Source organism: Pseudomonas sp. LFS044, assembly GCF_047978245.1.
In the GTDB taxonomy this organism is placed as follows: Bacteria; Pseudomonadota; Gammaproteobacteria; order Pseudomonadales; family Pseudomonadaceae; genus Aquipseudomonas.
In genome coordinates this window covers 1-54,708 of the sequence record NZ_JBFPFX010000031.1, presented here as the reverse complement: position 1 = coordinate 54,708, position 54,708 = coordinate 1, and the positions used below count along the sequence as shown (strand labels likewise).

Annotated in this window: 54 protein-coding genes, 4 tRNA genes and 5 pseudogenes (1 of these 63 only partly in view); 36 read left to right on the top strand and 27 right to left on the bottom strand. The window is 61.7% G+C overall.

The window, feature by feature from the left end; genetic code table 11:
* Positions 1-150 carry the final stretch of a recombinase RecA gene (gene recA, locus ACNQPL_RS22360; protein ID WP_346611766.1) on the top strand. 918 nt of this gene lie to the left of the window's left edge, so the window shows 150 of its 1,068 coding nt (coding positions 919-1,068); the start codon falls outside the window, past its left edge; it ends in the stop codon at positions 148-150.
* A 17-nt stretch (positions 151-167) separates the two neighbouring features.
* On the top strand, positions 168-635 hold the full coding sequence (recX, locus tag ACNQPL_RS22355; protein WP_346611765.1) for a recombination regulator RecX: 468 nt from the start codon (positions 168-170) through the stop codon (positions 633-635).
* A gap of 6 nt (positions 636-641) precedes the next feature.
* On the opposite strand, the gene ACNQPL_RS22350 is transcribed toward recX, so the two are convergent.
* Positions 642-1,760 carry an LOG family protein gene (locus tag ACNQPL_RS22350; protein WP_346611764.1) on the bottom strand — a complete coding sequence of 373 codons (1,119 nt, stop codon included), beginning with the start codon at positions 1,758-1,760 and terminating at the stop codon, positions 642-644.
* 302 nt (positions 1,761-2,062) lie between these two features.
* Between ACNQPL_RS22350 and ACNQPL_RS22345 the strand changes: the two genes are divergently transcribed.
* Positions 2,063-2,266 carry a hypothetical protein gene (locus ACNQPL_RS22345; RefSeq protein ID WP_346611763.1) on the top strand — a complete coding sequence of 68 codons (204 nt, stop codon included), beginning with the start codon at positions 2,063-2,065 and terminating at the stop codon, positions 2,264-2,266.
* Here the strand turns inward: ACNQPL_RS22345 and ACNQPL_RS22340 are convergent, their stop codons facing one another.
* Positions 2,267-2,686 (bottom strand): quorum-sensing-regulated virulence factor family protein, encoded by a 420-nt coding sequence (locus ACNQPL_RS22340; protein ID WP_346611762.1) that lies wholly within the window; start codon positions 2,684-2,686, stop codon positions 2,267-2,269.
* Here ACNQPL_RS22340 and ACNQPL_RS22335 point away from each other — a divergent pair.
* The 4 genes from ACNQPL_RS22335 to ACNQPL_RS22320 all read left to right on the top strand — a co-directional run bounded on the left by ACNQPL_RS22335 (position 2,685) and on the right by ACNQPL_RS22320 (position 4,886).
* On the top strand, positions 2,685-2,828 hold the full coding sequence (locus tag ACNQPL_RS22335; RefSeq protein ID WP_416467929.1) for a hypothetical protein: 144 nt from the start codon (positions 2,685-2,687) through the stop codon (positions 2,826-2,828). The two genes, ACNQPL_RS22340 and ACNQPL_RS22335, sit on opposite strands and share 2 nt — an antisense overlap.
* An 81-nt stretch (positions 2,829-2,909) precedes the next feature.
* Entirely contained in the window at positions 2,910-3,620 is a 711-nt protein-coding gene (locus ACNQPL_RS22330; RefSeq protein ID WP_387528526.1) for a tRNA-uridine aminocarboxypropyltransferase, read from the top strand.
* Positions 3,621-3,799: 179 nt separating this feature from the next.
* The gene (erdR, locus tag ACNQPL_RS22325; RefSeq protein ID WP_346611759.1) at positions 3,800-4,450 is read left to right on the top strand and encodes a response regulator transcription factor ErdR; all 651 of its coding nucleotides are present in this window, start codon (positions 3,800-3,802) and stop codon (positions 4,448-4,450) included.
* A gap of 73 nt (positions 4,451-4,523) precedes the next feature.
* Positions 4,524-4,886 (top strand): diacylglycerol kinase, encoded by a 363-nt coding sequence (locus tag ACNQPL_RS22320; RefSeq protein WP_008094698.1) that lies wholly within the window; start codon positions 4,524-4,526, stop codon positions 4,884-4,886.
* Here ACNQPL_RS22320 and finR read toward each other — a convergent pair.
* The gene (finR, locus tag ACNQPL_RS22315; protein ID WP_346611758.1) at positions 4,883-5,809 is read right to left on the bottom strand and encodes a LysR family transcriptional regulator FinR; all 927 of its coding nucleotides are present in this window, start codon (positions 5,807-5,809) and stop codon (positions 4,883-4,885) included. The two genes, ACNQPL_RS22320 and finR, sit on opposite strands and share 4 nt — an antisense overlap.
* A 117-nt stretch (positions 5,810-5,926) precedes the next feature.
* Between finR and fpr the strand changes: the two genes are divergently transcribed.
* Complete coding sequence (gene fpr, locus ACNQPL_RS22310; protein WP_167069020.1) at positions 5,927-6,706, top strand: ferredoxin-NADP reductase; 780 nt, start codon at positions 5,927-5,929, stop codon at positions 6,704-6,706.
* Between the two features lie 68 nt (positions 6,707-6,774).
* On the opposite strand, the gene tsaA is transcribed toward fpr, so the two are convergent.
* The 5 genes from tsaA to rimO form a co-directional block, all read right to left on the bottom strand.
* On the bottom strand, positions 6,775-7,467 hold the full coding sequence (gene tsaA, locus ACNQPL_RS22305; protein ID WP_387528532.1) for a tRNA (N6-threonylcarbamoyladenosine(37)-N6)-methyltransferase TrmO: 693 nt from the start codon (positions 7,465-7,467) through the stop codon (positions 6,775-6,777).
* Between the two features lie 6 nt (positions 7,468-7,473).
* Positions 7,474-7,935 carry a DUF1456 family protein gene (locus tag ACNQPL_RS22300; RefSeq protein ID WP_346611756.1) on the bottom strand — a complete coding sequence of 154 codons (462 nt, stop codon included), beginning with the start codon at positions 7,933-7,935 and terminating at the stop codon, positions 7,474-7,476.
* A 47-nt stretch (positions 7,936-7,982) separates the two neighbouring features.
* Positions 7,983-8,693 carry an rRNA pseudouridine synthase gene (locus ACNQPL_RS22295; RefSeq protein WP_346611755.1) on the bottom strand — a complete coding sequence of 237 codons (711 nt, stop codon included), beginning with the start codon at positions 8,691-8,693 and terminating at the stop codon, positions 7,983-7,985.
* 121 nt (positions 8,694-8,814) lie between these two features.
* Entirely contained in the window at positions 8,815-9,264 is a 450-nt protein-coding gene (locus ACNQPL_RS22290; protein ID WP_346611754.1) for a GNAT family N-acetyltransferase, read from the bottom strand.
* Positions 9,265-9,400: 136 nt separating this feature from the next.
* A complete protein-coding gene (gene rimO / locus ACNQPL_RS22285; protein ID WP_346611753.1) occupies positions 9,401-10,732 on the bottom strand; it encodes a 30S ribosomal protein S12 methylthiotransferase RimO in 1,332 nt (443 codons plus the stop codon).
* Between the two features lie 139 nt (positions 10,733-10,871).
* Here rimO and ACNQPL_RS22280 point away from each other — a divergent pair.
* Positions 10,872-11,021 (top strand): annotated as a pseudogene (locus ACNQPL_RS22280) (DNA adenine methylase); the annotation flags it as partial.
* Positions 11,022-11,094: 73 nt separating this feature from the next.
* Here the strand turns inward: ACNQPL_RS22280 and ACNQPL_RS22275 are convergent.
* Entirely contained in the window at positions 11,095-11,382 is a 288-nt protein-coding gene (locus ACNQPL_RS22275; protein ID WP_346611752.1) for a helix-turn-helix domain-containing protein, read from the bottom strand.
* Positions 11,382-11,696 carry a hypothetical protein gene (locus ACNQPL_RS22270; RefSeq protein WP_416467928.1) on the bottom strand — a complete coding sequence of 105 codons (315 nt, stop codon included), beginning with the start codon at positions 11,694-11,696 and terminating at the stop codon, positions 11,382-11,384. The genes ACNQPL_RS22275 and ACNQPL_RS22270 overlap by 1 nt, the downstream gene beginning before the upstream one ends.
* 340 nt (positions 11,697-12,036) lie before the next feature.
* Between ACNQPL_RS22270 and ACNQPL_RS22265 the strand changes: the two genes are divergently transcribed.
* Positions 12,037-13,935, top strand: coding sequence for a potassium transporter Kup (locus ACNQPL_RS22265; protein ID WP_346611750.1), 1,899 nt, complete (start codon positions 12,037-12,039; stop codon positions 13,933-13,935).
* Positions 13,936-13,971: 36 nt separating this feature from the next.
* Here the strand turns inward: ACNQPL_RS22265 and ACNQPL_RS22260 are convergent, their stop codons facing one another.
* The 5 genes from ACNQPL_RS22260 to ACNQPL_RS22240 all read right to left on the bottom strand — a co-directional run bounded on the left by ACNQPL_RS22260 (position 13,972) and on the right by ACNQPL_RS22240 (position 18,656).
* A complete protein-coding gene (locus tag ACNQPL_RS22260) occupies positions 13,972-15,264 on the bottom strand; it encodes a virulence factor family protein (RefSeq protein WP_416467927.1) in 1,293 nt (430 codons plus the stop codon).
* Positions 15,264-17,906 carry a bifunctional lysylphosphatidylglycerol flippase/synthetase MprF gene (mprF, locus tag ACNQPL_RS22255; protein WP_416467926.1) on the bottom strand — a complete coding sequence of 881 codons (2,643 nt, stop codon included), beginning with the start codon at positions 17,904-17,906 and terminating at the stop codon, positions 15,264-15,266. Before mprF ends, ACNQPL_RS22260 begins: the two co-directional genes overlap by 1 nt.
* Before the next feature lie 247 nt (positions 17,907-18,153).
* Positions 18,154-18,230: transfer RNA gene (locus ACNQPL_RS22250), tRNA-Met, on the bottom strand.
* A 136-nt stretch (positions 18,231-18,366) separates the two neighbouring features.
* Positions 18,367-18,443: transfer RNA gene (locus tag ACNQPL_RS22245), tRNA-Met, on the bottom strand.
* A gap of 136 nt (positions 18,444-18,579) precedes the next feature.
* Positions 18,580-18,656 (bottom strand) — tRNA-Met (locus ACNQPL_RS22240).
* Between the two features lie 219 nt (positions 18,657-18,875).
* Between ACNQPL_RS22240 and dinB the strand changes: the two genes are divergently transcribed.
* Positions 18,876-19,934: a DNA polymerase IV gene (dinB, locus tag ACNQPL_RS22235; RefSeq protein ID WP_387528828.1), complete on the top strand. Its 1,059-nt coding sequence runs from the start codon at positions 18,876-18,878 to the stop codon at positions 19,932-19,934.
* Positions 19,935-19,976: 42 nt separating this feature from the next.
* On the opposite strand, the gene ACNQPL_RS22230 is transcribed toward dinB, so the two are convergent.
* The 3 genes from ACNQPL_RS22230 to ACNQPL_RS22220 form a co-directional block, all read right to left on the bottom strand.
* On the bottom strand, positions 19,977-20,930 hold the full coding sequence (locus ACNQPL_RS22230; RefSeq protein ID WP_387528558.1) for a hypothetical protein: 954 nt from the start codon (positions 20,928-20,930) through the stop codon (positions 19,977-19,979).
* A 20-nt stretch (positions 20,931-20,950) separates the two neighbouring features.
* Entirely contained in the window at positions 20,951-22,666 is a 1,716-nt protein-coding gene (locus ACNQPL_RS22225) for a proline--tRNA ligase (protein ID WP_346611746.1), read from the bottom strand.
* Positions 22,667-22,826: 160 nt separating this feature from the next.
* Positions 22,827-24,110 carry an OprD family porin gene (locus ACNQPL_RS22220; protein ID WP_346611745.1) on the bottom strand — a complete coding sequence of 428 codons (1,284 nt, stop codon included), beginning with the start codon at positions 24,108-24,110 and terminating at the stop codon, positions 22,827-22,829.
* A gap of 762 nt (positions 24,111-24,872) precedes the next feature.
* Here ACNQPL_RS22220 and ACNQPL_RS22215 point away from each other — a divergent pair.
* Positions 24,873-25,292: an HIT domain-containing protein gene (locus tag ACNQPL_RS22215; protein ID WP_346611744.1), complete on the top strand. Its 420-nt coding sequence runs from the start codon at positions 24,873-24,875 to the stop codon at positions 25,290-25,292.
* 1 nt (position 25,293) lies between these two features.
* Complete coding sequence (locus ACNQPL_RS22210) at positions 25,294-25,500, top strand: SlyX family protein (RefSeq protein WP_387528567.1); 207 nt, start codon at positions 25,294-25,296, stop codon at positions 25,498-25,500.
* 38 nt (positions 25,501-25,538) lie between these two features.
* Here ACNQPL_RS22210 and ACNQPL_RS22205 read toward each other — a convergent pair whose 3' ends face one another.
* Complete coding sequence (locus ACNQPL_RS22205; protein ID WP_416467925.1) at positions 25,539-26,132, bottom strand: cold shock domain-containing protein membrane protein; 594 nt, start codon at positions 26,130-26,132, stop codon at positions 25,539-25,541.
* A gap of 280 nt (positions 26,133-26,412) precedes the next feature.
* Between ACNQPL_RS22205 and ACNQPL_RS22200 the strand changes: the two genes are divergently transcribed.
* The 8 genes and pseudogenes from ACNQPL_RS22200 to ruvB all read left to right on the top strand — a co-directional run.
* Entirely contained in the window at positions 26,413-26,886 is a 474-nt protein-coding gene (locus ACNQPL_RS22200) for a Dps family protein (RefSeq protein ID WP_016392255.1), read from the top strand.
* A gap of 190 nt (positions 26,887-27,076) precedes the next feature.
* The gene (locus ACNQPL_RS22195) at positions 27,077-27,406 is read left to right on the top strand and encodes a ribbon-helix-helix domain-containing protein (RefSeq protein ID WP_416467924.1); all 330 of its coding nucleotides are present in this window, start codon (positions 27,077-27,079) and stop codon (positions 27,404-27,406) included.
* Positions 27,407-27,502: 96 nt separating this feature from the next.
* Positions 27,503-27,724 carry an FmdB family zinc ribbon protein gene (locus tag ACNQPL_RS22190; RefSeq protein WP_346611740.1) on the top strand — a complete coding sequence of 74 codons (222 nt, stop codon included), beginning with the start codon at positions 27,503-27,505 and terminating at the stop codon, positions 27,722-27,724.
* A gap of 95 nt (positions 27,725-27,819) precedes the next feature.
* Entirely contained in the window at positions 27,820-29,595 is a 1,776-nt protein-coding gene (aspS, locus tag ACNQPL_RS22185; RefSeq protein ID WP_346611739.1) for an aspartate--tRNA ligase, read from the top strand.
* 112 nt (positions 29,596-29,707) lie between these two features.
* A complete protein-coding gene (locus ACNQPL_RS22180; protein ID WP_346611738.1) occupies positions 29,708-30,454 on the top strand; it encodes a YebC/PmpR family DNA-binding transcriptional regulator in 747 nt (248 codons plus the stop codon).
* Positions 30,455-30,642: 188 nt separating this feature from the next.
* On the top strand, positions 30,643-31,167 hold the full coding sequence (gene ruvC, locus ACNQPL_RS22175; RefSeq protein WP_346611737.1) for a crossover junction endodeoxyribonuclease RuvC: 525 nt from the start codon (positions 30,643-30,645) through the stop codon (positions 31,165-31,167).
* Between the two features lie 109 nt (positions 31,168-31,276).
* Entirely contained in the window at positions 31,277-31,894 is a 618-nt protein-coding gene (gene ruvA / locus ACNQPL_RS22170; RefSeq protein ID WP_387528581.1) for a Holliday junction branch migration protein RuvA, read from the top strand.
* Positions 31,891-32,706 (top strand): annotated as a pseudogene (gene ruvB / locus ACNQPL_RS22165) (Holliday junction branch migration DNA helicase RuvB); the annotation flags it as partial. The gene ruvA and the pseudogene ruvB, both read left to right, overlap by 4 nt.
* Here the strand turns inward: ruvB and rhlR are convergent.
* Positions 32,706-33,431, bottom strand: coding sequence for a transcriptional regulator RhlR (rhlR, locus tag ACNQPL_RS22160; protein ID WP_347063173.1), 726 nt, complete (start codon positions 33,429-33,431; stop codon positions 32,706-32,708). The pseudogene ruvB and the gene rhlR overlap by 1 nt on opposite strands.
* Here rhlR and ACNQPL_RS22155 point away from each other — a divergent pair.
* From ACNQPL_RS22155 to ACNQPL_RS22105, 11 genes and pseudogenes are all read left to right on the top strand, one after another.
* Positions 33,430-33,663, top strand: a pseudogene (locus tag ACNQPL_RS22155) (Holliday junction DNA helicase RuvB C-terminal domain-containing protein); the annotation flags it as partial. The gene rhlR and the pseudogene ACNQPL_RS22155 sit on opposite strands and share 2 nt — an antisense overlap.
* A gap of 125 nt (positions 33,664-33,788) precedes the next feature.
* The gene (gene ybgC / locus ACNQPL_RS22150) at positions 33,789-34,241 is read left to right on the top strand and encodes a tol-pal system-associated acyl-CoA thioesterase (RefSeq protein WP_387528584.1); all 453 of its coding nucleotides are present in this window, start codon (positions 33,789-33,791) and stop codon (positions 34,239-34,241) included.
* Between the two features lie 2 nt (positions 34,242-34,243).
* Positions 34,244-34,939: a protein TolQ gene (gene tolQ / locus ACNQPL_RS22145; RefSeq protein ID WP_008090219.1), complete on the top strand. Its 696-nt coding sequence runs from the start codon at positions 34,244-34,246 to the stop codon at positions 34,937-34,939.
* A 14-nt stretch (positions 34,940-34,953) separates the two neighbouring features.
* The gene (gene tolR, locus ACNQPL_RS22140) at positions 34,954-35,406 is read left to right on the top strand and encodes a protein TolR (RefSeq protein ID WP_012273765.1); all 453 of its coding nucleotides are present in this window, start codon (positions 34,954-34,956) and stop codon (positions 35,404-35,406) included.
* Positions 35,406-36,482 (top strand): cell envelope integrity protein TolA, encoded by a 1,077-nt coding sequence (gene tolA / locus ACNQPL_RS22135; protein ID WP_346611733.1) that lies wholly within the window; start codon positions 35,406-35,408, stop codon positions 36,480-36,482. Before tolR ends, tolA begins: the two co-directional genes overlap by 1 nt.
* Entirely contained in the window at positions 36,479-37,780 is a 1,302-nt protein-coding gene (gene tolB / locus ACNQPL_RS22130) for a Tol-Pal system beta propeller repeat protein TolB (protein WP_346611732.1), read from the top strand. Before tolA ends, tolB begins: the two co-directional genes overlap by 4 nt.
* A gap of 54 nt (positions 37,781-37,834) precedes the next feature.
* The gene (pal, locus tag ACNQPL_RS22125) at positions 37,835-38,332 is read left to right on the top strand and encodes a peptidoglycan-associated lipoprotein Pal (RefSeq protein WP_008090230.1); all 498 of its coding nucleotides are present in this window, start codon (positions 37,835-37,837) and stop codon (positions 38,330-38,332) included.
* Between the two features lie 6 nt (positions 38,333-38,338).
* On the top strand, positions 38,339-39,154 hold the full coding sequence (ybgF, locus tag ACNQPL_RS22120; protein WP_346611731.1) for a tol-pal system protein YbgF: 816 nt from the start codon (positions 38,339-38,341) through the stop codon (positions 39,152-39,154).
* 158 nt (positions 39,155-39,312) lie between these two features.
* Entirely contained in the window at positions 39,313-39,960 is a 648-nt protein-coding gene (gene queE / locus ACNQPL_RS22115; RefSeq protein ID WP_416467923.1) for a 7-carboxy-7-deazaguanine synthase QueE, read from the top strand.
* Positions 39,961-39,976: 16 nt separating this feature from the next.
* The gene (queC, locus tag ACNQPL_RS22110) at positions 39,977-40,651 is read left to right on the top strand and encodes a 7-cyano-7-deazaguanine synthase QueC (RefSeq protein WP_387528599.1); all 675 of its coding nucleotides are present in this window, start codon (positions 39,977-39,979) and stop codon (positions 40,649-40,651) included.
* Positions 40,652-40,712: 61 nt separating this feature from the next.
* A tRNA-Lys gene (locus ACNQPL_RS22105) sits at positions 40,713-40,788 on the top strand.
* 865 nt (positions 40,789-41,653) lie between these two features.
* Here the strand turns inward: ACNQPL_RS22105 and ACNQPL_RS22100 are convergent.
* From ACNQPL_RS22100 to ACNQPL_RS22090, 3 genes and pseudogenes are all read right to left on the bottom strand, one after another.
* Positions 41,654-42,229 (bottom strand): annotated as a pseudogene (locus tag ACNQPL_RS22100) (hypothetical protein); the annotation flags it as partial.
* A 130-nt stretch (positions 42,230-42,359) separates the two neighbouring features.
* Positions 42,360-42,563 carry a hypothetical protein gene (locus ACNQPL_RS22095; protein WP_416467922.1) on the bottom strand — a complete coding sequence of 68 codons (204 nt, stop codon included), beginning with the start codon at positions 42,561-42,563 and terminating at the stop codon, positions 42,360-42,362.
* A 35-nt stretch (positions 42,564-42,598) separates the two neighbouring features.
* Positions 42,599-42,790 (bottom strand): hypothetical protein, encoded by a 192-nt coding sequence (locus ACNQPL_RS22090; protein ID WP_416467921.1) that lies wholly within the window; start codon positions 42,788-42,790, stop codon positions 42,599-42,601.
* 255 nt (positions 42,791-43,045) lie between these two features.
* On the opposite strand from ACNQPL_RS22090, the gene ACNQPL_RS22085 reads away from it, so the two are divergent.
* From ACNQPL_RS22085 to ACNQPL_RS22075, 3 genes are read left to right on the top strand one after another with little or no spacing between them, the layout of a single operon-like run.
* The gene (locus tag ACNQPL_RS22085) at positions 43,046-44,302 is read left to right on the top strand and encodes an HlyD family secretion protein (protein WP_346611726.1); all 1,257 of its coding nucleotides are present in this window, start codon (positions 43,046-43,048) and stop codon (positions 44,300-44,302) included.
* Positions 44,299-46,425: a peptidase domain-containing ABC transporter gene (locus tag ACNQPL_RS22080; RefSeq protein WP_346611725.1), complete on the top strand. Its 2,127-nt coding sequence runs from the start codon at positions 44,299-44,301 to the stop codon at positions 46,423-46,425. The genes ACNQPL_RS22085 and ACNQPL_RS22080 overlap by 4 nt, the downstream gene beginning before the upstream one ends.
* Positions 46,422-47,768, top strand: coding sequence for a TolC family protein (locus ACNQPL_RS22075; protein WP_416467920.1), 1,347 nt, complete (start codon positions 46,422-46,424; stop codon positions 47,766-47,768). The genes ACNQPL_RS22080 and ACNQPL_RS22075 overlap by 4 nt, the downstream gene beginning before the upstream one ends.
* Position 47,769: 1 nt before the next feature.
* On the opposite strand, the gene ACNQPL_RS22070 is transcribed toward ACNQPL_RS22075, so the two are convergent.
* The 4 genes and pseudogenes from ACNQPL_RS22070 to ACNQPL_RS22055 all read right to left on the bottom strand — a co-directional run bounded on the left by ACNQPL_RS22070 (position 47,770) and on the right by ACNQPL_RS22055 (position 52,559).
* Positions 47,770-48,729, bottom strand: coding sequence for a cation diffusion facilitator family transporter (locus ACNQPL_RS22070; protein ID WP_416467919.1), 960 nt, complete (start codon positions 48,727-48,729; stop codon positions 47,770-47,772).
* Positions 48,730-49,058: 329 nt separating this feature from the next.
* Positions 49,059-49,814: a methyl-accepting chemotaxis protein gene (locus tag ACNQPL_RS22065; protein ID WP_387528831.1), complete on the bottom strand. Its 756-nt coding sequence runs from the start codon at positions 49,812-49,814 to the stop codon at positions 49,059-49,061.
* 102 nt (positions 49,815-49,916) lie between these two features.
* Positions 49,917-50,906, bottom strand: a pseudogene (locus tag ACNQPL_RS22060) (HAMP domain-containing protein); the annotation flags it as partial.
* Between the two features lie 300 nt (positions 50,907-51,206).
* Positions 51,207-52,559, bottom strand: a complete 1,353-nt coding sequence (locus ACNQPL_RS22055) for an APC family permease (protein ID WP_416467918.1) — start codon at positions 52,557-52,559, stop codon at positions 51,207-51,209.
* 553 nt (positions 52,560-53,112) lie between these two features.
* On the opposite strand from ACNQPL_RS22055, the gene ACNQPL_RS22050 reads away from it, so the two are divergent.
* Positions 53,113-54,621 carry a YdgA family protein gene (locus tag ACNQPL_RS22050; protein ID WP_416467917.1) on the top strand — a complete coding sequence of 503 codons (1,509 nt, stop codon included), beginning with the start codon at positions 53,113-53,115 and terminating at the stop codon, positions 54,619-54,621.
* The last annotated feature ends 87 nt before the right edge of the window (positions 54,622-54,708 follow it).

Here is a 54,708-nt window from a genome sequence, read left to right as displayed (position 1 = left end):
TACCTGCACGAGAACCCGGCTATTGGTGCCGAGATCGAGAAGCAGATCCGCGAGAAGCTGCTCAAGGCGGGTGTTGTTGCTGAAGCTGGCAAGGCTGCTGCTGCCGACGCCAACGCTGACGACGTGGCTGACGCCGACGCCGGTTACTGATAGCTGCTTGGCCGATCATGTCCGCCGTACTCGACACCCCCGTCGCCGTTCGACGGACAGCCATGGACCTGCTCGCGCGACGCGAGCATGGTCGCGTAGAGCTGACGCGCAAATTGCGCCAGCGCGGCGCGACGGATGAGCTGATCGAGCCTGCGCTCGATCGGCTCGCCGAAGAAGGGTTGCTTAGCGAAGCCCGCTATCTCGAAAGCTTCATCAGGTACCGATCCAATGCTGGCTATGGCCCTGCGCGGATTCGCGAAGAGCTTGGCCAGCGTGGCCTGAACCGTGGAGATGTCGACCAGGCACTGCGTGACAGCGGTGTCGATTGGGCGGAGCGGTTACAGGAAGCCTGGCAGCGCAAGTATGCCGGGCAGCGCCCGCAAGACCCTCGCAGCCGTGCACAGCAAACCCGGTTTCTCGCTTACCGTGGCTTCCCCATGGAGATGATCGGCCGCCTGCTCAGCGGCCGGGATTTGTACGATTAAACTTGCCTAGCTGACCTTCAACGCCTCACGCGCCCGCTGAGTCGTGTGCATCGGCTGTGGTTTGGCCCAGTTCTCCGGCAGATTGATAAAGTCCACCAGTTCACGCAGGCGTCCCTGGTCGCGACCGTTGAACGCAAAGGTCAGGCGCGTGAGGTGGCTGTAGTTGCCTACCTCGTGCTCTGCGCCACTGTCTGCGTGCTGGTGATATTTGCCACTCAGGCGCAAATCGGCAAATCCCTCCTCAATTTCATGCAGTGCGGCGTCGCTGAGCCGGTGGTGCATGCGGATCACGAACTGGTTCTTGAGCCAGCGGCTGGAGTGGTAGTTGCTGTAGAACTGGTTGATCTCTTCTACGGCCTCGTCGGCGCTGTGTACCAGGCGCACCAACTTGAGGTCGGTGGGGAGGATATAACGGTTTTCTTCCAGTTGGCGGCTGATGAAGTCCAGGCAGTCACGCCAGAAGCTGCCACCCGGTGAGTCGAGCAGAACCACAGGCACCAATGGGCTCTTGCCTGTCTGGATCAACGTGAGCACTTCCAGTGCCTCGTCGAGCGTACCAAAGCCTCCAGGGCAGAGCACCAGGCCGTCAGCTTCCTTGACGAAGAACAGCTTGCGAATGAAGAAGAAGTGGAAGGGCAACAGCTTGTCAGTGCCATCGACGGTGGGGTTGGCATGCTGTTCGAAGGGCAATGTGATATTGAACCCCAGGCTGTGATCGCTGCCCGCACCTTCGTGCGCGGCCGCCATGATGCCGCCACCAGCACCGGTGATGACCATCAGGTCGGAGCGGGCAAGCGTGGCCCCCAATTCGCGGGCCAAGGCGTACATCGGGTGTTCCAGTGGTGTGCGCGCCGAACCGAACACAGTGACCTTGCGCCGGCCCTTGTAGCGTTGCAGGGTGCGGAATGACTGGTCCAGTTCGCGAAGTGCCTGCAAGGTGATCTTGGCGTTCCAGCGATCACCGTCATCGTGGGCCATGCGCAGGACGGTCAGCATCATGTCACGGTACAGTGGCAGGTTGGGGCTGTCGGGGGCGACCAGTTGCAGTTGCTGGTCGATCTTGCTCAGGTCGATACCGCTGTCCCTGAAATGATTGAATAGATACTCACTGGGTTGGTAAGGCATTCAACGTCTCCTTCTGCAGCAAAACCTCTGACCGAGCCGAGGGTCCGGCTTGGCCGCGACACTACGTGCGTCGCTGGCTGCTCTGGCTCGAGTGTGCAACCCAAGCATTGCAGTAGGCCTTCAGGCCCTGATGCAGTTGCGCAAATTCATCGTGTTGTTTTCACAGTCTTCGCTATCAATCTAGACCCTCGCGACCGTTCGTGCCGTTGTGATCTGCGTGGCCGCTCGTCGGCGCATGACCATTGATGGCGAGGGTTTGATTAACTGGTGAAGCGAAACGTGTCGATGCAGGAGGTGGCGGTATGCATCGCTTGGTCATCGAGGTAGACCGGCAGCTTTATCAGCAGCTTGAAAATGCGGCGCAGGTTCACCATGTGAGCCTGGAGGTGGAGTGTCGGCGGCGGTTGGCTGCGCTTGAGTGCCAGTCACCTTATCTGCAGGCGCTACTGGCGGAGATGCGCGCCGACGAAGGGCCGCGGCGCGCGGAGGATGAGCGGGTCAGCTGATTACTTCTTCTTGTTACCGGCAGTGCAACTGGCAGCGTCGAACGCCTGGTCCATGACCGGTTGGTTGGTCTTGTAGACAGTGAAGCGATAGACCATCACTGCGCCCTTGGACATCAGGTTACGGTAGCCACTGTTGCGGCATACGCTGTCACCCAGTTGGCTGCGTACCTGCTCGGGGTTTGCCTGCATGCGCGCGGCGTGCTCAGGGCGTACGCTCAAGTGGTTGACCAAGGCTTTGCCTTCGACGGTATAGCCTTGGTCGAGAATATCTTCGTTGATGGCCCGCGGGGTACCGACGCTGCTTTCCTTGGCGACCTTCTGCAGCGTCTTGTTCAGTTCGAATTCCTGCTTGGAGGCCGCGTGGGCTGCCAGTGGCAGGGTGAGCAACAGGCTCAGGGTCGGGACAATAAGACGCAGCATGAATCTCTCCTGGTTCGATGACTGGCGCTTTGACATGCGCTGGCAGCAGGCGTTCCCTGAATCGCGCATGTTCACGGGCAACTTCGCGGCCGCCAAAGCGCAGATTATAAGGGACCAACCCGTCCTGCTGCACGGCAAATGACGCCTGCTCTGTTAGACTGGCGGTTTGTTTTCTCCGAGTTATCGCAGTGTCCAGTCACATCCTCCCCCGAGGCTTGCCAGCATGAGCCACGCGGTAGCGCGCTTGCGCGCCGAACGCCTGGCTCGCAGCATCAAGCCATTCATTGCCCGTGGTTCACGCGCCGAGCGCTGCCCTGACTGTCGGGTGATCGCCACGCATTGCCTGTGCGCCTGGAAGCCCAGGGTGCAGGCAGACTCCGGTGTATGCCTGCTGATGCATGACACCGAGCCGTTGAAACCGACCAACACCGGCTGGCTGATCGCCGACCTGATCGAAGACACCTCAGCGTTCGGCTGGCTGCGTACTTCGGTGGACGAAGGTTTGCTGGCGCTGCTGGATGATCCGCAGTGGCAGCCGTACATCGTCTTCCCCGGTGAGTTCGTTGCGCAGGAGCGCGTGGTCAGCGAAGTGGTGCGTACCCCGGGCAAGCGCCCGTTGTTCATCCTGCTGGATGCCACCTGGACCGAAGCCCGCAAGATGTTCCGCAAGAGCCCCTATCTTGAGCGCTTCCCGGTATTGAGCCTGCAGGCCGAGCAGATGTCGCGCTATCGCCTGCGTCGCTCCAAACGTGACGATCACTTCTGTACCGCAGAGGTGGCTGCCATGTGCCTGGACCTCGCGGGCGACAGCCAGGCCTCTCAGGCACTGGATGCGTATCTGGACGTGTTCAGCCTGCATTACCTCAGTGGCAAGCGTCGGTTGCCGCTGGATGAGCAGGATGATATCCACCAGCGTTTGCATACCTTCCTATAGTCCAAGGGGCATCAGCCCCGCTTTGGTTCATAATGACGGGGCTGGCAGCCGGGGTGCGGCGAGGCGGCAGGGCGATCGGTTGACCCGCGCCTGCGTGCTCGCCACCCTTGGCGCCGATTCCCCGCCCGGCGCTAATATTCCCCCGCATGCGCCTGGCACAGAACAGGATCCCTAGATCGATGGCCACTTACGAAGTCCTGATTGCCGATGACCACCCGCTGTTTCGCAGCGCTCTGCGCCAAGCCGTTACCCTTGGCCTGGGGCCGGATGTACGCCTGGTTGAAGTGGCGAGCATCGCCGAGCTTGAAACCCGGCTGAGCGAGAAAGCCGACTGGGACCTGGTCCTGCTGGACCTGAACATGCCAGGTGCCTACGGTTTCTCCGGGCTGGTGCTGTTGCGCGGCCAGTACCCGCAAATCCCGGTGGTGATGGTTTCGGCTCAGGAAGAGGCTGCCGTTGTGGTCAAGTCCCGCGAGTTTGGCGCCAGTGGCTTCATTCCCAAGTCCAGCGGCCTCGAAGTGATTCAGGATGCGGTGAGAAAAGTGCTCGACGGTGAAGTCTGGTGGCCACCACAGGCGTTCGAGAAAGTCGATGTGTCGGCCGAGGCCAAGGCCGCCAGCGAAGGCCTCGCCAGCCTTACGCCGCAGCAGTTCCGCGTGCTGACCATGGTCTGCGAAGGCTTGTTGAACAAACAGATCGCCTATGAACTGAGTGTTTCGGAAGCTACCATCAAGGCCCACGTGACAGCGATATTCCGCAAGCTGGGTGTGCGTACGCGCACCCAGGCGGCCTTGCTGCTGCAACAACTGGAATCGGTTGCGAGCAGCTAACTGCCTGCGCCTTCACGCTTTTTTGATGCTTTTTCAACTAGTCTGCTGGCCTTTCATCGGTAAAGTGACGCACATGTCGCCATTCAAAGGCCAGACGGGCCTCAAACGTATCTTCAACGCCGCCGGCTATTCGCTGGACGGCTTGCGCGCCGCCTTCAAGGGTGAGGCTGCCTTCCGCCAACTGGTGCTGCTCAACGTACTGCTGATTCCGATTGCCTTCTGGCTACCGGTCAGTCGCGCAGAGCGGGCGATCATGATTGCCGTTTGCCTGCTCGGCCTGATTGTCGAGCTGTTCAACTCGGCAGTGGAGGCGGCGATCGATCGCATCTCGCTCGAGCGCCACCCGCTGTCGAAAAACGCCAAGGACATGGGCAGCGCCGCACAGCTGGTAGCGCTGACCATGGTGGCCCTGGTCTGGGGCGTCATCCTGCTCTAGGCAATCGGTGGCAATACGATCTCGTCACTGCGGGTAAAGCCTGCGGTGAAGTTGCGGCAGAGCTCGAGAAACTCGCGCATGGCGGAGGTCTGGTATTTCTGTTTGTGCCAGATGAAGTAGAACTGGCGCATGAGGTCCAGCTCCGGGGTCTCGACCGGCACCAGGCTGCCACGGCGGAACGCATCGCGCAGGGCCAGGCGCGAGATGCAGCCAATGCCCAGGCCCGACTCCACGGCACGCTTGATCGCTTCGGTATGCTCCAGCTCCAGGCGGATATTCAGGTTGGCGCGATGATGGCGCATGGCCTGATCGAAGGTCAGGCGCGTACCGGAGCCCTGCTCGCGCAAGATCCAGGCTTCCTGCGACAGGCTTTCGATATTGGCCCGGCCCACGTTGGCCAGCGGATGCTGCGGCGCACAGAACACCACCAGCTCGTCTTCGACCCAAGGCTGCACCTCCAGGTCCGGGTGGTTGCAGTCGCCCTCGATTAGACCCAGATCAATTTCGTACTGCGCCACCTGGTGCACGATATGAGCTGTGTTCTGTACATGCAGCTTTACCTGGCTCTCCGGGTGCACCTGCATGAAGCTGCCGATCAGCAAGGTGGCCAGGTAGTTGCCGATGGTCAGCGTGGCACCGACGGCCAACGAGCCGAAACCGGACTTGCCGTTGAGCAGGTCTTCGATTTCCTTGGCCTGGTCAAGCAGCGCAACTGCCTGTGGCAACAACTGGTGGCCAAGCGCGTTGAGGGCCAGGCGCTTGCCCGCACGGTCGAACAGCTGGCAGCTTGACTGACGCTCCAGTTCAGTGATGGAAGTGCTGGCGGCCGACTGCGACAGGGCCAGCAGGCTGGCGGCCCGTGAGACGCTCTGATGCTGGGCCACGGCGACGAAGACCTGGAGCTGGCGGAGTGTGAATCGCATATCGATATAACCGATAACACATATCTTGATAATTCAGTTAACAGATATTGTCGCTGCCCCTAAACTATTGCGCAACTGTGCGCTTTGCGCGCTGCGTTTTCTTCAGGAGCCCCATCGATGAGCAACATGAACCACGAACGTGTCCTCAGTGTGCATCACTGGAACGACACCCTGTTCAGCTTCAAGTGCACCCGCGACCCGGGCCTGCGCTTCGAGAACGGTCAGTTCGTGATGATCGGCCTGCAGCAGGAAAGCGGCCGTCCGCTCATGCGCGCCTACTCCATCGCTTCGCCGAACTGGGAAGAGCATCTGGAGTTCTTCAGCATCAAGGTGCCGGACGGCCCGCTGACTTCCCAGCTGCAGCACTTGAAGGAAGGCGACGAGATCATCATCAGCAAGAAGCCTACCGGTACTTTGGTGCTCGATGACCTGAACCCGGGCAAGCACCTGTACCTGCTGAGCACCGGCACTGGCCTGGCGCCGTTCATGAGCGTCATTCAGGACCCGGAAACCTACGAGCGTTTCGAGAAGGTGATCCTGGTACACGGCGTGCGCTACGTGAACGAAGTGGCCTACCGCGAGTTCATCACCGAGCACCTGCCGCAGAACGAATTCTTCGGTGAGGCGGTACGTGACAAACTGATCTACTACCCAACCGTGACCCGCGAGCCGTTCGAGAACCAGGGCCGCCTGACCGACCTGATGCGCAGCGGCAAGCTGTTCAGCGACATCGGCCTGCCACCCATCAACCCGCAGGACGACCGCGCCATGATCTGCGGCAGCCCGAGCATGCTCGACGAGACCAGCGAAGTGCTCGACAGCTTCGGCCTGAAAGTCTCTGCGCGGATGCGCGAGCCAGGTGACTACCTGATCGAGCGCGCGTTCGTCGAGAAGTAACGCCAGCGCTGTAATAAAAAACGCAGACCCAGGTCTGCGTTTTTTTATGCCTGCCGCCTGAGGCGCTGTCAGTCGCCCACAACCTCAAGCACCCGAATCACATCCGGCTGCGGGTAGTGCCACCTGACCTGTACGTCCCAGAACTTCACCCCATATACACGTTCCGCTGGCGGCACCTGATAGGCAGGCCGCGGATCCTGTGCCAGGCACTGCTCGATCAGCTCCACCAGCGGCTCGCCCAGGCGCAACGCATGCTCGTGGGCCTGCGGCAGCGCGCTGTCCGCCCATTGCACGGCGATTGCCTCAGGGGCTTCGCTGGCCATCAGGTTGCTGGCCCCGGCGATGCTGTCGGCGTAGGGGACATAGGGCTTGATATCCAGTACCGGCGTGCCGTCGAGCAGATCGATGCCGGACAACAGCAGCCGCCCCGGTTCAACGCCCTCCAGCCGGACCACCGACTGGCCGATGCCGTTTGGCCGATGGGTGGCACGCGTGGCGAACACGCCCATGCTCTTGTTGCCGCCCAGGCGCGGCGGGCGCACCTTCAGGCGTGGTTTGTCTTCCAGTGCCTGGTGGAACAGGAACAGCAGCCAGACATGGCTGACCTGCTCCAGGCCTGCCACCGCATCACCCTGGTCGAACGGTGGCAGCAGTTCCAATACACCACGGGCCGCCGGCGCCAGCTGGGGCTGGCGCGGTATGGCGAACTTCTCCTTGAAGCAGGAGCGCACGATGCCGACGGGCGAAACCGTATGCTGCATGGTCACTCAGCCGCGCACGCGCAGGGTCAGGCCCTTGAGGAAGTTGCGCAGCAACTGATCGCCGCAGGGCCGGTAGTTGTCGTGGCCGACCTTGCGGAACAGCGCGCTGAGCTCGGGCTTGGACACCGGGAAGTTGACCGACTTGAGGATTGCATGCAGGTCTTCTTCCTTGAGCTCGAAGGCCACGCGCAGCTTCTTGAGCACGGTGTTGTTGGTCACCGGCAGCTCGACCGGCTGTGGCGGACGGCTGTCATCCTTGCCACGGCGGTGGGTGACCAGGCCGTCCAGAAAGTGCGCCATGACCCGCTCGGGGCAGCGCACAAAACCGGGCTCGTCTTCTTTCTTCAGGTAGGTGGCGAGTACCACCGGGTTTACCTCCAGGCCCGACAGCGCGATGATTTCGGCCATCTTGGCGTCGTTCACCTTGAGCATGTAGCGCAGGCTGCGCAGGACATCATTGTGGTTCATTGCTGCAAAATCCTGTTCAGAAGCCACGCAACGGCGTGGCGCATTGCTTAGAAACGTTCAGTGCCGGCCAGGTAACGCCACTGGCCCACAGGCAGCTTGCCCATGGATACCCCACCCAGGCGAATACGGCGCATGCTGAGCACTTCCAGGCGCAGGTAAGCGCATATCTCGGAAATCTGCCCGGGTTGTGGGTTTTTCAAGGCCAGGCGCAGGTGGGTTTCGTTCTGCCAGCTGGCCTTGGCCTTGGGCAGTTCCCGGTCGTTGCGCGTCGCCCCGCGTGCCAGGCGCTCCAGCGCCTGTGGGGTGGTCTCGCCGCGCACTTCGATGATGTATTCCTGCTCCAGCTTGCGCAGGTCGGCCTCGATCTTGCGGGTTACCTTCCAGTCCTGCGTGAATATCTGCAGGCCGCTGGCACCGCGCTCTAGAGGGGCAGAGCAGGTCAACCGGGCGAAATGCCCGTGCAGGGGCCGCACACCCTCGCGGTGCGCTTCGCTGAGGCTGGCCAGGTTCATGCTGGCGCGCGCCGTGTCGATATCGACCCCAGCCGGCTGGTTGAGCAGCAGGGTAACCGGGTCCAGCGCCTGTGCATTGGCGCCTGGCAACAGTTCCACGGTCTGGTTGTCGACCTTGAACTGAGGTTGCTCGACGACCACGCCATCGACCGTGACCCAGCCCCCTTCGATATACAGCTCGGCCTCACGGCGGGAGCAGCCGAGCTGCTCGATGAGGCGTTTGGACAGGCGGATGGGTTCGGACATGGCGGGCAATTCGCAAGGCAGGGAAAGTCTTGCATTGTACCTGCCCATGGGCAGTTGATGACGGGAATCTGTGTCAAATGCGCCATTTCGGAAGTATCGGACGGCATCCTACAGTGCGCTCCTAGCGAGCTGTAGGAACCAGCTTCATGTGAAGCAATGGGTAAGGCTGCCCCAAGCCGTCGGTTTCCGAGCGGCCGATGACTTCGAAACCTTCGTGCAGATAGAAACCCAAGGCTTGGGGGTTTTGCTCATTGACGTCGAGGCGTTCGGCATTCAGCTCGCTGATGGCGTAGCGCAGCAAGCGCTTTCCGACGCCTTGGCCACGGTACTGCGGGGCAACGAACAGCATGTCCACGCGGCCGTTGGCGACACCGGCGAAGCCGCAGATGCGCTGGCCATGCCTGCAGCAGACCAGCATGACGGCGTCGAGGTACTTGCCCAGAACATGTTCACGCAGCAGCGTGATGTAGGCGTCGGGCAGGAACTCGTGGGTCGCGCGTACCGAGTCTTCCCAGACCTGGGCCAGTTCGGGGTAGTCGCTCAGGTGGGGTGTTTGCAGCATCAAGTGCATGCCGGTATTCCTCGTTGGCCATTGAGGAAACCATAGATGCAAAAAAAGGCCCTGCCAGTGGGGCGTAGTGCGGTTCACTCAGGAGCGCTGGGGCCGCAAAGCGGCCCCAATACAGGCGATGGATAACCAAGTGACCTTAGATTGGCTCGGCCCACATGTCGTACTCATCGGCATCGACGACACGGCAGCGGACCTTGTCGCCCGGCTTGAAGCCGTGGTCGCCATCGATGAACACGCTGCCGTCGATTTCCGGAGCATCGAAGAAGCTGCGGCCCACCGAGCCTTGCTCTTCGACTTCGTCGATCAGCACTTCGATTTCCTTGCCGATGCGTAGCTGCAGGCGTGCACTGCTGATGGCCTGCTGGTGGGCCATGAAGCGGTCCCAGCGTGCCTGCTTGACGTCATCCGGTACTTCTTCAAGGCCAAGGTCGTTGGCCGGGGCGCCTTCGACCGGCGAGTACTGGAAGCAGCCGACGCGGTCGAGCTGGGCTTCGGTCAACCAGTCCAGCAGGTACTGGAAGTCTTCTTCGGTTTCGCCCGGGAAGCCGACGATGAAGGTCGAGCGGATCACCAGGTCCGGGCACTGTTCGCGCCAGTTCTTGATGCGCGCCAGGGTGCGGTCTTCGAAGGCTGGGCGCTTCATCGACTTGAGCACTTTGGGGCTGGCATGCTGGAACGGGATGTCCAGGTACGGCAGGATCTTGCCGGCGGCCATCAGCGGGATCACGTCGTCGACGTTCGGGTAGGGGTACACGTAGTGCAGGCGTACCCAGGCACCCAGGCTGCTCAGCGCCTCGCACAGCTCGAGCATGCGGGTCTTGACCGGGCGGCCATTCCAGAAATCGGTCTTGTACTTGACGTCGACGCCGTAGGCGCTGGTGTCCTGGGAAATCACCAGGATCTCCTTGACGCCAGCCTTGACCAGGCGCTCGGCTTCGCTCAGCACTTCACCGACCGGGCGGCTGACCAGCTTGCCGCGCATCGACGGGATGATGCAGAAACTGCAGCTATGGTTGCAGCCTTCGGAAATCTTCAGGTAGGCGTAGTGGCGCGGCGTCAGCTTGACGCCCTGCGGCGGCACCAGGTCGATCAGCGGGTTGTGGTCCTGGCGCGGTGGCACCACTTCGTGCACAGCATTGACTACCTGCTCGTACTGCTGCGGGCCGGTGACCGACAGCACGCTGGGGTGCACATCACGGATGCTGCCTTCTTCGACGCCCATGCAGCCGGTGACGATGACCTTGCCGTTTTCCTTGATCGCTTCGCCGATGACTTCCAGCGACTCGGCCTTGGCACTGTCGATGAAGCCGCAGGTGTTGACCACCACCACGTCGGCGTCCTCGTAGGTGGGCACGACTTCATAACCTTCCATGCGCAGCTGGGTCAGAATGCGCTCGGAATCGACCAGAGCTTTGGGGCAACCCAGGCTTACGAATCCTACCTTGGGGGTGGCGGGCGTGGTGGACATGACTAACCTCGGTATTGAATGCAGGCCGCCCGGGCGGAAACGGGGGCGGTCTTGACGGGCGCTTTTTGGCGCCTCTGATCAAAAAGTGCGCAATTCTAGCGAGCGCAAGGTCGCTTGACTAGCAGAAATGCGACGAACGCTGCTGAACCCCTTTAACTGCGACCTGGCCACCCTCTATCGCGTTGTCCTGAATCATCTTGAGGCGTTTGTGATGCAGTTCAAATGGACACTCAGCTCTCGCCAGGTTGCTGAATGGCAAAAGATGAATCGCCCAGAGACGCTGACCGACAAGGTGGGAAAAGGCCAGGCTCGTATCGGAACTCCGTGCATAAAAAAGCCCGCTATTGCGGGCTTTTGTGCACTCAGCTCAAGGCTGCAAGTACATGCTCAGGATCGTTATGGATCGCACGGAGCAAGGCACGAGCTGGTCCCTCAGGTTCGCGACGGCCTTGTTCCCAATTTCGTAAAGTGCCTACTGCGACATCAATACGTTTGGCGAACATCGCCTGGGAGAGGCCAGTGGCTTGACGAATTTTTTTGACTTGAACTGCGTCTACGTGGAATTCACGCGAAGGCTGACGCTCCCCGCGATCGATCTCATCCATCTGAGTCATGCTTTCCACAAGACGATCGAAGAGATTCTTTTCCATTATTTCCACCCTTTGTTTAGTGCGCGAAGCTGCGCTTTCTGACTATTTGTCAAGGTATCCCTGATTCCCTTGCGATAGATCAGAATCAAACGGATCTGGTGGGCTGCAGTGACGTGGTAGTAGATCACTCTCACACCCCCACTCTTGCCCTTGCCCTTGGCCGCCCAGCGGACTTTTCTGAGGCCGCCGGTTTCCTCTATGAGAGAGCCGGCTTCCGGACGCTCAGCCAGATAGGCCTGAAAAGCCCGGTATTCTTCATCATCCAGATGCTCCTTGAGATCGGAGGTGAATACTGGAGTTTCGATGAAGATCATGCAGCCCCTTCTGTGCGTCATTGGCGTAGTTGGATGATAGGGGGTTAACCTACATTGTTCAAGGTAGCGCTTGTGTCAGCATGTGATTTTTCTTGATCAGGGGACGAGCGGCATAGGCAAAACGCAGGTCGCCCCGGGCTTAAACGGGTGCGGTCTCAACGGGCGGTTTTTGGCGCACCTGATCAACAATTGCGCAATTCCTGCGAGCGCAAGGTCGCTTGACTAGCAGAAATGCGACGAACGCTGCGCTATGCTTCGCGCCGTTGCGTCCGGGTATCTGCGATGCCCCGGCGCTGAGGTGAATTCTACCGGCCTTGGTGGCCGTTTGCGGGAGTGGTCGATGGTTCAGGCAAGCAGTCACGCCGAAGGCGGGCACGGGACGGCAAAGTCGCTGAGCCTGCTGGTGGCAGCTGTTGGGGTGGTCTATGGCGATATCGGTACCAGCCCGTTGTATACCCTCAAGGAAGTCTTTACCGGCGGTTATGGGGTGCCGGTCAACCATGATGGCGTGCTGGGGATCCTGTCGCTGATCCTCTGGTCGCTGTTGTGGGTGGTGTCGTTCAAGTACGTGATGTTCATTCTGCGCGCCGACAACCAGGGCGAGGGCGGCACCATGGCGCTCACGGCGCTGGCGCGACGGGCCACCGCGGCTTACCCACGGTTGCGCACGCTGATGGTCATCTGCGGCCTGATCGGCGCCTCGTTGTTCTACGGCGACAGCATGATCACACCGGCGGTGTCGGTATTGTCGGCGGTGGAGGGCATGGGCCTGGCGTTCGACGGTATCGACCATTGGGTGGTGCCGATATCGCTGGTGGTGCTGGTGGCGCTGTTCCTGGTGCAGAAGCACGGTACCGAAAAAATCGGCAAGCTGTTCGGGCCGATCATGGTCACCTGGTTCGTGGTGCTGGGCGCGCTGGGGGTGCATGGCATCTCGCAGACCCCGGAAGTGCTCAAGGCATTCAACCCAGGCTGGGCGGTGAACTTCTTCATCGTCCATCCGGGCATGGGCGTGGCCATTCTCGGGGCGGTGGTGCTGGCGTTGACCGGTGCCGAGGCGCTGTATGCCGACATGGGCCACTTCGGCCGCAAGCCGATAGCCCGTGCCTGGTTCGCCCTGGTGTTGCCGGCGCTGGTGCTCAACTATTTCGGCCAGGGCGCAATGCTGCTGCAAAACCCCGAGGCCGCGCGCAACCCGTTCTACCTGCTGGCCCCGAGCTGGGCGCTGTTGCCGCTGGTGGGGCTGGCGACCATGGCCACGGTGATTGCATCGCAGGCGGTGATTTCCGGTGCCTTTTCCCTGACGCGCCAGGCCATCCAGCTCGGTTACATTCCGCGCATGCAGATCCAGCACACGTCCAGTGATGAACAGGGGCAGATCTACATCGGGGCGGTGAACTGGACCCTGATGGTCGGTGTGGTGCTGCTGGTGATCGGTTTCGAGTCATCCGGTGCGCTGGCTGCGGCTTACGGCGTGGCGGTGACCGGCACCATGTTGATGACCACCATTCTGGTGTCGGCGGTGATGCTGCTGCTGTGGAAGTGGCCGCCGGTGCTGGCGGTGCCGATTCTGCTGGGCTTCCTGTTTGTCGACGGGCTGTTCTTCGCCGCCAACGTGCCGAAGATCGTACAGGGCGGTGCCTTCCCGGTGCTTGCAGGCGGCGTACTGTTCCTGCTGATGAGCACCTGGAAGCGCGGCAAGCAGATCCTCGTCGAGCGTATAGATGAAGGTGGTTTGCCACTGCCGGTGTTCATCAGCAGCATCCGTGTGCAGCCGCCGCACAGGGTTGAAGGGACCGCCGTGTTCCTCACTGCACGCCCGGACGCGGTGCCGCATGCCCTGTTGCACAACATGTTGCATAACCAGGTGCTGCACAGCCAGGTGGTGCTGCTGACGGTGGTGAGCGAGGATCGGCCACGGGTGCCGGACCAGGAGCGCTTTGAAGTGGAGGCCTATGGTGATGGCTTCTTCCGCGTGCTGCTGCACTTTGGCTTCATGGATGAGCCGGATGTGCCGGCGGCGCTCAAGCTGTGCCACCTGGACGCGCTGGACTTCAGCCCGATGCGTACGACCTACTTCCTGAGCCGTGAAACCGTGATCGCGTCGCGCCTGGAAGGGATGTCACGCTGGCGCGGCAACCTGTTCGCGTTCTTGCTGAAAAATGCCAACGGTAACCTGCGCTTCTTCAACCTGCCGCTCAACCGGGTAATCGAGCTGGGAACACAGGTCGAGATCTGATTGAAAAAGGGGCCGCTATGCGGCCCCTGGTTTGTCTCAGTTCTGCTCTGCCACGCTGGACTTGCCCTGGCGTGTCTCGATCTCGCCAATCAACCGCTTGGCCAGTGCCGGGTAGTTCTCGTCAAAGTGGTGCCCGCCTGGCAGCTTCAGGCGCTCACCGACCGCCGTATGGTCGGTGCAGCCGCTTTCGTCGGTTTCTTCCACGCCATACACGCACACCACCTTGGCCGCGGGCAGCTTGGCCATTTCCGGCCCGGTAGGCGCTTCCTGGCCTTCCTTGCCCAGCCAGCCCTCGACTTCGATTTCGAAGCTGCCACTGCGGGCGAAGGCCAGCAGCATTACGGCATCGATACGCTGCTGGTCTTCGGCCGGCAGGCGGTTGTAGATGGCAGGGAGCACGTCGGCACCAAACGAATAGCCGGTCAGCACGAAGCGCTTGGTGCCCCATTTCTGGCGGTAGTGCTGCATCAGTTCTGACAGGTCGGCGGCACTTTGCTCAGGCGTCTTGTGCTGCCAGTAGTAACGCAGGGTGTCTATGCCGACGACCGGGTAGCCGAGCTTGGCCATTTCACCGGCCACGTCACGGTCCAGGTCGCGCCAGCCGCCATCGCCCGAGAGGAACAGGGTGACGGTATCGGTGGTCTGCCCGGCCGGCACTTCCACCACAGGGATTGCCAGTGCATTGCCGTCGCGGCCCACCAGGGCTTGGGTCAACTGAGACTTGAGGACTTGCGGCAGGTGGATGTCGTAGTCGCTGATGCTGGTTTCGGCGTTGGCCTGGTCGCGTACGAATGCCGCGCTGGCGTCATCGGGGTTGTCGTTCCAGGCGACGTTCCAGTGGCCATGGGCGGCGGTCTTCGGCAGGGCGACGGAGCAGCCGGGCTGCTCCACGTTGAAATCGACGGAAATGGCGCGGGCCTTGTCGTCGGTCTGGGTGGCCAGCCAGCGCCAGGCTTGGGCGGCACCGGGGCCGATGCCGGCCACCAGGGTCGGTTTCTCGGCCAGTTGCGCCAGTGCCTGGTCCATTGCCTGCTGCTGCTTGCTGCAGTCGCCTGGTGGCAGGATGACCTGCACCAACTGTGCCTCACCGGCCTGGCTCAGGTCCAGCAGTTGCTTGTCGGTCAGGGCCTGGTCTTGGGGCACGCCTATGGCGACCCGAGCTTTGGCATGCACGCCGGGGCTGACGCGGGTAATGCGGGTGTCGTTGAGGGTCAGTTGTTCCAGGCGTGCCTCGGGGGCCGGGCGTGTCCACAACCAGAAGCCTGCAGCTCCAGCCACGGCAGCCAGGAGCAGAGGTATCAATACGTACAGCCAATAGCGTCGGATCATCAACGTTTCACCAATCCAGTCAGGCCGCCTGCAATCAGGGCGGCGGTGTCGGCCAGTGCAACCAGCGGGTCGAGCCCGGCTGGCACGGCCATGTAACGAGGTTCCCAGTCCGGCTGGAACTTGTCTTTGAAGCGCCGCAGGCCCTGGAAGTTATAGAGCTGTTCGCCGCGGCGGAACACCATCGAGCCCAGGCGCTGGGTCAGCGGTGCACCGCGCCGCGGTTGCAGGCCGGAAAGCGGGACCATCCCCAGGCTGAAGCGGCCGTAGTCGTGGCTTTTGTAATGCAGGATGAGGCCGATCATCATGAATTCCATGGTCAGCTTCGGAGCCTCGGGGTGGGCGCGCATCAGGTCGAGGCTGGCCAGTTCGTTGCCGTGGGTTTCCAGCAGGTTGGCAAACGCCACCGGCCGGCCCTGGTAGCGAATCAGGGCGATGCGAAAATGCTGCAGGTACTCGGGGCTGAAGCGGCCCAGCGAGAAGCCTTTCTCGCGCACGTTCTTGCCGCCCAGCCAGGCGTCGGAAATTTCCTTGAGCTCGGCCAGCGGGGCCTGGCCAGGCTCGTGGATTTCCAGGCTCAGGCCATCGCGGCCGCCACGGTTCCAGGTGTAGCGCAGGTCTTTCATCTCCTTGCCCTTGGCTTCGATGTCGAAGCGGCGCAAATCGACCCGGGCTTCCTCGCCGAGCTTGAGTGCGGTCAGGCCGATGTCCATATAGAACGGCAAGTTCTCCGCGCGCACCTGGTAGAACACCGGGCGGGCGTGGTGCAAGTCGCACAGGTCGCGGAACTGCCAGATCATCTCGGCGCGCTCCTGGGCCGGGCCGATCGGGTCGTACAGCGCCACCAGGCTGCGGCCGCGACGGGCGTACATGAGGAAGGCGTTGTCGTTGGGGTGGAACAACAGGGCCTTGTCACCGGTCAGGGCCAGGCCGCCGTCGGGCTGTTCGGACGCCAGCAGGATACGGTTGGCGCGCTGCAGTTCCTCATCGTCAGGCAGGTGGATGACTGGCCGGGCGGTGCGCAGCAGCCAGGTCAGGGCGACGATCACCAGCAGTACTGCGCTGCCCATGGCCGCGCGCAGGCCCCGTGGGGCATCGGCGTCGAGGGTGAACTGCCACCACAGCTGATGGCTGTACGGAACATCCTGGTAGGCGAACAGCAGCAGCCATACCGAAGCGCCAACCACGCACGCGCTGGCCACCAGGTACACCGGTGAGAACGGCAGCTCCAGCAGCCGGCTTGGCCGGTAGAACGAGCGGCGGAAGAGGGCGAGCAGGGCAGCAGTGAAGATCAGCAGGCTGGCCTCTTCCCAGTCGAAGCCTTTGAGCAGTGACAGCAGTGCGCCCACCAGCAGCAACACAGTAGTCAGTAGCCAGGCTGCGGAGAGGCGGCGGCGCAAGCCTTGGGCCAGCAACAGGCACAACACGCCAATCAGGCTGGCGCCGAAGTGTGAGGCATCGATCAGGCGGTGTGGCACCAGAAAGCCCATGTGCTCCAGGCGGGTGTCGATTTCCGGGGTAGCGCCCGAGAACAGCAGCACGACCCCCGAGAGAAACACCAAAATCGCCAGGATCGGGGCGGCCAGCCCCGATGCGGCTTTCAGTGCCTGTTGCGCGAACAGCAGGCGCCTCGCTTCGTTGGCCAGCAACAGCACGCAGGCTACCAGCAGCGGCAGGACCACATAGATCAAGCGATACAGCAGCAACGCGGCGGCCAGCGGTGCAGCGCCGAGCTGGTCGGCGAAAGCGGCAAGCAGGATTGCCTCGAACACCCCGACACCGCCGGGCACATGGCTGAGCACGCCTGCGGCCAGGGCCAGCAGGTAGACCAGGACAAACGCACCGAACGGTGGGGCTTCTGGCAGTAGCAGGTAGAGCACGGTAGCGGCGGCGGCAACGTCCAGTGCGGTGATGACCAGTTGCAGTGCAGTCAGGCGCGCGCCGGGCAGGCGCAAGGTGCGGCGACCTATTTGTACCAGCAGGCTGTCGGCCAGTGGCTGTTCTGCCAGGCGGCGGCGGTACAGCCCGACCACCAGCACGGCGGTCAGGGCCAGCACGGCAATAGCGATACCGGCCAGTACGGGGGCGGGCAGGCGCAAGGCGACAGATGCGGCAGGCAGGTTGCTCAAGGTTGCCAATGCGGCGAGCGGGGGCAGGGCGCAACCCAGGGACAGGCTGGCGAATACCGTCATGCGCGCGACTTCGGCGGCGCCCAGCCCTTGCCGTGCGTACAGGCGATAACGCACCGAGCCGCCAGAGAGCATCGACAGGCCAATGGCGTTACCTATGGCGAACGCGCTGAAGCCGCCGAGCAACAGGGTCCGCGCTGGGAGCTTAACGGCGGCATAGCGGCTGGCCGACCATTCATAACCGAGCAGGATCACGAACCCGATGACCGTGGCTAGCAAGGCACCGAACAGGGACTGCCTGGGCACACTGAGCATGGCATCGTGCAGGGCGTAGATGTCCAGCTCGCTGAGCAAGTGGCGGCAGGCGATCAGTGCCATGGCGAACAGCACCAGGGTCACGCCGAGCCCGATCGGTTGGCGATAGCGACTTAGCCGCTCCAGCCAGGGCAAACGCTGCGCAGCCGCAGGCAACGCCGAGGCAAGCGGCGCCTGGGGTTCAGGGTGATGGGAGGTCATGGGTTACCCCGGGCATTCAGCGCGAGATGGGGGGAAGGTGCGGCCAAGTGAAAGTCCCTTTGGAAACGTATCCAGATATTACTCCGGGCAACGTTACTTTCAGTCGTCCGGCAGGGTTAAAGATAGTTCATCCAAAGGAGAGCATCTCAAGCCCGGGGGTTGCCGAATGCAGAAGGGGTTTTTCAGGTGACGAAAAGCAACAAACCCCGCGCTGCTGTTACACAGGCGGGGTTTGTTCTGACGAATATGGTTGCGGGAGCCGGATTTGAACCGACGACCTTCGGGTTATGAGCCCGACGAGCTACCAGACTGCTCCATCCCGCGTCAGAGGGGCGCATTCTACAGCTTTGAACTTGGCGGTCAAGTACTAAATGTTGTTCGGCCACGTTTTTGTTCGGCTCGTACTTTTTCGAGGCCAAAGAAAAAGGCCACTGCGTTAACAGTGGCCTTTTCTTGAATCTGGTTGCGGGAGCCGGATTTGAACCGACGACCTTCGGGTTATGAGCCCGACGAGCTACCAGGCTGCTCCATCCCGCGCCTGTGGAATCGAATTCTACAGCTTAAGCGCCGAGTGTCAACTGTTAGTTATTGATTTAACGAAACTTTTTGCGGAGTGCCTTTTTTCAGGGCAAAGAAAAAGGCCACTGCGTTAACAGTGGCCTTTTCTCGAATCTGGTTGCGGGAGCCGGATTTGAACCGACGACCTTCGGGTTATGAGCCCGACGAGCTACCAGGCTGCTCCATCCCGCGCCTGTGAGATCGAATTCTACGGATTTTCTTCCCTGTGTCAAGCTTTTCATTCAAAAAACCTTTTTCCTTCAAACCCTTAGCGGTTGATCAAGGCAGGCAGCTCAGCCGTGGCGGGGCTTTCAGGCCAATTGTCGTGCAGCACAAGCGGGTGGCTGTCTCCGTGTGGGAGCATGCGTTACTATCTGTATGAATTTACAGTGCTCACGGTCATCCATGTCTTTGCGCAAGATCATCCACATCGACTGCGATTGCTTTTACGCCGCGATCGAGATGCGTGACGACCCGCGCCTGGCCGGCAGGCCGATGGCTGTGGGTGGCTCGCCGGATCATCGCGGGGTGATCGCTACCTGCAATTATGAAGCGCGGGCCTACGGCGTGCGTTCGGCCATGTCTTCCCGGCATGCGCTCAAACTTTGCCCAGACTTGTTGATCGTCAAACCGCGTTTCGAGGCCTACCGTGAAGCCTCGCGTGAGATTCACGGCATTTTCCGAGACTACACCGAGTTGATCGAGCCTCTATCGCTCGATGAAGCCTACCTCGACGTGAGTGATAGCCAATGGTTTGCCGGCAGCGCTACGCGCATCGCCGAGGATATTCGCCGGCGTGTTGCCCGCACCCTGCACATAACCGTGTCGGCTGGGGTGGCGCCGAACAAGTTCCTGGCCAAGATTGCCAGTGACTGGCGCAAACCCAACGGGATTTTCGTGATTACCCCAGACCAGGTGGAGGCCTTTGTGGCTGCTTTGCCCGTCGCCAGGCTACACGGTGTGGGCAAGGTGACTGCAGACAAGCTCGCCCGGCTGGGTATCGTGACCTGCCTGGACTTGCGAGATTGGTCGCGGCTGGCGCTGGTGCGCGAGTTCGGCAGTTTTGGCGAGCGCCTGTGGGGGCTGGCGCGGGGTGTCGACGAGCGGGCGGTGCACAATGACAGCCGCAGGCAGTCGGTCAGCGTGGAGAACACCTACGACACGGACCTGCCCGACCTGGCCAGTTGCCTGGAGCGTTTACCTGAGTTGCTGAGCAGCCTGAATGAACGCATCGGCCGCATGGACAGCAGTTACCGACCGGACAAACCCTTCGTCAAGGTCAAGTTCCATGATTTCAGCCAGACCACGCTTGAGCAGGCAGGGGCGGGCAGAGACCTTGAAAGCTACCGGCAATTGATGAAGCAGGCGTTTGCCCGGGGTGGCAAACCGGTGCGCTTGCTGGGGGTGGGGGTGAGGTTGCGGGATTTGCGCGGGGCGCACGAGCAGTTGGAATTGTTTGCCGATAAATAAAGAGGGGCTGCCTAGGCAGCCCCTCTTTATATAAGCACGCGATTACTGCGCGCCTGGATCCGCCACCAAGCGGCCAGTGGATTTGGTCAGCGCTTGCAGAAACTCTTGTTGCAGTTCCGGATCGTTGCGGGTCAGCTCGATCAGGCTCTGCTCCATCTCGCTGGCTTCCTCTTCCAGGCCCAGCTCCGAAAGGCGCTTGACCCGGTGTACCCATTGGCCGACGTCGTCGTCTTCAAGGTCGTCGAAAATCAGCTCATGAGCTTCGCGCAGCTTGTTGCGCAGGGTGGCGCTGACCAACAGGCTGGCATCCCCGCGCACTGCGTTGTCTTCATCGACTACCTGCAAGTGCAGCGTGCCGACATGGTTCAAGTGTTGCTCGGAGAACGGGCTGTCGAGCAGGTTCAGGCGCAGGACGCCGTTTCTGTCGGTGGTCAGCTCGTGGGTCATCTTGCCGGCCTTGACCTCGACCAGGCGTTCGCTCCAGGGCAGGCTGGTGAATTCTTCGCGCTTGTCCTTCTGCACTTCGCTTATCCCGGCCAGGTTCTGCTGGGCGCGACCGTTGGACTGCACGTTCATGAACGGGTTGAGCCCGGCAACGCCATAGCTGAGCCAGTCGTGGGTCACGCTTTCGGGCAGGTTGCCCAAGGCGAATATGTTGACCACGTTGGCGCCAACGCCGGCCACGACCGCTACCGCGCCAAGCGGGATCTCGTAGACCTCCCGCCAGGGCTGGTAAGGGGTGTAGCGGTCGTAGCGGCGGGTCACTTCGAACTCGGTGAGTTCGAAGCGCTTCTGTTCATGTACGCGCACACGCCGCTGCGGAAGCTCCATCACCTTCGGCTCGCCGACATCGATCTGCAGGGTGTGTTCGAGCAGTTTGCGCTCGACGCGCTCCTCATGCTCGCTGCGCTGGGACATCTGGTTGGCGCAACCGCTGACGAGCAGGGCGCCGCACAGTGCGGCGCCCCCCAGGGTAAAGGTACTTCGCTTGGACATGATCACTCGTGCATTGATTATCAGCGGCGAACGCGGGCCTGCAGGAAGCTCAGCACTTCATTGAGTGGCAGCGCTTGAGCATCCTGTTCGGTGCGGTGCTTGTATTCCAGGTTGCCGTCGGCCAGGCCGCGGTCGCTGACGACGATGCGGTGGGGGATGCCGATCAGCTCCATATCGGCAAACTTGATGCCTGGGCTGGTCTTCTTGTCGCGGTCGTCCAGCAGCACTTCGAAGCCGGCGGCCGTCAGTTCGGCGTACAGCTTGTCGGTGGCTTCGCGTACCACGTCGGTTTCGTAGCGCAGCGGCACCAGTGCAACCTGGAAGGGCGCCAGGGCGTCGTTCCAGATGATGCCCTTGTCGTCATAGCTCTGCTCGATGGCGGCAGCGACCACGCGGGACACGCCGATGCCGTAGCAGCCCATGGACAGCACCACTGGCTTGCCGTTCTCGCCCAGTACCTGGCACTTGAGGGCCTCGCTGTACTTGGTGCCGAGCTGGAAGATGTGGCCCACTTCGATGCCGCGCTTGATCACCAGGGTGCCTTGGCCATCCGGGCTCGGGTCGCCTTCGACGACGTTGCGCAGGTCGGCAACCTGAGGGACCGGCAGGTCGCGTTCCCAGTTGACGCCGAAGTAGTGCTTATCGTCGATGTTGGCGCCGATGCCGAAGTCGCTCATCAGTGCGACCGAGCGGTCGATGATGCATTCCAGCGGCAGGTTCAGCGGGCCCAGCGAGCCTGCGCCGGCACCAATGGCCTCACGCAGTTCTGCGTCGGTGGCCATGACCACTGGGTCGGCAACCTGCTCCAGCTTGGCAGCCTTGATTTCGTTGAGCTCGTGATCGCCACGGACGATCAGGGCGACCAGCTTGCCTTCTTCGGCGCCGCGCACGATCAGGGTCTTGACGGTCTTCTCGATCGCCAGGCCGAAGTTTTCGACCAGCTGAGCGATGGTCTTGGCATCGGGCGTGTCGACCAGGCGCAGCTCTTCGGTAGGCGCAGGGCGCACGGTTTCGCGCGGGATGGCCTCGGCTTTCTCGATGTTGGCAGCGTAATCGGAGCTGTCGCTGAAGATTACGTCGTCTTCACCGGAGTCGGCCAACACGTGGAACTCATGCGAGTAGCTGCCACCGATGGAGCCGGTGTCGGCCTGCACTGGGCGGAAGTCCAGGCCCAGGCGGGTGAAGACGTTGGAGTACGCCTGGTGCATGCGGTCGTAGGTTTCCTGCAGGGAAGCCTGGTCGGCATGGAAGGAGTAGGCGTCCTTCATGATGAACTCGCGGCCACGCATCAGGCCGAAGCGTGGGCGGATTTCATCACGGAATTTGGTCTGGATCTGGTACATGTTGAGCGGCAGCTGTTTATAGCTGGACAGCTCGTTGCGGGCCAGGTCGGTGATGACTTCTTCGTGGGTCGGGCCAACGCAGAAATCACGGTTGTGGCGGTCTTTCAGGCGCAGCAGCTCAGGGCCGTACTGCTCCCAGCGGCCGGATTCCTGCCACAGCTCGGCGGGCTGGATGCTAGGCATCAGCACTTCCAGGGCGCCGGCGGCGTTCATTTCCTCGCGCACCACGGCTTCGACCTTGCGCATTACTCGCAGGCCCATCGGCAGCCAGGTGTACAGGCCGGAGGCCAGTTTGCGGATCATGCCGGCACGCAGCATGAGCTGATGGCTGATGACCACTGCGTCGGCAGGGGTTTCTTTCTGGGTGGCGAGCAAATATTGACTGGTGCGCATGGTTAGCCGTGTCGATTGCCTAAGACATTGAAATGACCCCGCATTGTACGGGGGCGAAACGAAGGCGTACAGGATGCCCCAGGGCGGGGCAATTGTCAGCCAAGAAAAAGCCCGGCAAGCGTGCCGGGCTTTCTCAGGTGCGGGGCACTATAAGCGAGGCTTACAGGATGCTCAGCGGGTATTCGACGATCAGGCGCAGTTCGTCGATCGAGCTCGAACCGTAGTACACGCCGTCGGCGGAGCGGTAGGTGGCTTGACGGACGCGGAAGCTCAGGTCTTTCGCCGGGCCGCTCTGCATCACGTACTTGACGTCGATGTCGCGTTCCCATTCCTTGCCGTCGTCGGTGGTACGGGTAGTTGCACCGGTACCGCGAGCGTAACGGGTCATGAAGGTCAGGCCTGGCACGCCGAACTCGGCGAAGTTCAGGTCGTAGCGAGCCTGCCAGGACTTCTCGTCTTCAGCGTTGAAGTCGGAGCGGGCGATGGAGTTGGCCAGGAACACGGTACCGCCACCGTCTACGCCGTAGGCGTAGTCGCCGTCACCGCTGACTTTCTGGTAGGCCAGGGTGAAGGTGTGGGCGCCGACGTTGTAGGCGGCCGACAGGCTGGCGGCAATGTTGTCGAGTTCGTTGCTGCCGTCGGACTTGGTGACGAACGCGCCAGTGCGGTTGTCGCCGATGGACTTGGTGTCATAGATGTTGAAGTCGAACACCAGGCCTTGCTTGTCGCTGATCGGCAGCGCCCAGTTGATGTTGCCGTACCACTTGCGGAAGTGGTCTTCCACGCGCGAGTAGTAGACGCTGGTGCTGAGGCTGTCAGTGAAAGCGTAGGTGCCGCCGAAGATGTTGGCTTCGGTCAGGTTCAGGCTGTCGTGGTACGTCTGGGCCTGGGCATTCAGCGAGGTGAAGTGGCCGGCGTTCAGGGTCAGGCCTTTGATCTCGTTGCTGGTGATCAGGCCGCCTTGGGCTACTTCCGGCAGCAGTCGGCTGTCGTCGGTGGCGAATACCGGCATTGCGGTGAACTGGTCACCGAACTTCAGCACGGTATCGGAAATGCGCATTTTGACAGCGCCGCCGCCCTCGGAGTAATCATCCTGCGAACGGCCATCGGAGCCTTGTGGGAACAGGCCGGTACCGGCACGGCCACGGCCGCTGTCCAGTTTCACGCCGAGCATGCCAATGGCGTCTACGCCGAAACCTACAGTGCCCTGGGTGAAGCCCGACTCGTAAGTGCCGAGGAAGCCCAAGCCGGTTTCTTCAACGCGGCTCTGGGTGCCAGCGGGGTTGTTACGGAAGTCGCGGCTGAAGTACAGCATGCGAGTCTTGACGTTCAGCTGGCTGTCTTCGATGAAACCCTTGGACTCGTCTTGTGCAGAGGCGAAGGCCAATTGCGAGGTCCCTGCCGAAACGGCCAGGGCGATCATGCTCCACTTCATCACGCGCATCGTGATTTGCTCCTTTGGTTTTTAGGAAGAGTACCGCTGCGCCCAAGTCTTTTAGTTATATGGGGCAGCTCTTTCTTGTTATGTCGGCGGAAATGTATAGCACGCTGACTGTTGTTGGCGATATGGGCATATACAACCTTTCGGGAACTTTATGGCCATGTCGCTTTCACGTATTTCCATGTCGCAAATCACGTCCCGTATTTCCGGGGCGTACAACGCCAGCGCTGTTCCTTTCACCGTAACGATTCTGTAACTACCGGTTATGGCTGGGGAAACTCCCTGGTCTATCCAAAGCGGCTGTTGTTATTTGTCGCGTACATCGCTTGATGCAGATGTCGTGCCGACTTGGTGTGGGGAGAATGCAACAAGCGTGCTCAAAATTAACAACGGTTCATGAAATTTTCACAAACACCCCGGTGGCAGGTCGAAATGCCCCGAAAACATGGGCTGAGACTTGTCTGATGGTGTGCCAGATATTCAGTGTCCTTCAAACCCCAAAGCTGCCATGAAAGTCAATGTGTTACCGGCAACTGTTCATGCTGAGTCATTCGTGTGTGTAAAAGCGTAGTGGTGTACTCGTTTGCGGCCTCATTTTGGTGCGAAAAGTAGCGGGGTGTTACCGCGATTGTGCAAGTGGCTGCCCTCCATGAACTTAAACTGTGCAGCGCAACCCGCTGTTGCATGCCGGGACAGGCGAAGCAAGGTATCCTTGCGCGTATTCCCGCGTTGGTCGGGCTCGATCTTGTGTGTTGGAGGTTTGCAGTGTTTGAGATGGATTCGCGTTTGCAGCAGGACTCGCTGGTGCTTGGAGAGTTTCCACTGTGCCGTCTGCTATTAAGCAAGGATGCCAATTACCCTTGGTTCATCCTGGTGCCCAAACGTGAAGGCGTCAGCGAGTTGTTCGACATGAGCCAGGAGGATCAGGCTCAGCTGTGGAAAGAAACCACGGGGCTGGCTGAAGCGCTCAAGGGTGAATTTGCGGCCGACAAGATGAACGTAGCGACGCTGGGCAACGTGGTGAGCCAGATGCACATGCACGTCATCGTCCGCCGTCACGGCGACGCCGCCTGGCCAGCGCCGGTCTGGGGCAAGGTGCCTGCTGTCGAATATGGCCCTGGCCAGGTCGACGCCATTCGTCAGCGCCTGCGTGCGTTGCCTCTCGCCGATTACCAGGAGGCCTGACATGTCTTTGGAAGCGCGCATCATCGAGCTGGAAACCCGTCAGGCGTTTCAGGACGACAGTATTCAGGAACTCAATGACGTGGTGGTCGAGCAGGGGCGGGTGATCCAGCGCCTGCAATTGCAGATGGCCGAGCTGATCAAGCGCTACGAAGAGATGGTCGGGCAATACGGCAGCGAGGGGGAAGAGGCGCCGCCGCCTCATTACTGAGTGATACAGCCCTGGGGTTGCCCCAGGGCTGCTCCGGGTCAGCGGCGGGTTACCGCGACCACATCTTCGGCCTGCAGGCCCTTGTCACGGTGCATCACCGAGAACTCCACGCGCTGGCCTTCGACCAGGATGCGGTGGCCTTCGCCGCGGATGGCACGGAAGTGGACGAAAATATCGTCCCCCGAATCGCGGGAAATGAAACCAAAGCCCTTGGATGTGTTGAACCACTTCACCGTGCCGGTATCACGCATGCCGGTCTCCATTGCGGCACCTTGGCTTGGGCGTGCTTTTCTGGCGGTGCGGGCAAAGCCTGCGGCCAGGTGCAGCACGACGGCGAGTGCCGCGCAGACCAGCGCAGCGAGGTTGCCCATTTCCGGGCGGGCCAGCAAGGTCAGGGTTTGCAGCACCACGGCCACCACCAGCAGGGCGCAGGCCAGGTGTTGCAGTTGCTGACGGGCGCCTCGGTAATACAGGGGCACGACCGGCGCCAGCAGCAGGTTGAGCAGGCCGAGCAGGGCCAGGTAGACCGCGTCGGGTTGCTGCAGGAAGGGTGTTGCATCGGTTTTCAGGCTGGGTATGAGCGATAGCAGCAAAGCTGCAGCGCCCGTCACCAGATGGACGATCTTGAACATGGGGTTGGCTCACAGTTGATAAGGCCGATCACAGGAAGAGCTGGCAGCACGGTGCGCATGAGGTGTAGAGCGCGAACACGTGGTGGGCCAGCCTATGCACCCGGCACTAACAGTCCGCACGGGTGGCACGGTGCCTATTTAACAGCAAAGGCGGGGCCTTCTCAAACCGCAGTCGGCCGATGGCATTGTGTTGCCCTGTGTCATGGGCGTGTTTCGCCAAGTGTTGGTACAGTGTGTGGGGCCTGCTTGGTCATCAAGCCATTTGCAAAAGGGGAACTTCATGGCAATCGATATCGGTATCAGTGAAGAAGATCGCAAGTCCATCGTCGAAGGGCTTTCCCGCCTGTTGTCGGATACCTACGTGCTGTATCTGAAAACCCACAACTTTCATTGGAACGTCACCGGCCCCTCGTTCCGCACCCTGCACCTGATGTTCGAAGAGCAATACAACGAGCTGGCCCTGGCGGTCGACTCGATCGCCGAGCGCATTCGCGCGTTGGGCTTTCCGGCGCCGGGCTCCTATGCCTTTTATGCAAGGCATTCCTCCATCAAGGAGGAAGAGGGTGTGCCGGTGGCGGATGAAATGATTCGTCAGCTCGTTCAGGGGCAGGAGGCCGTGGTCCGTACCGCGCGCAGCATCTTCCCCGTGGTGGACAAGGTCAGTGACGAGCCGACCGCCGACTTGCTGACCCAACGCATGCAGGTGCACGAAAAAACTGCCTGGATGCTGCGGGTGCTGCTGGACGGCAAGTGATCGAATGTAACGCCTGAATGCGGGTTGAAAGCCCGGCCTAGCCACGCTCGGCCGGGCTTTCTGGTTTGTGCGGGAAGGCTTTGCCGCTGCTCTGTGCCCGCGTGTGCGCGCTTCATTTAGCCCCTGGTTCCTGTGCTTATGTCTGTATGGCGGCGCAGGGAGGAATACCTGTGGCGAGGAAGTGACGCGCATGATTCAAGCGAGCAAGCGTGTGGGGAATCTGGGGCGCTGCCCTGGCAAGCAATGCATCGATCCCTTCAGGGAAGATTTCGACATGTTGCAGATTCGGCCGGTATCCCGTTCGGTCCGGCTCAACGGTTTTTCCACCTGCTTGCGCCTGGAGGCCGTCTATTGGGGTATCCTCGAGCGCATCGCCGAGGCCAATGAGTGCTCGGTCAGCGCCGTGCTTTCCTATGTGGACCGCGAAGTGCACCTGCGCCAAGGCGGGGTGCGTAACTTCAGCGGCCTGATCCGGGTGATCTGCGTTGCCTGGCTGCAGCAACCATCCGGTGTACGCTGATCGCCTGGCGGGCTGCGCAGTGCCTGCTAACCATATATAATCGCGCTTTTTGCTGCCCCGACAGCGAAGCATTGTTATGGTTGACGAGAGACACCCATGCCCCTTTATGACTATCAATGTGCAGCCTGCGATCACCAGATGGAAGCGCTGCAGAAGATCAGCGCCGCGCCGCTGACCGACTGTCCGGCCTGCCAGGCGCCGGCATTGAAGAAATTGCTGTCGGTCCCTGGCTTTCGCCTGAGCGGTAGCGGCTGGTACGAAACCGACTTCAAGACTGGGGCAAAAAAGAATCTGGCAGGCGGCGACAAAGCCGACTGAGTTGAATTGCAGTAGCCGGGTCTTGCAGTATTAGCCCCCTGGGGCGGCCAAGGCCTCCATCGAATACACGAATCACGAGAAGCGAAACCACCATCATGATGCGCAGCCATTATTGCGGCCAACTGAACGAGAGCCTGGACGGCCAGGAAGTCACCCTTTGCGGCTGGGTCCATCGTCGCCGCGACCACGGCGGGGTGATCTTCCTCGACATCCGTGACCGCGAAGGCATGGCCCAGGTCGTGTTCGACCCGGACCGCGCTGAAACCTTCGCCGCCGCCGACCGCGTGCGCAGCGAATTCGTAGTGCAGATCACCGGTAAGGTACGCAAGCGCCCGGACGGCGCGGTAAATGCCAACATGGCCTCCGGTGCCATCGAGATCCTCGGCTACCAGCTGAACGTGCTGAACGAAGCTGAAACCCCGCCGTTCCCGCTGAACGAATACTCCGACGTCGGCGAAGAAACCCGCCTGCGCTACCGCTTCATCGACCTGCGTCGCCCGGAAATGGCCGACAAGCTGCGCCTGCGTTCGCGCATCACCAGCAGCATCCGTCGCTTCCTCGACGAAAACGGCTTCCTTGACGTCGAAACGCCGATCCTCACCCGTGCCACCCCTGAAGGCGCGCGTGACTACCTGGTGCCGAGCCGCACCCACGCCGGCAGCTTCTTCGCACTGCCGCAATCGCCCCAGCTGTTCAAGCAGCTGCTGATGGTGGCCGGGTTCGACCGCTACTACCAGATCGCCAAGTGCTTCCGTGACGAAGACCTGCGTGCTGACCGTCAGCCGGAGTTCACCCAGATCGACATCGAGACCAGCTTCCTCGATGAATCCGAGATCATGGGCCTGACCGAAAGCATGATCCGCAAGCTGTTCAAGGAAGTCCTGGACCTGGAGTTCGGCGAGTTCCCGCACATGACCTTCGAAGAAGCCATGCGCCGCTACGGTTCCGATAAACCAGACCTGCGTAACCCGCTGGAACTGGTCGACGTTGCCGACCAGCTCAAGGACGTCGACTTCAAGGTCTTCGCAGGCCCTGCCAACGATCCGAAGTGCCGCGTTACCGCGCTGCGCCTGCCAGGCGGCGCCAGCATGCCGCGCAGCAAGATCGACGAGTACACCAAGTTCGTTGGCATCTACGGTGCCAAAGGCCTGGCGTACATCAAGGTCAACGAGCGCGCCAAGGGTGTTGAAGGCCTGCAGTCGCCGATCGTCAAGAACATCCCTGAGGCCAACCTGAACGTGATCCTCGATCGCGTGGGTGCGGTCGATGGCGACATCGTGTTCTTCGGCGCCGACAAGGCCAAGATCGTCAGCGAGGCCCTGGGCGCGCTGCGTATCAAGGTTGGTAACGACTTCAACCTGCACACCTGCGAGTGGGCACCGATGTGGGTCGTCGACTTCCCGATGTTCGAAGAGAACGACGACGGCAGCTTCACCGCGCTGCACCACCCGTTCACCGCGCCGAAGTGCAGCCCGGAAGAGCTCGAAGCCAACCCGGCTACCGCGCTGTCGCGTGCCTATGACATGGTGCTGAACGGCACCGAGCTGGGTGGCGGTTCCATCCGTATCCACCGTAAAGAGATGCAACAGGCGGTGTTCCGCCTGCTGGGTATCGAAGCGGCAGAACAGGAAGAGAAGTTCGGCTTCCTGCTCGACGCGCTGAAGTTCGGTGCGCCACCCCACGGTGGCCTGGCCTTCGGCCTGGACCGCCTGGTCATGCTGATGACCGGCGCCCAGTCGATTCGTGAAGTGATCGCCTTCCCGAAAACCCAGAGCGCTGCGTGTGTGATGACCCAGGCCCCTGGCCTGGTCGACGCCAAGGCCCTGCGCGAGCTGCACATCCGTCTGCGCGAACAGACCAAGGTCGAGTAAGCGGACCCCGGGCGCATCCACATGGATGCGCCTTTGCGTTACGGCGCAGGAATTTTGTCGTTGCGCCCCGAGTGGGGCGCAATTGTTTGTGTTTCAAGGATTTGGAGTTGTTATGGCGGGTCATTCCAAGTGGGCGAACATCAAGCACCGCAAAGAGCGCCAGGATGCCAAGAGAGGCAAGATCTTCACCAAGTGGATCCGTGAACTGACCGTCGCGGCCAAGCAGGGTGGTGGCGATCCCGCTTCCAACCCGCGCCTGCGCCTGGCGCTGGACAAGGCCCTGGGTGCCAACATGAGCCGCGACATCATCGATCGCGCGGTGGCACGGGGTGCGGGCACCAACGAAAGCGACAACGTCGAAGAGCTCAGCTACGAGGGTTACGGCCCGGGCGGCGTGGCGATCATGGTCGAAGCCATGACCGACAACCGCAACCGTACCGCCGCCGCCGTGCGTCATGCCTTCACCAAGTGTGGCGGCAACCTCGGCACCGATGGTTCGGTGGCCTACCTGTTCGAGCGCAAGGGGCAGATCAGCTTCGCGCCAGGTATCGACGAAGATGCACTGATGGAAGCCGCGATGGAGGCCGATGCTGACGACGTGGTCGCCAACGAAGATGGCTCCTTCGAGGTGTTCACCTCGTTCAACAGCTTCTACGCGGTGCGTAATGCCTTGGAAGAAGCTGGCTTCAAGGCGGCGGACGCGGAAATCGTCATGCAGCCGACCACCAGTGCCGAGCTGGATCAGGAGGGTGCCGAAAAGGTGCTGAAGCTGATCGACATGCTCGAAGACCTGGATGATGTGCAGAACGTCTACTCCAATGCCCAGATTTCCGACGAGATCATGGAAAATATCGGCTAAGGTCTCCTGACCCTTCGCGTCAAGGCTTCTATTGGGGCCGCTGCGCAGCCCATCGCCGGCAAGCCAGCTCCCACACGTACAGTGCATTTCTTCGGGCCTGCACTGTACTTGTGGGAGCTGGCTTGCCGGCGATGGGTCGCGCAGCGGCCCTAATGGTCTTGAATCGTGAGCTTTGAACGACAGGCACTATGACGCTTATTCTTGGTATCGACCCCGGTTCGCGTATCACCGGCTATGGCGTTGTGCGCCAGACAGCCCGTGGTTGCGAATACGTGGCGTCGGGTTGTATCCGCACAGGCAGCGGTGAGCTGCACGAGCGCTTGCAGATCGTTTTTCGCGGTGTCAGTGAAATCATTACCCAGCACGGCCCTGTGACCATGGGCATCGAGCGCGTGTTCATGGCCCGCAATCCCGATTCGGCGCTCAAGCTTGGCCAGGCCCGCGGCGCGGCCATCGTCGCCGCAGCAGAGGCCGGCCTGGAAATCGCCGAATACAGCGCGACCCAGGTCAAGCAGGCCGTAGCCGGCACGGGCGGGGCGAACAAGGAGCAGGTAATGCTGATGGTCATGCACCTGCTCAAGTTGACCCAGAAACCGCAGATCGATGCCTCCGATGCCCTGGCCATTGCCCTGTGCCATGCCCATACCCGTTCCAGCCTGGTACCACACGGCCTGTCAACGGCCCGTCGGCGCGGTGGGCGCTTGCGTCTGTAAGCGCTTCATGCGCTGATACACATTTTGTCCGGGTGAATCGTTCACCCGCTGCATTTGCTGATAGGGTTGAGCGGTCTTTGATCGGCTCCCCGAGAGGAAGGATCGGAACGTGATTGGACGTTTGCGCGGCACCCTGGCGGAAAAGCAACCGCCGCACCTGATTATCGACGTGAATGGCGTGGGCTACGAGCTGGAAGTCCCCATGACCACCTTGTACCGCCTGCCCAGGCTGGGCGAGACCGTCACCGTGCACACCCATCTGGTGGTGCGTGAAGATGCTCACCTGCTGTACGGTTTCCACGAAAAGCGCGAGCGCGAATTGTTCCGCGAACTCATTCGCCTGAATGGCGTGGGCCCGAAGCTGGCGCTGGCCTTGATGTCGGGCCTCGAAGCCGACGAACTGGTGCGTTGCGTGCAGGCCCAGGACACGTCGGCACTGGTCCGTGTGCCCGGCGTTGGCAAGAAGACCGCCGAGCGCCTGCTGGTCGAGCTGAAGGACCGCTTCAAGGCGTGGGAAACCTCGCCAGCCATGTTCACCTTGGTCTCCGACGGCCCAGTGCCGGTCAGTGGCGCCTCCACGGCCGAGGCCGATGCGGTCAGTGCACTGGTGTCCCTGGGCTACAAGCCGCAGGAAGCCAGCAAGGCAGTATCCGCGATCAAGGACAAGGCAGGCCTGAGCAGTGAAGAGCTGATCCGCCGCAGCCTGAAAGGGATGATTACCAAGTGATCGAAGCCGACCGCCTGATCGCCGCCAGTGGCCGCGACCGTGAAGAAGTCCAGGACCGCGCGATCCGCCCGCTGCGCCTGGACGAATACATTGGCCAGCCGGTGGTGCGCGAGCAGATGGCGCTGTTCATCCAGGCTGCCCGCGGTCGCAACGAATCGCTCGACCACACGCTGATCTTCGGCCCGCCCGGCCTGGGCAAGACCACCCTGGCCAACATCATTGCCCAGGAGATGGGGGTATCGGTCAAGAGCACCTCGGGGCCGATTCTCGAGCGCCCGGGCGACCTGGCGGCCATGCTCACCAACCTCGAGCCGCATGACGTGCTGTTCATCGACGAAATCCACCGGCTGTCGCCGGTTGTCGAAGAGGTGCTGTACCCGGCCATGGAGGACTTCCAGCTCGACATCATGATCGGCGAAGGCCCGGCCGCCCGTTCGATCAAGCTCGACCTGCCGCCCTTTACCCTGGTCGGTGCCACCACCCGCGCCGGCATGCTGACCAACCCGCTGCGTGACCGTTTCGGTATCGTCCAGCGCCTGGAGTTCTACAGCGACAAGGACCTGGCGACCATCGTCAGCCGGTCCGCCCACATTCTGGGGCTGGTCATCGAGGACCTGGGTGCCTACGAGATCGCCCGTCGCGCCCGGGGTACGCCGCGTATCGCCAACCGGTTGCTGCGCCGTGTACGTGACTACGCCGAAGTGCGCGGCAAGGGGCAGATCACCAAGGCCGTGGCCGACATGGCGCTCAACCTGCTGGACGTCGACGAGCGTGGTTTCGACCATTCCGACCGCCGCCTGCTGCTGACCATTCAGATGAGGCCCAGCGCCGCGGCGTAGGTGGCAGCCAGCGTCTTGTTCGGCGCGTCGAACTTCTTCTGGATGTTCTTGTGGTGGAAGTTCACCGTGCTCTCGGAAATGCTCAGGATGATGGCGATTTCCCCGGAGCTCTTGCCGTCGGCGGTCCATTGCAGGATCTCGCGTTCGCGATGGCTCAGGCAGACCGGGTTGGACATCAGCATCGGATGCTCCAGGTCGGTCAGCTTCTGGGTCAGCAACTCGATCATGCAACGCAGCCGCAGGCGGATTTCCTCGCGCTCGAAGCTGGAGATGTTCTGCTGGTCGCGCGCCACGGAAAGCACGCTGAGCAAATTGTTCGGCGCGCGGATCGGCAGGGTCGCGCCGACACAGAGGCCCCAATCGCGAGCCTCGTTCCAGAGCATCCGGCTCTGGTCGAACAGGCTGTCGCTCCAGACCACCATTTCCGAGGAGCGCAGGCCGTTGAGGATCGCCGGATCCACGGCCCCGTAGTTCTGCATCTGGTATCGCTCCAGCCAGGCCTTGGGATAGGTGCCATGGACCTCGGTCTTCGGCCGGGTGAAGGGAATCGTGTGGCGCACGCCATAGGCGTAGTAATCGAAGCCCAGGCGCCGCACTTCCTTTTCCAGGACGGCGAACACGCCCTGGCTGTCGTGGATCGGCTGCATCTCGCTACGCAAACCGTCCCACCACAGCAAAAAGCCTCCGTCATTCCTCATGATCGAAAAGTTCGACGGTGGCCCGGTGGGCGTGGACAACCTGGCGGCAGCGATCAGCGAGGAACGCCATACCATCGAGGATGTGCTCGAGCCGTACCTGATTCAGCAGGGCTACATCATGCGCACCCCTCGCGGGCGCGTGGTCACCCGGCACGCCTACCTGCACTTTGGCCTGAATGTTCCCGGCCGCCTGGGTGAGGGGGCAGATTTTTCCGAAGCAGGCGATGAATGACAGATCGAAACCCGCTTTTCGTGGTCCTACCGCTGGCATGCCCCAGGGTTGCTGGCAATAAGACATTAATGAAGAAAAAACAGTTGCCGCAGCGGATTGGCAAGCTGAGGAGTAAGCACTAGAGTATGCGCGCGCAAAATGGCCTGGAATCTTTCGCACACCGTTGTCGCGTCTATTACGAGGATACCGACGCCGGTGGCGTGGTGTATTACGTCAACTACCTGAAATTCATGGAGCGCGCGCGCACCGAGCGGCTGCGACACCTGGGGTTTTCCCAGCAGCAGCTGGCCGGCGAGAACCTGTTGTTCGTCGTCCATTCCAGCGAGGCGCGCTATCACGCGCCGGCGCGGCTGGACGATGAGCTGCGGGTAACCGCGCAAGTACTTGAACTCAATCGCGCCAGCCTGCGTTTCGTACAGCAGGTCTGGCGGGAAAAGGATGAAACACTGCTCTGCGAGGGGCAGTTCCTGGTGGCCGCCGTGCGCGCCGACACTTTCAAACCCCGAGCCATACCCCCCCAGCTGCGCGACGCCTTTATGGCGGACGGCTCGGGTACTCAATCGAATGCAGGAGAATAAGCGTGGAAGCTAACGTCGTCGACCATACCTCCATGTGGAGTCTGGTCAGCAATGCCAGCGTGGTGGTACAGCTGGTAATGCTGATCCTCGTGGCCGCCTCGGTCACCTCATGGATCATGATCTTCCAGCGCAGCACCATGCTGCGCGCCGGTCGTCGTGCGCTGGATGCCTTTGAAGAGCGCTTCTGGTCGGGCATCGACCTGTCGAAGCTGTATCGTCAGGCAGGCAGCAACCCTGACCCGGATTCGGGCGTGGAGCAGGTCTTCCGTGCCGGCTTCAAAGAGTTCTCGCGTCTGCGTCAGCAGCCGGGCGTGGACCCGGACGCAGTCATGGAAGGCGTAGGCCGCGCCATGCGCGTGGCTATCTCGCGTGAGGAAGAAAAGCTCGAGCAGAGCCTGCCGTTCCTTGCCACCGTCGGTTCGACCAGCCCGTACATCGGCCTGTTCGGTACCGTATGGGGCATCATGAACTCCTTCCGCGGCCTGGCCAGTGCTCAGCAGGCCACCCTGGCCACCGTTGCCCCGGGTATAGCCGAAGCGCTGATCGCCACCGCCATCGGCCTGTTCGCGGCAATCCCGGCGGTCATCGCCTACAACCGTTTCGCCGCACGCAGTGAAGTGCTGATCGGTCGTTACTACACCTTCGCCGACGAGTTCCAGGCGATCCTGCACCGCAAAGTGCACACCAGCGAAGAGTAATCAGGTAGAAGCCCATGGCCCGAGTTCGCCACAAACGCAAGCCGGTCGCCGAGATGAACGTGGTGCCCTACATCGACGTGATGCTGGTACTGCTGGTCATCTTCATGGTGACGGCCCCCATGCTCAACCAGGGCGTGAAGGTCGACCTGCCCAAGGTTTCCAGCGAAGCCTTGCCGCAGGACAACAACGTCCAGATCCTTACCATCTCCATCAAGGCCGACAAGACCTATTACTGGAACCTCGGCAGCGAAGTCGACACCGACAAGCAGATGGACAAGGCCATGACCTTGCCCGACATGACCAACGCGGTGACCAAGATCATTGCCGCCGGTCGCGACCAGGGCAAGCAGACCCAGGTCTTCATTCGTGGCGACAAGGCTGTCGACTACGGCGCCGTCATGGGCGCCATGGGCGGGTTGCAGAAGGCCGGTGTCGGTAACGTTGGCCTGATTACCGAGGCGCCCTGATGCAACAGCGAGAGCCATCCGCCTCGGAAAGCTACTTCTGGCCCAGTGTCTGGGCCATCGGCCTGCATGTACTGGTGTTCGCAATGCTGTTCGTCAGTTTTGCCATGACGCCAGAATTGCCGCCTTCCAAGCCGATCGTTCAGGCTACTCTGTATCAGCTCAAGTCCAAGAGCCAGGCGACTACCCAGACCAATCAGAAGATTGCCGGGGAAGCGAAGAAAACCGCCTCGCGCCAGACGGAAGTCGAGCAGCTGGAGCAGAAGAAGGTCGAGCAGGAAGCCGTGAAGGCTGCGGAACAAAAGAAAGCCGACGCCGCTCAAAAGGCCGAGGAGGCCCGCGAAGCTGCCGAGGCTAAAAAAGCCGAGGAAGCTGCCAAGGCCACCGAGGCCAAAAAAGCCGCCGAAGCCAAGAAGGCTGACGAAGCGAAGAAGGCGGCTGAAAAGCAGCAGGCCGACATCGCCAAGAAAAAGGCTGAGGAAGAGGCCAAGAAACAGGCCGACGAAGAAGCCAAGAAACAAGCCGCCGAGGACGCCAAGAAAAAGGCGGCCGAAGAGGCCAAGAAGAAAGCAGCCGAAGACGCCAAGAAAAAAGCGGCGGCCGAGGATGCGAAGAAGAAGGCAGCTGAAGAGGCCAAGAAAAAGGCCGCGGCAGATGCCCAGAAGAAGAAGGCACAGGAAGCGGCCCGCAAGTCGGCGGAAGACAAAAAAGCCCAGGCCCTGGCCGAGCTGTTGTCTGACACCACCGAGCGGCAGCAGGCCCTGGCCGACGAGCAAGGTGACCAGGTGGCCGGCGATTTCGACGACCTGATCCGTATGCGCGCGGCTGAAGGCTGGGCGCGTCCACCTTCCGCGCGTAAAGGCATGACGGTAGTCCTGCAGGTCAACATGCTGCCGGATGGCACCATTACCAATGTCAGTGTGTTGCGCTCCAGTGGCGACGGCCCGTTTGACAGTTCGGCGGTGGCAGCAATGAAGAACATCGGTCGTCTGACCGAAATGCAGGGTATGAAGCCGAGCGATTTCAACAGGTATCGTTCGTTCAAGATGACATTTACTCCTGAGGATCTAGCGTTGTGATTACTCTCCTTCGAGGACTGCTGGTCATGCTGTGCTGCGTGGCAGGCATGGCCATGGCAGACGAAAAGAACATCCTGGTCACCAGCGGCAGCGATCGGGCCACGCCCATCGCGGTGGTGCCGTTCGGTGTGCAGGGTGGCAGCGTGCTGCCAGAAGACATGGCCGATATCATCGGTAACGACCTGCGCAACTCCGGCTACTACTCGCCGATCCCGCGGCAGAACATGATCAGCCAGCCTTCCCAGGCCAGCGAAGTCATCTTCCGTGACTGGAAAGCCCTGGGCGCCCAGTATGTGATGGTCGGCAGCATCACCCCGTCGGGTGGCCGCCTGCAGGTGCAGTACGCGCTGTTCAACGTCGCCACCGAGCAGCAAGTGCTGACCGGTAGCGTCGCTGGCACCGCCGACCAGCTGCGCGACATGTCGCACTATATTGCCGACCAGTCGTTCGAGAAGCTCACCGGCATCAAGGGTGCGTTCTCCACCCGCATGCTGTACGTGACTGCCGAGCGCTTCTCGACCAACAACACCCGCTACACCCTGCAGCGTTCGGACTACGACGGTGCGCGCGCAGTGACCCTGCTGCAGTCGCGCGAGCCGATCCTGTCGCCGCGCTTCGCGCCGGATGGCAAGCGTATCGCCTATGTCTCGTTCGAGCAGAAGCGCCCGCGCATCTTCGTTCAGCACATCGATACCGGTCGCCGCGAGCAGGTCACCAACTTCGAAGGCCTGAACGGTGCGCCGGCCTGGTCGCCTGACGGTTCGCGCCTGGCGTTCGTGCTGTCGAAAGACGGCAACCCGGACATCTATGTCATGAACGTGGCCTCGCGCCAGATCAGCCGTGTCACTGCCGGCCCGGGTATCAATACCGAACCGTTCTGGGGCAAGGATGGCAACACCCTGTACTTCACCTCCGACCGTGGCGGCAAGCCGCAGATCTACAAACAGTCGGTCAGCGGTGGTAGTGCAGAGCGCGTGACTTTCGTCGGTAACTACAACGCCAACCCGAAACTGTCGGCGGACGAAAAGACCCTGGTAATGATCCATCGCCAGCAAGGTTTCACCAACTTCAAAGTGGCGGCACAGGACTTGCAGCGCGGAAGTGTAAAGATTCTCACGGAAACAAGTCTTGATGAGTCTCCCACTGTTGCGCCAAACGGCACCATGCTAATCTACGCCACCCGCCAGCAGGGCCGGGGAGTCTTGATGCTCGTGTCGCTTAATGGCCGCGTGAGGCTCCCACTTCCTACCGCTCAAGGCGAAGTCAGAGAACCGTCCTGGTCCCCTTACCTGAACTGATTGCGGCGTAATACGTTTTGCTTAACACACTGGGGTTTCATTAGGAGTTTCACGATGGAAATGCTGAAGTTTGGTAAATTTGCTGCGCTGGCTCTGGCCATGGCTGTAGCTGTAGGTTGCTCCTCGAAGGGCGGTGACAATGCTGGTGAAGGCGCTGTTGACCCGAACGCTGGCTACGGTGCCAACACTGGCGCTGTCGATGGCTCCCTGAGCGAAGAAGCCGCCCTGCGCGCAATCACCACCTTCTACTTCGAATACGACAGCTCGGACCTGAAGCCAGAAGCCATGCGCGCTCTGGACGTTCACGCCAAGGACCTGAAGTCCAACGGCAACCGTGTTGTTCTGGAAGGCAACACTGACGAGCGCGGCACCCGCGAGTACAACATGGCTCTGGGTGAGCGTCGTGCCAAAGCCGTTCAGCGTTACCTGGTTCTGCAGGGCGTTTCCCCTGCTCAGCTGGAACTGGTCTCCTACGGCGAAGAGCGTCCAGTTGCCACCGGCAACGACGAGCAGTCCTGGGCTCAGAACCGTCGCGTAGAACTGCGTAAGTAAGTTCCCATGCGAATGTGCCGTCGTGTTGTAACCGTCCTCGCACTCAGCCTTCCGCTTTCAGCGTGGGCTGCGGTTCCTGTAGTAGATGACAACGCAGGTGGGTATCCACCTTCGGGTTATGGCACGAGCGGCGCCTATGCCGGGGCAGGGGCTTCGACCCCTGCCTCAGCACAGGGCCAGCTGTTCATGCAGCTGCAACAGATGCAGGACCAGCTTTCCCGCCAGCAAGGCATCATCGAAGAGCTGCAAAACGATGTGTCGCGCATGAAGCAGGAAAACCTGGAGCGATACCAGGACCTGGACCGTCGCATCAACAGTGGTGGCGCGCCTGCCGCGACCCCCGACAATTCCTCCACCGGTGGTGCACCCGATGCCGCCGCCGGTGCAGCAGCAGGCGCCGCTGGCGCTGCTGCGCAACAACCGGCCGCCAACAGCGAACCGGGCGATCCGGCGAAAGAGAAGCTCTATTACGACGCGGCTTTCGACCTGATCAAGCAGAAGGACTTCGACAAGGCCAGCCAGGCGTTCAACGCCTTCCTGCGCAAGTACCCAAACAGCCAGTACGCCGGCAACGCGCAGTACTGGCTGGGTGAAGTGAACCTGGCCAAGGGCGACCTGCCAGCCGCCAGCCAGGCCTTTGCCCAGGTCAGCCAGAAGTACCCGAAACACAGCAAGGTGCCGGATTCGCTGTACAAGCTGGCCGATGTCGAGCGCCGTATGGGCCACACCGACAAGGTCAAGGGCATCCTGCAGCAGGTCATCACCCAGTACCCCGGCACCTCTGCCGCGCAACTGGCGCAACGCGACCTGCAGAAGCTCTAAGCAGCACCGTTCGAAAGAAACCCGCGCCAGTCGCGGGTTTTTTCGTTAGAATCACTGCCCTTTTCTTAAACACGCTGCCGCGGATAACGCCATGTCGAGTCCGCGACAGTGCCTGACGGAGGCGGACAGCCTGTTCAGCTGTCTCGCCCGTGGCGATCATGCAAGACACATTACGCATCACCGAAGTCTTTTACTCTTTGCAGGGTGAAACACGAACGGCTGGGCTGCCCACGGTATTCGTGCGCCTGACCGGTTGCCCCCTGCGCTGCCAGTACTGCGACAGTGCCTATGCCTTCACAGGCGGCACTATCCGCACCCTCGATTCGATCATGGAGCAGGTGGCTGGCTTCAAGCCCCGCTACGTCTGCGTGACGGGTGGCGAGCCGCTGGCCCAGCCCAATGCCTTGCCGCTGCTGCAGCGCCTGTGCGATGCCGGTTACGAGGTTTCGCTGGAAACCAGTGGTGCCCTGGATATCTCGGCCACCGATGTGCGCGTCAGCCGTGTGGTCGACCTCAAGACCCCAGGGTCCGAAGAGTCCCACCGCAACCGCTACGAGAACATCGAGCAGCTGACCCGCAATGACCAGGTCAAGTTCGTCATCTGTTCGCGCGAGGACTATGACTGGGCCGTCTCCAAGCTGATCCAGTACAACCTGGCCGAGCGCGCCGGTGAGGTGCTGTTTTCGCCAAGTCATCACCAGGTAAGCGCAAGCGACTTGGCCGACTGGATCGTTGCCGACAACCTGCCCGTGCGTTTCCAGCTGCAGCTGCACAAGCTGCTGTGGAACGACGAACCCGGACGTTGATTGAGAGTAAAAGCACATGACTGAGAAACGCGCGGTAATCCTGCTGTCTGGCGGCCTCGATTCGGCCACCGTCGTAGCCATGGCCAAGGCCGAAGGCTACAGCTGCTACACCATGAGCTTCGACTATGGCCAGCGCCACCGTGCCGAGCTGGACGCCGCCGCACGCGTCGCCCGCGACCTGGGCGTGGTCGAGCATAAGGTGATCGGCCTGAACCTCGATGGTATCGGCGGCTCGGCCCTGACCGACAGCAGCATCGATGTGCCGGAAACCCCAGGTGAGGGCATCCCGGTAACCTACGTGCCGGCACGCAACACGGTATTCCTGTCCCTGGCCCTGGGCTGGGCAGAAGTGCTGGAAGCCCGTGACATCTTCATCGGGGTCAATGCCGTCGACTATTCCGGCTACCCGGATTGCCGCCCGGAGTTCGTCGAGGCGTTCGAGCGCATGGCAAACCTTGCGACCAAGGCCGGTGTCGAGGGGCAGGGCTTCCGTATCCAGGCACCCTTGCAGAACCTGAGCAAGGCGCAGATCGTGCAAGCCGGGCTGGCCCGTGGCGTGGACTACAGCCTGACCGTTTCGTGCTACCAGGCCGATGATCAAGGCCGCGCCTGCGGCAAGTGTGACAGCTGCCGCTTGCGCGCTGACGGCTTCAAGGCCGCCGGCGTAGACGACCCGACGCGTTATTTTTGAAAAAAGTTTTGATGGGGTGTTGATTTCTCGTTAGAAATCAGTATTATACGCGCCATCCAGCGGGTCGTTAGCTCAGTTGGTAGAGCAGTTGGCTTTTAACCAATTGGTCGTAGGTTCGAATCCTACACGACCCACCATATACAGCGGTTCGTATGTACTACTAAGGCAATGCCGTTCACTGCCAATCTAGTCGTGCTGCCGTCTGGAGCGAACCTTAGGCGCGCTTCAGAGTGATGTAACTATGAAATAGCCCGCAGCCGTCACTGGTTTGCGGGCTTTTTCGTTGGTCTAATCAATTAAACCGCCTTGCGGTACCAGAGTTCTGCCCGCTCGTGGCGGTCCCGGACAGATGCCTTTGCAAAACAGCTTTGTAGCTGAAGCAGACCATTCATTTACCGCCACAGTCAGCCCTACCGGCTCGGCATCCTCCCAAATGAATTTCATGAAGGTGAGGCGCCAGCTCCACCTATGCGATCCGGTGATGTTTGGAGGTGGCGCAATGTCCATCAGCGCACTGGGTCGGAAGAAGCCTCTGAGCGGCTGCATGGATTCCAAGGCCAGCCTATAAGGGGCTAGGTCCAACCCATCCCTAGTCGTGTAGGAGCCCAGTTGTAGGAGCGCAAATCTGCTCAACTAAGTTTCAATGATATACGTAGTAAAAAATGGTTAGCGCGGTGAGCAGCACGATGTGGATGCCTAACATGCTCACCAACAATCGTCTCATGTTGGGCGGGAAACGTTTAACTTCATTAAAGTCAATTAAACCTCTGCGCAGAAAGATCCTGGGTATGGCCAGTACCAGAGAGACCGACCCCGTGCGCATGACTTTGCCCAGTAAACCTGCATGCTGGAATATTTTTTTATTGCCGGTCACGTACGTACAATTCGTAAGAAAAGACTCAAAGCGCTCAGTATATCTATGTGCGATATAACACTGCACGATCATAGCCAGAATCATAGGCGCAAGGATCAGCAGCGCAATCAACCCAGGGTCAACTCCATTCACTCCGAGACCTCACGATATAAGTAATCACCCACCATCTCACCACCCCAGCCCCCAATGTCACCGAAGATTTTGCCGCCTACTGCACCGCCTATCACAGCACAAGCCAGTGCTCCTGGGCCGCCTGTACTCACCCCCAGAACAACTACGCAAATACCAGTCCCTGCTGTACCTCCCGCGTACCCTCCGAGGCTTCCGCCCCCCAGGCTACCCATCAATGAAGAGCTTTCAACATACTTGGCGCGGCGGCACTGGTCCTCTCGGCCCATTGTGCAGGCTTTATGAATCGACAAGCCTGTGGCTGCTACATCCAGCGCAGTACCGATGTACGTGCCTTTCTTGACCAGAGTGGATGCCTTGGCAACACCTGATACCTTGTCGGCATAGCCGGCGATCTCGCCCGTGTGGAGGTAACTGCGGGTCGAGATGCCCAATGCCTGCTTTACCTTTCCTTGGTTACGTAACCCTGAACCGTACGCGGCGATGTTTCTCAACTGCTTTTCGAGCTTCATGAACAAAGCGGTGCGCTTGGCATAAAACGCGTCGCGGGCACTCAAGGTGCCAGAGCCGAGGTTCAATTGTATTGTGAACAATTGGTCGTAGGTTCGAATCCTACACGACCCACCATACGCAACAAGTCAAAGCCCGCTACCGGAAACGGTGGCGGGCTTTGTCGTTCTGGGTTGGCAGAACGTGCGGCCTGGGTCACTCCGGTTTGTTGGTTCCCAATTCAAATTGGGCGTAGTCCCAGGATTCACCCTCTTTCCCCCAGCTCACCACCAGGCTGTCGCCATTGCCATAGTTGACCGTGTCGACTTCAACGAAGTAGCCAAAGAGTGAAGCCCCACCGCTGACCTGTTGCAGTTCCTCTTCGCCAAGCGTTCGAATTGCATGCGTCGTGCAGTTCATGCCTTGTGCCCTCTCGGTAATCAGCCATTGGCCGATCAGCAGCCCACGTTGACTTCGACGTAGTTGTAGGAGCCCCCTTCCTCGCCCCAGCTCACATGGACCTTTTCGCCGTCGCCATAATTGACCAGGTCGACGTCCACGTAATAGCCAAAGGCTGACAGGCCACCACTGACTTGATCCAGTTCCTGTTCATTCAACGCGCGCAGGGCACTCGATGCGGTGTTCATGATTGCGTCCTCGTTCCAGTTTTGTTGTTCCGTCATTGGGAGCCCAGGCGATGGGCTCGGGGAATCATGTGGACGGACAGTACAAAGGGGCAATAGAACGGGTGGCCTAATGTCCAGGTGCCACTGTCCGGTGCGCAGCTCGGCTAGCACATCTGTACTAGTGTTAGCGCAGGCCAGCTTGTTTAGGCTGGCGGTGCTTCGCAGCCGGATCTGCAGCGAGGCCACTTCGCATCTGCCAGCACCGTAGGCCAGGGAATGCTATTTCGAAAGGAAGCACTGCAATCAGGGGCGCAGAAGGACCTGGGCAGCGTCATTTTGATATCGCCGCCATCGTTGCGGGTGGCCAGTGCCTGCGCGCTGCTGTTTTGTGTGGTGCTGGTGCTGTTCCTGACGTTTGCCAGTTATACCCGGCGCGAAGCCGTGACTGGGGTGCTGGTGCCCGAGGGCGGCCTGATCAAGGTGTTCGCACCCCAGGTCGGGGTGGTGCAGGGTTTGCTGGTCAGTGATGGCCAGCACGTCCAGGCTGGGGCGACCTTGCTGACGCTGGTCAGCGATACCCAAAGCGGCGACGCTGGCGCCAACCAGGTTGCCATCAGCCGCCTGATCGCGCGGCGCAACAGCAGCCTGGCTGACGAGATAGCCGAGACCCGCGTGCTCCACCAGCAGGAGCGTGAGGGCAAGCAGCGCCGCCTGAGCATGCTGCAGGGCGAGCAGGAAAAGGTTACCGCGCAGATCGCGCTGACGCGCCAGCGCCTGGCGTTGGCGCAAGGCATCGCCGAACGGTATGCCGAATTGCAACGTCAGGACTTTGTCTCGCGTGACCTGCTGCAGGCCAAGCAGGACGCCGTGCTGGAAGTGCGCCTGCGCGCCGAGGAGCTGCACCGCTCACTGCTGGCACTGCGCAACGACAGCGCTGCAGTGCGCGCCGAACTCGCCGAGCTTCCCTACAACCAGACCAAACAGCTGGCCGACCTCGAGCGCCGGTTGATCGACAGCGAAAGCAACCTGCTCGAGAGCGAGGTCAAGCGCCAGGTGGTGATTACCGCGCCAGCTGCCGGTGAGGTGACGGCCATGGGCGTGGTCAATGGTTCACGCGCCGATGTCAGCCGCCCGCTGTTCAGCCTGGTGCCGCAAGACAGCCCGCTCTATGCCGAGCTGTACGTACCAAGCCGTTCGGCGGGCTTCGTGCGCCCGGGGCATGAAGTGTTGCTGCGTTACCAGGCCTACCCCTACCAGCACTTCGGCCTCGCCCGCGGCACCGTTGCCTCGGTGTCGCGCAGTGCGTTGCCGGCCGACGAGATCATGACCGTGGGCGCCGCCACCGATGCCTTGCGCGAGCAAGGGCCGTTATATCGGGTCAAGGTCGCACTCGACCGGCAAAGCCTGTTTGCCAGGGGCAGGGAAGAGCGGTTGCGCTCTGGCATGCAGCTGGACGCCGACATCATGCTGGAAAACCTGCCGCTCTACGAATGGCTGCTCGAACCCTTGCGCGGCATAGGAAAACGCCTGTGACCATCTCCCAGTCCCTGAGCTTCGGCATGGGCCGCAAGCTGCCTGTGATGCTTCAGGTCGAGGCCGCAGAGTGCGGCCAGGCCTGCCTGGCGATGATCGCCGCTTACCATGGCCAGGTGCATGACATGCATTCCCTGCGGCACAAGCTGTCGCCGTCAATGAAGGGCGCAACGCTCAAGCAACTGATGGCCATGGCTGGCCAGCTGGGCCTGGCCACGCGGCCGCTGCGCCTGGAGCTGGAGGCGCTGGCGCAGCTACGGTTGCCCTGCATCCTGCATTGGGAGTTCAACCACTTCGTCGTGCTCAAGGAGGTCGGCCCACGCGGCGTGGTGCTGCACGACCCGGCCCGGGGCATACGCAAGCTGAGCCTTGCCGAGGTGTCGGCGTCGTTTACCGGTATTGCCCTGGAGCTTTGGCCACACAGTGACTTTCAGCCAGGCGAAGTGAAAAGCCAGGTTTCCCTGCGCCGGCTGCTGGGTAAGGTCCAGGGCTTTGGCGGGGTGCTCGGGCACGTGCTGTTGCTGGGCATGGCGCTGGAGCTGTGCATGATCCTTGCGCCGTTCTTTCTGCAAACAGTCATCGACAAGGTACTGGTCAGCGCCGACCTCGACCTGCTGGCGGTGCTGGCGCTGGGCTTCGGCCTGCTGCTGGTTGCCCAGCAGGTGTTGTCGCTGGGCCGCTCCTGGGCGCTCATGTACCTCGGCACGCTACTCGGCAGCCAGTGGCAGATCAATGTCTTCAACCACCTGGTGCGCCTGCCGGTGGCGTACTTCGAACGGCGGCACCTGGGCGACATCATTTCGCGTTTCGGCTCGCTCAAGGCCATCCAGCGCACACTGACCACCTCATTCATCGAAGCGTTGCTCGATGGGCTGATGACTGTGGTAACGCTGGTGTTGATGTTCGTCTACAGCCCGCCGCTGGCGATGATCGCGGTTACCGCCATGGTGCTTTATGCGCTGGCGCGCTGGGCCTGGTTCGGGCCGTTGCGGCGGGCCAGCGAAGACGAACTGGTGCGCGCCGCCAAGCAGCAAAGTTACTTCCTCGAGACGATGCGTGGCGTGCGTACGCTCAAGCTGTTCGCCCACCAGGAGCAACGTGCCACTGCCTGGAGCGGCTTGCTGGTGGACGAAATCAATGCCGGCCTGCAGCCGCAGAAGCTGCAGTTGCTGTACCGCACCTTCAATGGCCTGCTGTTCGGCAGCGTCACGCTGCTGGTGCTCTGGCTCGGTGCCAGGCAGGTGATCGACGGCGTGTTCAGTGCTGGCATGCTGATCGCCTTCAATGCCTACAAGGACCAGTTCAACAGCCGCGTCGCCGGCCTTATCGACAAGCTGGTGGATGTGATCATGCTGCGCCTGCATGGCGAGCGGCTGGCGGATATCGTGCTGGAAACAGCAGAGCCACAATCGGCGCCGGCATTGGTGCCTGTCACGGACCGGGTGCCGCGCCTGGAAGTGCGCCAGCTCAGGTTCCGCTATTCCGATCACGAGCCCTGGGTACTCGACGGGGTGTCCCTGGTGATCGAGCCGGGCGAGTCGGTGGCCATCGTCGGGCCTTCAGGCTGCGGCAAGACCACGTTGCTCAATGTGATGCTTGGCATTTTGCCCCCTGTCGACGGGCAGGTGCTGCTGGACGGCGAGCCGATCGATGCGTCGACCGTCGACCGGCTGCGGCGTATCAGTGCCACGGTGTTGCAGGACGATGTGCTGTTTGCAGGTTCGATCGGCGACAACATCAGCTTTTTCGCCAACGATGCCGACCAGGCCTGGGTCGAGCAGTGCGCCCGCATGGCAGCGGTGCATGACGATGTCGCGCGCATGCCCATGGGTTACAACACCCTGGTCGGCGACATGGGCACGGTGCTGTCGGGTGGGCAGAAGCAGCGCATCCTGCTGGCCCGTGCGCTGTACCGGCGGCCGCGGCTGTTGTTTCTCGACGAGGCGACCAGCCACCTGGACATCCAGCGCGAAGCTGCGGTCAACCATGCGCTGCAGGCGTTGAACATCACCCGGGTGATCGTTGCCCATCGGCCGGACACCATACGTTCGGCGCAGCGCGTGCTGGTATTGGCCGATGGCCGGGTGACGAGTGACAGCCGTGAGCCGGGCGCCGCGCCATGATCAGGCGATGGGCGCTGGCAGCCGGGCTTGCCCTACTGAGCATGCACTGCGTGGCCGAGCAGCCACTTCAGGCCTGCCCCGGCCCATTGCGCCCTGATGAAGCGCTGGCACTGGCGCGGGCCGTGGCCATGGCGCTGTGCGCCGACCCTGAGGTCGCGGCAGCCTGGCGCACGCAATTGAGCAGCCAGGCCAGCATGGATGCCGAGCGCTCGGCGTACTGGCCCACTTTGCAAGGCGTGGCCAGCAGCGGCAGGGCCAACCGCAAGACGCGCTACGACGGTTTTCCCGAGGCAGACTCCAGCCTGAATGCCCGTACCAGCGGCTACGGCCTGAGCCTCAACTGGGTGCTGTATGACTTCGGCTTGCGCGAGGCGAGGGTGGAAAGCGCCCGGCAACTGTTGAACGCAGCCAGCAGCAGCCGGGTGGAGAAGATCCAGGCGGTGGTGCTCAATACCAGCAAGGCGTTCTACCAGGTGCAGGCCAACCGCGCGTTGCTGCAGGCGCGGCAGAGCATCGAAGCCTTGGCGGCAGACAGCCTGCGGGTCACCACGGCCAAGCACCAGGCGGGCGCAGGCGAGCAGGCCGACCGCCTGCAGGCGCAGACCACCTACGAGCAGGCCCAGCTTGAACGGGTGCTGGCCGAAGGCGACCTGGCCACTGCCGAGGGCGCGCTGGCGAGCGCGGTCAACCTCTCGCCATCGGCGCGGCTGCGGCTGGAGGCGCTGGATGAACCGAACGGCGAGGAGCAACGCTTCATGCAGAGCGTGGATGCACTGATGGAGCAGGCGCGGCAAACCCATCCGTCCGTTGAAACAGCGCGTGCCCAGTGGTCATCCAGCCTGGCCAGGGCAGAGGCGGAGCGGGCCCAGGGGCGCCCGACGGTATCGCTGTACAGCAATTACCGGCATGACGACACACCGGTCGACCAAGTGGCTTCACGCCAACAGATCGAAACCTGGACGGTCGGTGTGCAGGTCAGCGTACCGATATTCGACGGCTTTCTCTCCCGGCGCCGAGCGCGTGCCGCCGAGGAGGAGGCCGGGGCGCGTGAACAGGACGTGCGCACCGCCGAGCGGACCATTGCCCTGAGTGTCTGGCGCAGCCGTCAGGCCCTGGCGGCGCGGACCCAGGCGTTGTCCATCAGCCGGCGCCTGGTCGCCAGTGCCAGCCAGTCGCACCGGGTGGCGTTGGGGCGCTACAAGGCTGGCGTCGGCAGCATCATCGAGCTGCTCAATGCCCAGAACGACCTGGCCGCCGCGCAGCAGCGGCGGGTCGGGTCGGTGGTGGACTGGTACACCGCCCGGCTGCAGCTGGCCGCCGACCTGGGCGAGCTGGGCCGGTAGGTCACTGCGCCCAGGCCGGGTCGCCGGTGAAGACCACGGTGATCCAGCGGTCCGGGCCCTCGCCGCCGACCGCATCGCCAATCTCGTCGCGCAGGGCGTCCCAGTGCGCGATGGACCGCGCGGGCATGTCGGTCGGCACGATGAAGTACAGCTCGATCTCCCGCGAGCGCCCAACCTTGGCCACGTAGGCCTTGTACGACTGCAGGCCGTGCTTGAGGACGAACTGCTGGGCGACGTTATCGACGTGCTGCTTGAGGTCGTTGGGGGTCACCAGGAAGATTTCCGACATGGCCTGGCGCACCACCGACAGCGGCAGCGGAATGATCACCAGGCACACCAGCGCCAGCACCGCCGGGTCGATGTACGGCGACACCCATTCCCACTGCGTACCCTGCACGGCAAAGCCGAAGCAGAAGGCGATCAGCAAGGCCGCGGTGATGCTGGCCGACATCACCCAGCCCTTGACGTCCATGCGCACGAAGTCCGAGTTCAGCTTGCGGTTGGCGCGGGCCTCGACCACGGCGATGGTCGCGCAGGCGATCACGGTCAGTACCGCGTACACCATGGCAATCCCGAACTCCAGGTGGCGGCCGCCTTCGAGCACGCTGCTGACGGCGTTGATCAGGGCGTAGAGGGCAACGCCGCTGAGCAGGATGCCGTTGAGGGCGAGCACCATCGGCTCGAGGTGCCAGAAGCCCATGGTGAAGCGCTCGCGCAGCTTGCGCGACAGTTGCAGGCTGGTGGCGTGCGAGGTGATCAGCTTGACCACCACCAGCGACAGGCCGCTCATGCTGGCATCGACCAGCGAGTAGACGCCGTCGAAGATGATCGAGAACGAACCGGAGGCCAGGCCGAAGGCGATGCCGATGGTGGCGATGAACAGGGTGACGGCAATCGAGGTGCGTAGCAGGCCCTGTTCGCTGGTGACGTCGAAGAAGGGTGATTTGTTTGGTCTATCCATGGGTAAAACTCTTTCTAAAGGTGGGTTGACTGTACTGGCCCTATCGCCGGCAAGCCGGCTCCCACAGGTACAGCGCCGGCCTTGAAGGCTGTGGTTTCCTGCGGGAGATTACCCAGCCCTCCGGGCTGCGCTGTCGCGCAGAGAACAAAGCCCGCGAGCGCGCCGCATACCCTGTAGGAGCGGCTTCAGCCGCGAAGCAGGCGCCGCGGTGGATGGCACCGGCTTCGCCGGTGTTCGCGGCTGCAGCCGCTCCTACAGGATCCCCGGCAAATCAGTAAGTTAGCGTTTGTTCTATGAGAGCCGGCCTGCCGGCGATAGGCCAGTGCAGCCTAGACGCGAAACTGCTCCATCAATGCTTGCTGCTGGTTGGCCAGCCGGTTCAGCGCCTGGCTGATACGTGCCGACTCATCCGCCTGGCCCGACAGCGATTCTGTCACATCACGAATGCCGGCCACGTTACGGTTCACTTCTTCAGCCACCGCGCTCTGCTCTTCGGCCGCCGAAGCGATCTGCAGGTTCATGTCGCTGATCACCGCCACCGCTTCTGCGATCCGCTGCAGCGCCGGCAGCGCCTGCTCCATGCGTGTTGCGCTGGCCTGTGCCTGGCGCTGGCCTTCATGCATCGCACCCACCACATCCTGGGTGCCTTGCTGCAGGCCTTCGATCACCTGGCGAATCTCTTCCACCGACACCTGGGTGCGCTGCGCCAGGCTGCGTACCTCGTCGGCGACCACGGCAAAACCACGCCCGGCTTCACCTGCGCGGGCGGCTTCGATGGCGGCATTGAGTGCCAGCAAGTTGGTCTGCTCGGCAATCGCACGGATGACCTCGAGCACCGAACCGATCTGCTCGCTGCGGTTTTCCAGGGCGCGGGCCTCGTCCATGGCGGCATTCATCCCCACCGCCAGGTTGTCGATGGCCTGGCGGGTACTGGCGATCAACTGCAGGCCCTCACGGCTGGCCTGGTCGGCGCCCCGTGCGGCCTGGGCCGCTTGCGCCGCGTTATGGGCGACATCCTGGGCGGTAGCGCTCATCTCGTTGGCGGCCGTGGCAACCTGTTCGATCTCACGCTGTTGCTGCTGCATGCCGTTGCTGGTCTGGCTGGCAATGGCTGCAGACTGGTCGGCGGTGCCGCGGGCTTCATGCAGCGAACCTTTGACCTGGGCGATCACCGGTTGCAGCTTGTCGAGGAAGCGGTTGAACCAGCCGCTCAGCTGGCCCAGTTCGTCCTGACGGGCGTAGTCCAGGCGGCGGGTCAGGTCACCTTCGCCGCTGGCGATGTCTTCAAGGCGTGCGGCCACGGCCAGGATCGGCCGGGTTACCCCGCGCGCGGTCAGCCAGACCAGCAGCAGGCCAACCACGGCAGCGCCCAGGCCGATCAGCAGGCTGGTCAGGTTGGCGCCCTGGTTGTGTTCGTCGAGGCGCTGGTTCAGGGCCGCGGCCGGCGCTTGCAGCACGGCCTCCGGCAGCTCCAGCAGCACCTGCCAGGGCGCCGCGCCGGGGATTGGCGCGAACGGGCGGCCGACACGCAGCAGGCCCTTCGCCACGTCGTTGGCCAGTGGCCTGGCCAGCTTGCTGGCATCGCGGCTGTGCCCGGCGAGCAGGCCGCTGTTGCTGACGATGCTGACCTCGCCCTGGCCGTCGAACAGTTCCTGACGCCCCTCCAGGCTCAGTTGCTGCAGGTTGTCCAGGCCGATATCCAGGCCGACCACGCCCACCACCTTGCCGTTTTCCAGCAGGGGCAGGGCGATGCTGGTCATCAGTACCTGGCGGCCATTGACCTCGTCGAGGTACGGCTCCAGCACGCAGGCCTTGGCGGTTTCCTGCGGGCAGGTCAGCCAGCGGTTCTGTGCCGCACCGTTGGCGCCAACCGTGCTGTCGGCGAGCATCGACTCAGGCATCGCCTCGCGCTCCAGGGTGCCTGGGGAGGGTTGCGACCAGTACAGCGAGAAGCGCCCGCTGTCGTTGCTGCCCAGGGCTTGCTGGGCGACGAACTGGCTGTCCTGCTGGTCCAGCGCGTTTTGCTGAAACACCAGGTACAGGCCGATCACATCCGGGTTGCCGGCCAGGCTGGCGCGGGCCTGGCGGGTCAGTTCGGCACGCAGGTCATCGCCGCCGTGCGCCTTGAGCACTTGCACCAGGCGGGCAAAACCGTTGGCGTACTGGTAGGCGTCCATGAAGTAGCGCTGGATACGCAGTGTCTGGGTTTCGGCATGGGCCTGCAGGCGCAGGCGCGCGCTGTGTTCGAGCATTTCGCTGTTGGCCTGGCTGACCAGGGCTGCACTGCGCTGCGCCTGGGCCAGCGAGGTGGCCACCAGCAGGGCGACGATGGCCAGCAGGCAGAGGCCGGCGAGCAGGGTGATCTTCCACTGGATGGAGAGGCGACGCAGCGGCATGTGGGCTTTTCCTTTTCGATCATGAACAACGCCCGCGTTCAGGCGCGGGCGTTGTCGGCAGCAAGGGTCATTCTGAGGCGGTCATTCAGCGACATACTTCGGTGGCGCGGCGGTGAAGGCTTTGGTCAGCCAAGCCAGGTACGCCACGCCCAGCGCCGCCCAGATACCACCGAACATCAGTGAATGCTCGTTCAGGTCAAGCCACAGCGAGACGATGATGCAAAAGCCGATGGTCGGCAGCACCAGGTACTTCAGCTTGTTCATCAGGCCCCGGCGATTGCCTTCACGCAGGTAGCAATGGTTGATCACCGACAAGTTGACGAAGCTGAACGCCACCAGTGCACCGAAGTTGATGATCGAGGTGGCGGTGACCAGGTCGAAGAAGATCGCCGACAGCGAAATCAGCCCGACGACCGCAATGTTCATCACCGGGGTTTTGTAACGCGGGTGCAGGCGGGCAAAGATGCCGGCCGGGATTACCTTGTCGCGGCCCATCACGTACAGCAGGCGCGACACGCTGGTCTGCGAGGCCAGGCCCGACGCGATGGTGTTGATCACGGTGCAGGCAATGAAGACCGACTGGAACAGCTTGCCCCCCACATACAGGGCGATTTCCGGCAGGGCGGCTTCCTGGTCGTGGAAGCGCGACATGGTCGGGAAGTAAGCCTGGATGAAGTACGACACGGTGATGAACACCAGGCCGCCGATCAGTGCAGTAAGGAAGATCGCCCGTGGGATGGTCTTGCTCGGGTCGCGGGTTTCTTCCGACAGGCAGGTGACCGCGTCGAAGCCCAGGAACGAGAAGCACAGGATGGTCGCACCGGCCGCCAGGGCGCTCAGTTGGGTCTGGCCGTCGCCGAACGGTTGCAGGCTCCACGCCGTGCCCAGGCCTTCACCATGGTCCAGGCCGCGCACGCACAGGTAGATGAACACGGCGATGATCGCCACCTGCACCGCCACGAACAGCAAGTTGAAGTGCGCGACCAGGTTGACGCTGCGCATGTTGATCAGGCTGATCAGCGTGACGAAGGCGGCTACCCAGATCCACGCCGGCACTTCGGGGAACATCGCCGACAGGTACAGTTTTGCCAGCAGGGCATTGACCATCGGCAGCAGCAGGTAATCGAGCAGCGACGACCAGCCGACCAGGAAACCCACATGCGGGTTGATCGCGCGCTGGGTGTAGGTGTAGGCCGAGCCGGACTGCGGGAAGCGGCGCACCAGGGTGCCATAGCTCACTGCAGTGAACAGGATGCCGGCCAGCGCCAGCAGGTACGCGCTGGGCACGTGGCCTGCGGTAATCCCGGAAACGATGCCGAAGGTGTCGAACACGGTCATCGGCGTCAGGTAGGCGAGGCCGATGATGATCACGTGCCAGAGGCGCAGGGTTTTACGGAGTTGGCCGTTGCCGGTGGCGCTGTGATCAGGCTGCATGCTGGCATGGCTCCTGCTGTTGAGCGTGAACGGCGGGCGAGGGGGTATGCGCATGCGACGAGGGCGAGCGGGTGGGCTCCATGTGTTCACCTGTATTTTATTGTTGGAGCAGAGATAGGCGCAGGCGATGCGCCGCTGTCGAGCTGGCAGAGCCTGGGCTAGGAAGGTGGAGCGTGCGGGCAGGGGCGGTGAGGCATCATGTCGGCGCGTCTGTTCTTCTTCGTGGAGTGGCGCTGGGCAAGGTGGTGAAAATAAAAAACGATGGGTAGGTGGGTGTCAAGTTAAACATGACAAGATGTTACTAAATTGAAATATTTATCGATTTAAAGGTCGTTTTGTTCGCTTTATGCGCGGTTTTTTGCGGTTTCGATCGATGCGAATGTTCGTAAAATTTTACGAATAGGGCGTTTCGTCGTTGCGTGTCGGATGCTTCCTAAATATGCGAATTCGCCTCGGTGGCGAGCACTTGGCCAAGGCGGGGGTGATACTATTTTGCACCCGCGCGGCCGGCTGGCTGCCCACCCTCCCATATGGACATCAATCGGTTCAATTCATGAAGAAATCAGTAGGCATCCTCTCCGGCCTGGCCATCGCCATCGCCGTCGTCACCACCGCTGGCGCCTGGTACACCGGCAAGCAACTGCCTGCGCAGCTGGAGCAATCCGTCGGCCGTGCCAATGCCCAGCTGAAGAAGGCCCTGGTCGGTGTGGGTGGCAACATGACCATCGAAGTGGCCTCGCTGGAGCAGCATTTCTTCAGCAGCACTGCGCACTACCGCGTCAAAGCCAGCGACATCCACTTGTCCGATGGCCAGACGGTCAACTTCGAGGTGGGCGTCACCGACCAGATCGAGCACGGCCCATTCCCCTGGTCGCGGGTCAAGGCGTTCAAGCTGATGCCGGTGCTGGCGGCCAGTAACAGTGCGCTGGACAAGGACGACTTCACCGCGCCGTGGTTCGCCGCAGCGGGCGACAAGGCCCCGATTACCTCGCAGACCAGCCTGGGCTTTGGCGGCAATGTCGATGGCAATATCCTGGTTGCGCCGGTCAAGCTGACCGAGGACAACGGCAGCACCCTTGATTTCTCGGGTATGCGCCTGGCGATAAGCGGCGACAACGAAGGCAAGGCGTCGAAGTTCCAGGGGACTGCCGACCGCTTCGAGATGAAGCTGGTGGGCGAAGATCACCCCCCGGCCACATTCGAGTTGAAGGGCCTTGAAGTCGGCGGCAACCTGGCATCCACCCAGCACGACGCGATCTATGTCGGTAATGTGGATCTGCACTTGGCCGAAGCCAAGGTCACGCTCGGGCCCAAGCAGCAGGTGCTGCTGCTCAAGGGCCTGGAGCAAAACGCGCTGCAAGCGCTGGACGGCCCCGACACCGTGGGCGGGCGCGTGGATTACAAGGTGGCGGACATCACCTGGGATGGCCGCGCGGTAGGCAGCGGGCAGATGGCGGTGAGCATCAAGTCGATCAACGCCCCGGCCCTGCAATCGCTGTCGCAGTGGTACCAGGCGCATATGCCGGAGTTCCAGCAAGCCGCCGCTGCCGGCCAGCCGTTGCCGGAAATCCAGATGGGTGAAGCGGAGAAGGCCAAGTTCCAGGGCGACCTGAAGCAACTGCTGGCGTCCAAGCCGCAGGTGGCGGTGGAGAACCTGTCGTTCAAGACGGCCAATGGCGAGAGCCGCTTCAACCTGTCGATGGACTTTGCCAGCCCGACGTCCTTCGACCTGCCGCCAGACCAGTTGAGCAAGCAGCTGATTACCCAGGTGAAGAGCAAGCTGTCGTTGTCCAAGCCGATGATCGGTGACCTGGCGACCTTGCAGGCCCTGCTGGAAGGCCAGAGCGATGCCCAGGCGATTGCCATGCAGTCCAGCCAGGCCGGTGAGATGGTCGGCATGATGGCGCTGCAGAGCGGCATGGCCACGGTGCAGGGTGATGATGTGGTGTCGAGCCTGCACTATGCCGATGGCATGGTCGACTTCAACGGCAAGAAGATGACCGTCGAGGAGTTCGCCATGATCCTGGCTGCGCACTTTGCTGCGATGCAGCCGCAGGGCTGATTGATCGAGCCTGTACCGGCCTCATCGCCGGCAAGCCGGCTCCTGCAGGTACAACACTGCCCTTGAGAATGGTGTAGTACCTGTGGG

Bases quoted from the DNA above. Each gene is read 5' to 3' on its own strand.
- ACNQPL_RS22290 (WP_346611754.1), bottom strand. From the start codon at position 9,264: ATGCACTTGATGCTGCAAACACCCCACCTGAGCGACTACCCCGAACTG.
- ACNQPL_RS22190 (WP_346611740.1), top strand. From the start codon at position 27,503: ATGCCCCTTTATGACTATCAATGTGCAGCCTGCGATCACCAGATGGAA.
- ACNQPL_RS22090 (WP_416467921.1), bottom strand. From the start codon at position 42,790: ATGAACACCGCATCGAGTGCCCTGCGCGCGTTGAATGAACAGGAACTG.
- ACNQPL_RS22335 (WP_416467929.1), top strand. From the start codon at position 2,685: ATGAATCTCTCCTGGTTCGATGACTGGCGCTTTGACATGCGCTGGCAG.
- ACNQPL_RS22275 (WP_346611752.1), bottom strand. From the start codon at position 11,382: ATGGAAAAGAATCTCTTCGATCGTCTTGTGGAAAGCATGACTCAGATG.
- ACNQPL_RS22330 (WP_387528526.1), top strand. From the start codon at position 2,910: ATGAGCCACGCGGTAGCGCGCTTGCGCGCCGAACGCCTGGCTCGCAGC.
- ACNQPL_RS22065 (WP_387528831.1), bottom strand. From the start codon at position 49,814: ATGCAGCAGCAACAGCGTGAGATCGAACAGGTTGCCACGGCCGCCAAC.
- ACNQPL_RS22070 (WP_416467919.1), bottom strand. From the start codon at position 48,729: ATGGATAGACCAAACAAATCACCCTTCTTCGACGTCACCAGCGAACAG.
- pal (WP_008090230.1), top strand. From the start codon at position 37,835: ATGGAAATGCTGAAGTTTGGTAAATTTGCTGCGCTGGCTCTGGCCATG.
- mprF (WP_416467926.1), bottom strand. From the start codon at position 17,906: ATGACCTCCCATCACCCTGAACCCCAGGCGCCGCTTGCCTCGGCGTTG.
- ACNQPL_RS22075 (WP_416467920.1), top strand. From the start codon at position 46,422: ATGATCAGGCGATGGGCGCTGGCAGCCGGGCTTGCCCTACTGAGCATG.
- ruvC (WP_346611737.1), top strand. From the start codon at position 30,643: ATGACGCTTATTCTTGGTATCGACCCCGGTTCGCGTATCACCGGCTAT.
- ACNQPL_RS22260 (WP_416467927.1), bottom strand. From the start codon at position 15,264: ATGATCCGACGCTATTGGCTGTACGTATTGATACCTCTGCTCCTGGCT.
- queC (WP_387528599.1), top strand. From the start codon at position 39,977: ATGACTGAGAAACGCGCGGTAATCCTGCTGTCTGGCGGCCTCGATTCG.
- ACNQPL_RS22210 (WP_387528567.1), top strand. From the start codon at position 25,294: ATGTCTTTGGAAGCGCGCATCATCGAGCTGGAAACCCGTCAGGCGTTT.
- ACNQPL_RS22180 (WP_346611738.1), top strand. From the start codon at position 29,708: ATGGCGGGTCATTCCAAGTGGGCGAACATCAAGCACCGCAAAGAGCGC.
- tsaA (WP_387528532.1), bottom strand. From the start codon at position 7,467: ATGCAGCATACGGTTTCGCCCGTCGGCATCGTGCGCTCCTGCTTCAAG.
- recX (WP_346611765.1), top strand. From the start codon at position 168: ATGTCCGCCGTACTCGACACCCCCGTCGCCGTTCGACGGACAGCCATG.
- aspS (WP_346611739.1), top strand. From the start codon at position 27,820: ATGATGCGCAGCCATTATTGCGGCCAACTGAACGAGAGCCTGGACGGC.
- fpr (WP_167069020.1), top strand. From the start codon at position 5,927: ATGAGCAACATGAACCACGAACGTGTCCTCAGTGTGCATCACTGGAAC.
- ACNQPL_RS22230 (WP_387528558.1), bottom strand. From the start codon at position 20,930: ATGTCCAAGCGAAGTACCTTTACCCTGGGGGGCGCCGCACTGTGCGGC.
- ACNQPL_RS22055 (WP_416467918.1), bottom strand. From the start codon at position 52,559: ATGCAGCCTGATCACAGCGCCACCGGCAACGGCCAACTCCGTAAAACC.
- ACNQPL_RS22345 (WP_346611763.1), top strand. From the start codon at position 2,063: ATGCATCGCTTGGTCATCGAGGTAGACCGGCAGCTTTATCAGCAGCTT.
- ACNQPL_RS22350 (WP_346611764.1), bottom strand. From the start codon at position 1,760: ATGCCTTACCAACCCAGTGAGTATCTATTCAATCATTTCAGGGACAGC.
- ACNQPL_RS22300 (WP_346611756.1), bottom strand. From the start codon at position 7,935: ATGAACCACAATGATGTCCTGCGCAGCCTGCGCTACATGCTCAAGGTG.
- ACNQPL_RS22050 (WP_416467917.1), top strand. From the start codon at position 53,113: ATGAAGAAATCAGTAGGCATCCTCTCCGGCCTGGCCATCGCCATCGCC.
- finR (WP_346611758.1), bottom strand. From the start codon at position 5,809: ATGCGATTCACACTCCGCCAGCTCCAGGTCTTCGTCGCCGTGGCCCAG.
- ybgC (WP_387528584.1), top strand. From the start codon at position 33,789: ATGCGCGCGCAAAATGGCCTGGAATCTTTCGCACACCGTTGTCGCGTC.
- rhlR (WP_347063173.1), bottom strand. From the start codon at position 33,431: ATGAGGAATGACGGAGGCTTTTTGCTGTGGTGGGACGGTTTGCGTAGC.
- erdR (WP_346611759.1), top strand. From the start codon at position 3,800: ATGGCCACTTACGAAGTCCTGATTGCCGATGACCACCCGCTGTTTCGC.
- ACNQPL_RS22320 (WP_008094698.1), top strand. From the start codon at position 4,524: ATGTCGCCATTCAAAGGCCAGACGGGCCTCAAACGTATCTTCAACGCC.
- ACNQPL_RS22270 (WP_416467928.1), bottom strand. From the start codon at position 11,696: ATGATCTTCATCGAAACTCCAGTATTCACCTCCGATCTCAAGGAGCAT.
- ACNQPL_RS22220 (WP_346611745.1), bottom strand. From the start codon at position 24,110: ATGCGCGTGATGAAGTGGAGCATGATCGCCCTGGCCGTTTCGGCAGGG.
- queE (WP_416467923.1), top strand. From the start codon at position 39,313: ATGCAAGACACATTACGCATCACCGAAGTCTTTTACTCTTTGCAGGGT.
- ACNQPL_RS22295 (WP_346611755.1), bottom strand. From the start codon at position 8,693: ATGTCCGAACCCATCCGCCTGTCCAAACGCCTCATCGAGCAGCTCGGC.
- ACNQPL_RS22340 (WP_346611762.1), bottom strand. From the start codon at position 2,686: ATGCTGCGTCTTATTGTCCCGACCCTGAGCCTGTTGCTCACCCTGCCA.
- tolA (WP_346611733.1), top strand. From the start codon at position 35,406: ATGCAACAGCGAGAGCCATCCGCCTCGGAAAGCTACTTCTGGCCCAGT.
- rimO (WP_346611753.1), bottom strand. From the start codon at position 10,732: ATGTCCACCACGCCCGCCACCCCCAAGGTAGGATTCGTAAGCCTGGGT.
- ACNQPL_RS22225 (WP_346611746.1), bottom strand. From the start codon at position 22,666: ATGCGCACCAGTCAATATTTGCTCGCCACCCAGAAAGAAACCCCTGCC.
- ACNQPL_RS22085 (WP_346611726.1), top strand. From the start codon at position 43,046: ATGCTATTTCGAAAGGAAGCACTGCAATCAGGGGCGCAGAAGGACCTG.
- ACNQPL_RS22095 (WP_416467922.1), bottom strand. From the start codon at position 42,563: ATGAACTGCACGACGCATGCAATTCGAACGCTTGGCGAAGAGGAACTG.
- ybgF (WP_346611731.1), top strand. From the start codon at position 38,339: ATGCGAATGTGCCGTCGTGTTGTAACCGTCCTCGCACTCAGCCTTCCG.
- ACNQPL_RS22195 (WP_416467924.1), top strand. From the start codon at position 27,077: ATGATTCAAGCGAGCAAGCGTGTGGGGAATCTGGGGCGCTGCCCTGGC.
- tolR (WP_012273765.1), top strand. From the start codon at position 34,954: ATGGCCCGAGTTCGCCACAAACGCAAGCCGGTCGCCGAGATGAACGTG.
- ACNQPL_RS22205 (WP_416467925.1), bottom strand. From the start codon at position 26,132: ATGTTCAAGATCGTCCATCTGGTGACGGGCGCTGCAGCTTTGCTGCTA.
- ACNQPL_RS22265 (WP_346611750.1), top strand. From the start codon at position 12,037: ATGGTTCAGGCAAGCAGTCACGCCGAAGGCGGGCACGGGACGGCAAAG.
- ACNQPL_RS22200 (WP_016392255.1), top strand. From the start codon at position 26,413: ATGGCAATCGATATCGGTATCAGTGAAGAAGATCGCAAGTCCATCGTC.